At 46.7% G+C, this 57,671-nt stretch carries 58 protein-coding genes and 2 pseudogenes (2 of these 60 only partly in view); 23 read left to right on the forward strand and 37 right to left on the reverse strand.

The genetic code is table 11. The features are described 5' to 3' along the window. The 4 genes in view from DNHGIG_RS01520 to yqfC are tightly spaced (at most 43 nt apart) and all read right to left on the reverse strand, a layout consistent with a single transcriptional unit that may run on beyond the window. Positions 1–1,386, reverse strand: the 5' portion of a protein-coding gene (locus DNHGIG_RS01520; RefSeq protein WP_282198014.1) for an HD family phosphohydrolase. Its footprint begins 711 nt before the window's first position; the window shows 1,386 of its 2,097 coding nt (coding positions 1–1,386); it begins with the start codon at positions 1,384–1,386; the stop codon falls past the left edge of the window. Positions 1,387–1,429: 43 nt separating this feature from the next. Continuing rightward, positions 1,430–2,419: a PhoH family protein gene (locus DNHGIG_RS01525; protein ID WP_282198015.1), complete on the reverse strand. Its 990-nt coding sequence runs from the start codon at positions 2,417–2,419 to the stop codon at positions 1,430–1,432. An 18-nt stretch (positions 2,420–2,437) separates the two neighbouring features. Then, a complete protein-coding gene (yqfD, locus tag DNHGIG_RS01530) occupies positions 2,438–3,646 on the reverse strand; it encodes a sporulation protein YqfD (RefSeq protein WP_282198016.1) in 1,209 nt (402 codons plus the stop codon). Between the two features lie 14 nt (positions 3,647–3,660). Further along, complete coding sequence (yqfC, locus tag DNHGIG_RS01535) at positions 3,661–3,942, reverse strand: sporulation protein YqfC (protein ID WP_282198017.1); 282 nt, start codon at positions 3,940–3,942, stop codon at positions 3,661–3,663. A gap of 114 nt (positions 3,943–4,056) precedes the next feature. Here yqfC and DNHGIG_RS01540 point away from each other — a divergent pair, with 114 nt between their 5' ends. Continuing rightward, positions 4,057–4,233: a hypothetical protein gene (locus DNHGIG_RS01540; protein ID WP_282198018.1), complete on the forward strand. Its 177-nt coding sequence runs from the start codon at positions 4,057–4,059 to the stop codon at positions 4,231–4,233. Positions 4,234–4,305: 72 nt separating this feature from the next. On the opposite strand, the gene DNHGIG_RS01545 is transcribed toward DNHGIG_RS01540, so the two are convergent. Next, positions 4,306–4,749 carry a GatB/YqeY domain-containing protein gene (locus tag DNHGIG_RS01545; RefSeq protein ID WP_282198019.1) on the reverse strand — a complete coding sequence of 148 codons (444 nt, stop codon included), beginning with the start codon at positions 4,747–4,749 and terminating at the stop codon, positions 4,306–4,308. Positions 4,750–4,765: 16 nt separating this feature from the next. After that, positions 4,766–4,942, reverse strand: coding sequence for a 30S ribosomal protein S21 (gene rpsU, locus DNHGIG_RS01550; protein WP_282198020.1), 177 nt, complete (start codon positions 4,940–4,942; stop codon positions 4,766–4,768). 223 nt (positions 4,943–5,165) lie between these two features. Here rpsU and DNHGIG_RS01555 point away from each other — a divergent pair, with 223 nt between their 5' ends. Next, entirely contained in the window at positions 5,166–6,338 is a 1,173-nt protein-coding gene (locus DNHGIG_RS01555) for a pyridoxal-phosphate-dependent aminotransferase family protein (protein WP_282198021.1), read from the forward strand. A gap of 340 nt (positions 6,339–6,678) precedes the next feature. Then, positions 6,679–7,860 carry a THUMP domain-containing class I SAM-dependent RNA methyltransferase gene (locus DNHGIG_RS01560; protein WP_282198022.1) on the forward strand — a complete coding sequence of 394 codons (1,182 nt, stop codon included), beginning with the start codon at positions 6,679–6,681 and terminating at the stop codon, positions 7,858–7,860. Positions 7,861–7,949: 89 nt separating this feature from the next. Here the strand turns inward: DNHGIG_RS01560 and DNHGIG_RS01565 are convergent, their stop codons facing one another. Next, positions 7,950–9,392, reverse strand: a complete 1,443-nt coding sequence (locus DNHGIG_RS01565) for a sigma-54 interaction domain-containing protein (RefSeq protein WP_282198023.1) — start codon at positions 9,390–9,392, stop codon at positions 7,950–7,952. Positions 9,393–9,973: 581 nt separating this feature from the next. Here DNHGIG_RS01565 and DNHGIG_RS01570 point away from each other — a divergent pair. Next, on the forward strand, positions 9,974–11,164 hold the full coding sequence (locus DNHGIG_RS01570; protein ID WP_282198024.1) for an ornithine--oxo-acid transaminase: 1,191 nt from the start codon (positions 9,974–9,976) through the stop codon (positions 11,162–11,164). 350 nt (positions 11,165–11,514) lie between these two features. Here the strand turns inward: DNHGIG_RS01570 and DNHGIG_RS01575 are convergent, their stop codons facing one another. The 3 genes from DNHGIG_RS01575 to DNHGIG_RS01585 all read right to left on the reverse strand — a co-directional run bounded on the left by DNHGIG_RS01575 (position 11,515) and on the right by DNHGIG_RS01585 (position 15,042). Further along, positions 11,515–12,507, reverse strand: coding sequence for an ABC transporter ATP-binding protein (locus DNHGIG_RS01575; RefSeq protein ID WP_282198025.1), 993 nt, complete (start codon positions 12,505–12,507; stop codon positions 11,515–11,517). After that, positions 12,441–13,301: an ABC transporter ATP-binding protein gene (locus DNHGIG_RS01580; RefSeq protein WP_282198026.1), complete on the reverse strand. Its 861-nt coding sequence runs from the start codon at positions 13,299–13,301 to the stop codon at positions 12,441–12,443. The genes DNHGIG_RS01575 and DNHGIG_RS01580 overlap by 67 nt, the downstream gene beginning before the upstream one ends. Before the next feature lie 118 nt (positions 13,302–13,419). Further along, entirely contained in the window at positions 13,420–15,042 is a 1,623-nt protein-coding gene (locus DNHGIG_RS01585; protein ID WP_282198027.1) for a peptide ABC transporter substrate-binding protein, read from the reverse strand. 194 nt (positions 15,043–15,236) lie between these two features. On the opposite strand from DNHGIG_RS01585, the gene mqnE reads away from it, so the two are divergent. The 6 genes from mqnE to DNHGIG_RS01615 all read left to right on the forward strand — a co-directional run bounded on the left by mqnE (position 15,237) and on the right by DNHGIG_RS01615 (position 18,861). Then, positions 15,237–16,343, forward strand: coding sequence for an aminofutalosine synthase MqnE (gene mqnE, locus DNHGIG_RS01590; protein ID WP_282198028.1), 1,107 nt, complete (start codon positions 15,237–15,239; stop codon positions 16,341–16,343). Positions 16,344–16,492: 149 nt separating this feature from the next. Next, positions 16,493–17,104, forward strand: coding sequence for a YhcN/YlaJ family sporulation lipoprotein (locus tag DNHGIG_RS01595; RefSeq protein WP_282198029.1), 612 nt, complete (start codon positions 16,493–16,495; stop codon positions 17,102–17,104). Positions 17,105–17,281: 177 nt separating this feature from the next. Continuing rightward, positions 17,282–17,674, forward strand: coding sequence for a DUF2512 family protein (locus DNHGIG_RS01600; protein WP_282198030.1), 393 nt, complete (start codon positions 17,282–17,284; stop codon positions 17,672–17,674). Positions 17,675–17,730: 56 nt separating this feature from the next. After that, positions 17,731–18,171, forward strand: a complete 441-nt coding sequence (locus DNHGIG_RS01605; protein WP_282198031.1) for a peptidylprolyl isomerase — start codon at positions 17,731–17,733, stop codon at positions 18,169–18,171. A gap of 96 nt (positions 18,172–18,267) precedes the next feature. After that, a complete protein-coding gene (locus tag DNHGIG_RS01610) occupies positions 18,268–18,498 on the forward strand; it encodes a carbon-nitrogen hydrolase family protein (protein WP_282198032.1) in 231 nt (76 codons plus the stop codon). Positions 18,499–18,678: 180 nt separating this feature from the next. Beyond that, on the forward strand, positions 18,679–18,861 hold the full coding sequence (locus tag DNHGIG_RS01615; protein WP_282198033.1) for a hypothetical protein: 183 nt from the start codon (positions 18,679–18,681) through the stop codon (positions 18,859–18,861). 721 nt (positions 18,862–19,582) lie between these two features. Here DNHGIG_RS01615 and DNHGIG_RS01620 read toward each other — a convergent pair. The 16 genes and pseudogenes from DNHGIG_RS01620 to nucF form a co-directional block, all read right to left on the reverse strand. Then, positions 19,583–19,966: a hypothetical protein gene (locus DNHGIG_RS01620; protein ID WP_282198034.1), complete on the reverse strand. Its 384-nt coding sequence runs from the start codon at positions 19,964–19,966 to the stop codon at positions 19,583–19,585. Positions 19,967–20,053: 87 nt separating this feature from the next. Continuing rightward, positions 20,054–20,569, reverse strand: a complete 516-nt coding sequence (locus DNHGIG_RS01625; protein WP_282198035.1) for a D-glycero-alpha-D-manno-heptose-1,7-bisphosphate 7-phosphatase — start codon at positions 20,567–20,569, stop codon at positions 20,054–20,056. Positions 20,570–20,797: 228 nt separating this feature from the next. Next, entirely contained in the window at positions 20,798–21,631 is an 834-nt protein-coding gene (dat, locus tag DNHGIG_RS01630; RefSeq protein ID WP_282198036.1) for a D-amino-acid transaminase, read from the reverse strand. 30 nt (positions 21,632–21,661) lie between these two features. Then, the gene (locus DNHGIG_RS01635; RefSeq protein WP_282198037.1) at positions 21,662–21,895 is read right to left on the reverse strand and encodes a hypothetical protein; all 234 of its coding nucleotides are present in this window, start codon (positions 21,893–21,895) and stop codon (positions 21,662–21,664) included. 12 nt (positions 21,896–21,907) lie between these two features. Continuing rightward, positions 21,908–22,090, reverse strand: a pseudogene (locus DNHGIG_RS20910) (DUF309 domain-containing protein); the annotation flags it as partial. 98 nt (positions 22,091–22,188) lie between these two features. Then, entirely contained in the window at positions 22,189–22,368 is a 180-nt protein-coding gene (locus DNHGIG_RS01640) for a sulfurtransferase TusA family protein (protein WP_282198038.1), read from the reverse strand. A gap of 78 nt (positions 22,369–22,446) precedes the next feature. Further along, complete coding sequence (gene yedE, locus DNHGIG_RS01645; RefSeq protein WP_282198039.1) at positions 22,447–23,682, reverse strand: selenium metabolism membrane protein YedE/FdhT; 1,236 nt, start codon at positions 23,680–23,682, stop codon at positions 22,447–22,449. 198 nt (positions 23,683–23,880) lie between these two features. Next, positions 23,881–24,762, reverse strand: a complete 882-nt coding sequence (locus DNHGIG_RS01650; RefSeq protein WP_282198040.1) for a C39 family peptidase — start codon at positions 24,760–24,762, stop codon at positions 23,881–23,883. Positions 24,763–24,866: 104 nt separating this feature from the next. Next, positions 24,867–26,051, reverse strand: a complete 1,185-nt coding sequence (locus DNHGIG_RS01655; RefSeq protein ID WP_282198041.1) for an alpha/beta fold hydrolase — start codon at positions 26,049–26,051, stop codon at positions 24,867–24,869. Positions 26,052–26,177: 126 nt separating this feature from the next. After that, complete coding sequence (gene fabG / locus DNHGIG_RS01660; RefSeq protein WP_282198042.1) at positions 26,178–26,918, reverse strand: 3-oxoacyl-[acyl-carrier-protein] reductase; 741 nt, start codon at positions 26,916–26,918, stop codon at positions 26,178–26,180. Positions 26,919–27,105: 187 nt separating this feature from the next. After that, positions 27,106–28,622: pseudogene (locus DNHGIG_RS01665) on the reverse strand (solute symporter family protein). Next, positions 28,619–28,999, reverse strand: a complete 381-nt coding sequence (locus DNHGIG_RS01670) for a DUF485 domain-containing protein (protein ID WP_282198043.1) — start codon at positions 28,997–28,999, stop codon at positions 28,619–28,621. Before DNHGIG_RS01670 ends, DNHGIG_RS01665 begins: the two are co-directional and overlap by 4 nt. A 371-nt stretch (positions 29,000–29,370) precedes the next feature. Next, positions 29,371–30,657: a homocysteine synthase gene (locus tag DNHGIG_RS01675; RefSeq protein ID WP_282198044.1), complete on the reverse strand. Its 1,287-nt coding sequence runs from the start codon at positions 30,655–30,657 to the stop codon at positions 29,371–29,373. Positions 30,658–31,047: 390 nt separating this feature from the next. Then, positions 31,048–34,236: an adenosylcobalamin-dependent ribonucleoside-diphosphate reductase gene (locus tag DNHGIG_RS01680; RefSeq protein WP_282198045.1), complete on the reverse strand. Its 3,189-nt coding sequence runs from the start codon at positions 34,234–34,236 to the stop codon at positions 31,048–31,050. 12 nt (positions 34,237–34,248) lie between these two features. Further along, positions 34,249–34,704 carry a transcriptional regulator NrdR gene (gene nrdR, locus DNHGIG_RS01685; RefSeq protein WP_282198046.1) on the reverse strand — a complete coding sequence of 152 codons (456 nt, stop codon included), beginning with the start codon at positions 34,702–34,704 and terminating at the stop codon, positions 34,249–34,251. 399 nt (positions 34,705–35,103) lie between these two features. Next, positions 35,104–35,910, reverse strand: a complete 807-nt coding sequence (gene nucF, locus DNHGIG_RS01690; protein ID WP_282198047.1) for a 5' nucleotidase NucF — start codon at positions 35,908–35,910, stop codon at positions 35,104–35,106. Positions 35,911–36,158: 248 nt separating this feature from the next. Between nucF and DNHGIG_RS01695 the strand changes: the two genes are divergently transcribed. Beyond that, positions 36,159–37,010 carry an MBL fold metallo-hydrolase gene (locus tag DNHGIG_RS01695; protein WP_282198048.1) on the forward strand — a complete coding sequence of 284 codons (852 nt, stop codon included), beginning with the start codon at positions 36,159–36,161 and terminating at the stop codon, positions 37,008–37,010. Positions 37,011–37,089: 79 nt separating this feature from the next. Beyond that, a complete protein-coding gene (locus DNHGIG_RS01700) occupies positions 37,090–37,395 on the forward strand; it encodes a hypothetical protein (RefSeq protein ID WP_282198049.1) in 306 nt (101 codons plus the stop codon). A 69-nt stretch (positions 37,396–37,464) separates the two neighbouring features. Here the strand turns inward: DNHGIG_RS01700 and DNHGIG_RS01705 are convergent, their stop codons facing one another. After that, positions 37,465–38,154, reverse strand: a complete 690-nt coding sequence (locus DNHGIG_RS01705; RefSeq protein ID WP_282198050.1) for an NUDIX hydrolase — start codon at positions 38,152–38,154, stop codon at positions 37,465–37,467. Between the two features lie 140 nt (positions 38,155–38,294). On the opposite strand from DNHGIG_RS01705, the gene DNHGIG_RS01710 reads away from it, so the two are divergent. Beyond that, on the forward strand, positions 38,295–38,969 hold the full coding sequence (locus DNHGIG_RS01710) for a 3D domain-containing protein (protein WP_282198051.1): 675 nt from the start codon (positions 38,295–38,297) through the stop codon (positions 38,967–38,969). A gap of 32 nt (positions 38,970–39,001) precedes the next feature. Here DNHGIG_RS01710 and hepT read toward each other — a convergent pair whose 3' ends face one another. After that, positions 39,002–39,436, reverse strand: coding sequence for a type VII toxin-antitoxin system HepT family RNase toxin (hepT, locus tag DNHGIG_RS01715; RefSeq protein ID WP_282198052.1), 435 nt, complete (start codon positions 39,434–39,436; stop codon positions 39,002–39,004). Between the two features lie 204 nt (positions 39,437–39,640). Here hepT and thiE point away from each other — a divergent pair, with 204 nt between their 5' ends. From thiE to DNHGIG_RS01740, 5 genes are all read left to right on the forward strand, one after another. Next, complete coding sequence (gene thiE / locus DNHGIG_RS01720; protein WP_282198053.1) at positions 39,641–40,321, forward strand: thiamine phosphate synthase; 681 nt, start codon at positions 39,641–39,643, stop codon at positions 40,319–40,321. A 78-nt stretch (positions 40,322–40,399) separates the two neighbouring features. Further along, the gene (gene thiO, locus DNHGIG_RS01725) at positions 40,400–41,560 is read left to right on the forward strand and encodes a glycine oxidase ThiO (protein ID WP_282198054.1); all 1,161 of its coding nucleotides are present in this window, start codon (positions 40,400–40,402) and stop codon (positions 41,558–41,560) included. 321 nt (positions 41,561–41,881) lie between these two features. Beyond that, positions 41,882–42,844, forward strand: coding sequence for a GntR family transcriptional regulator (locus DNHGIG_RS01730; protein WP_282198055.1), 963 nt, complete (start codon positions 41,882–41,884; stop codon positions 42,842–42,844). 86 nt (positions 42,845–42,930) lie between these two features. Further along, positions 42,931–44,661, forward strand: a complete 1,731-nt coding sequence (locus tag DNHGIG_RS01735) for a 2-oxoacid:acceptor oxidoreductase subunit alpha (RefSeq protein ID WP_282198056.1) — start codon at positions 42,931–42,933, stop codon at positions 44,659–44,661. A 2-nt stretch (positions 44,662–44,663) separates the two neighbouring features. After that, positions 44,664–45,527, forward strand: coding sequence for a 2-oxoacid:ferredoxin oxidoreductase subunit beta (locus tag DNHGIG_RS01740; protein ID WP_282198057.1), 864 nt, complete (start codon positions 44,664–44,666; stop codon positions 45,525–45,527). 48 nt (positions 45,528–45,575) lie between these two features. Here the strand turns inward: DNHGIG_RS01740 and DNHGIG_RS01745 are convergent, their stop codons facing one another. The 4 genes from DNHGIG_RS01745 to DNHGIG_RS01760 form a co-directional block, all read right to left on the reverse strand. Continuing rightward, positions 45,576–46,649 carry an alanine racemase gene (locus DNHGIG_RS01745; RefSeq protein WP_282198058.1) on the reverse strand — a complete coding sequence of 358 codons (1,074 nt, stop codon included), beginning with the start codon at positions 46,647–46,649 and terminating at the stop codon, positions 45,576–45,578. A 64-nt stretch (positions 46,650–46,713) separates the two neighbouring features. Beyond that, entirely contained in the window at positions 46,714–47,208 is a 495-nt protein-coding gene (locus tag DNHGIG_RS01750) for an NUDIX domain-containing protein (RefSeq protein ID WP_282198059.1), read from the reverse strand. A 26-nt stretch (positions 47,209–47,234) separates the two neighbouring features. Continuing rightward, complete coding sequence (locus DNHGIG_RS01755) at positions 47,235–47,378, reverse strand: hypothetical protein (protein ID WP_282198060.1); 144 nt, start codon at positions 47,376–47,378, stop codon at positions 47,235–47,237. Between the two features lie 29 nt (positions 47,379–47,407). Then, entirely contained in the window at positions 47,408–48,367 is a 960-nt protein-coding gene (locus DNHGIG_RS01760) for a class I SAM-dependent methyltransferase (RefSeq protein WP_282198061.1), read from the reverse strand. Between the two features lie 186 nt (positions 48,368–48,553). Here DNHGIG_RS01760 and DNHGIG_RS01765 point away from each other — a divergent pair, with 186 nt between their 5' ends. From DNHGIG_RS01765 to DNHGIG_RS01775, 3 genes are all read left to right on the forward strand, one after another. Further along, complete coding sequence (locus tag DNHGIG_RS01765; protein WP_282198062.1) at positions 48,554–48,787, forward strand: hypothetical protein; 234 nt, start codon at positions 48,554–48,556, stop codon at positions 48,785–48,787. 208 nt (positions 48,788–48,995) lie between these two features. Next, positions 48,996–50,018, forward strand: coding sequence for a DMT family transporter (locus DNHGIG_RS01770; RefSeq protein WP_282198063.1), 1,023 nt, complete (start codon positions 48,996–48,998; stop codon positions 50,016–50,018). A 135-nt stretch (positions 50,019–50,153) separates the two neighbouring features. Continuing rightward, positions 50,154–50,411 carry a hypothetical protein gene (locus DNHGIG_RS01775; RefSeq protein WP_282198064.1) on the forward strand — a complete coding sequence of 86 codons (258 nt, stop codon included), beginning with the start codon at positions 50,154–50,156 and terminating at the stop codon, positions 50,409–50,411. A gap of 298 nt (positions 50,412–50,709) precedes the next feature. Here DNHGIG_RS01775 and DNHGIG_RS01780 read toward each other — a convergent pair whose 3' ends face one another. Next, a complete protein-coding gene (locus tag DNHGIG_RS01780; protein WP_282198065.1) occupies positions 50,710–51,789 on the reverse strand; it encodes a M42 family metallopeptidase in 1,080 nt (359 codons plus the stop codon). A gap of 252 nt (positions 51,790–52,041) precedes the next feature. On the opposite strand from DNHGIG_RS01780, the gene DNHGIG_RS01785 reads away from it, so the two are divergent. Then, on the forward strand, positions 52,042–52,374 hold the full coding sequence (locus DNHGIG_RS01785) for a YunC family protein (protein ID WP_282198066.1): 333 nt from the start codon (positions 52,042–52,044) through the stop codon (positions 52,372–52,374). 224 nt (positions 52,375–52,598) lie between these two features. Here DNHGIG_RS01785 and DNHGIG_RS01790 read toward each other — a convergent pair whose 3' ends face one another. Continuing rightward, on the reverse strand, positions 52,599–53,399 hold the full coding sequence (locus DNHGIG_RS01790) for an aminoglycoside phosphotransferase family protein (RefSeq protein ID WP_369414746.1): 801 nt from the start codon (positions 53,397–53,399) through the stop codon (positions 52,599–52,601). 239 nt (positions 53,400–53,638) lie between these two features. Further along, positions 53,639–54,883 (reverse strand): glycosyltransferase family 2 protein, encoded by a 1,245-nt coding sequence (locus DNHGIG_RS01795; RefSeq protein WP_282198067.1) that lies wholly within the window; start codon positions 54,881–54,883, stop codon positions 53,639–53,641. A 313-nt stretch (positions 54,884–55,196) separates the two neighbouring features. Between DNHGIG_RS01795 and DNHGIG_RS01800 the strand changes: the two genes are divergently transcribed. Then, positions 55,197–55,805, forward strand: coding sequence for a DedA family protein (locus DNHGIG_RS01800; RefSeq protein WP_282198068.1), 609 nt, complete (start codon positions 55,197–55,199; stop codon positions 55,803–55,805). A gap of 82 nt (positions 55,806–55,887) precedes the next feature. Here the strand turns inward: DNHGIG_RS01800 and DNHGIG_RS01805 are convergent, their stop codons facing one another. Both DNHGIG_RS01805 and DNHGIG_RS01810 read right to left on the reverse strand, forming a co-directional pair. Next, on the reverse strand, positions 55,888–57,060 hold the full coding sequence (locus tag DNHGIG_RS01805) for an MFS transporter (RefSeq protein ID WP_282198069.1): 1,173 nt from the start codon (positions 57,058–57,060) through the stop codon (positions 55,888–55,890). Positions 57,061–57,151: 91 nt separating this feature from the next. Continuing rightward, positions 57,152–57,671: the end of an HD domain-containing protein gene (locus DNHGIG_RS01810; RefSeq protein ID WP_282198070.1), read on the reverse strand. Its footprint extends 749 nt past the window's final position; only the last 520 of its 1,269 coding nucleotides appear in the window; its start codon lies off the right edge, out of view; it ends in the stop codon at positions 57,152–57,154.

Below are 57,671 nucleotides of genomic sequence, written 5' to 3' on the forward strand. Positions count from 1 at the left end.
TGTTAAAAGTCCAAAGATGCTCTCCAAAAACGGCAAAATGCCGATTGTTAGTATTGCCGACAATAAGCCATTGACCAAGCCGAACAGGAGTGCCTGAAAGAAACCTCGCCACCCCATATCCGTACTCGAGAGTAAGGCTTGTACAGTGGCGATCGCCAAGAGATTGACACCTGCAACCAAGAAACCGGCACGCATGATGACCAACCGGTGTTTGACTTTCGCCACCGCAAAAACACCCGTCAATGCGGAAACAAGACCAACGAATAAAAATTGAAACCTGTAATCGAAAGCGAGCCCGGTGAGGACTGTGAATACGATCGCACAAACGACACCTAATGGCGCATCAAACAAAATAGTCACAAGCATCGTGCCAAAAGCCAGCGGAGCCAAGTAGCCGATCGACGTTTCGTTCAGGGAAGACGCCAAGCCCACCGTCTTAATGCTCGATGTTGTAAGCAATATGATGATCGCTAGCAATAAGAGCAAGTTGTTATCGGACGCCACTTTCGAGCCTACCCGCTGCAGATACACTTCGATGATAGCTAGCGTAAACAAAAGAATGCCCAATAGACCGAAATATATGCGATAATTTAAAGATTCGGAGAGTAATTTCAGGTCTGCCAATCGCGAAAGTGTATCTTCCGTTATTACCTGACCTCGCTTGACGATCAACTCGCCTTTATTGATGCGCACCTCCGGTACTTCTCGCATCGCTTTATCGCGCATCTGTTCCGTTGCTCTTTGATCATACAACATATTCGGTTGCAATACCTGAAGAACCACAGCCTGTATGACCAATCGCGCATCTTTGCTCAAATCCAAAGGGACAAGCATCTGACTCAACGTATCTTTGGCGCCGGCCATCGCTTCTTGGTCAAATTCCTTGCCGAGAAACTGTTGGATAATCCGGTTCGTTTCGTTGTGTAAAACGGATATCTGGTCGGGAGGAATTCCCAACATTTTCTCGTAAACGTCATTTGACAGATTGGGTAACTGACCCTCTTTTTTCAAAATCTCGATTTTCTGGCTGACAGTCTTATCTTTGTCACCGACGACCTGTTCTAATGCGCCGTATAAACGATCGGCGCTTTTTAACGCCTTGTCTTCGACGGTCGGATCCAAATAATATTGTTTCGGTACTTTCCTGGCCGCTTCTTCTCGAGCCAACTCCGTCTGTTTCTGGTCAATCGCATCCGTTGGAGCCTTGATATCGCTCAGAGCAATATCACCTACACGGTAATCGTATTGTGTAGGTGTCACATTCCCTAAAAACAGTACGTAAAGCAAGACAAGCAGACAGCCGTAAATCGTTGCGCGTATCCATTTACTTTGGCCTAACTTTGGGGTAAACGACATTTGCCGCAATCGCTTCAGACTTTGAATCATATGATTTCGACTCCTTAATCCCCCTCGTCATGCTAACCAAAAACTATTCGGCTCGTTGTAAAGCATCATCTGTCTGATACGCTGTTATAATCCTTTGTACCAAATGATGGCGCACGACATCTTGCTCTTTGAGATGGATAAACGCAATTTCGTCGATCGAGTGTAAAATTCTCGCTGCATCATTTAATCCGGAACGCTTCCCGCGAGGCAAATCGATCTGTGTTACATCACCTGTGATCACCATTTTCGAGCCAAACCCCAAACGCGTAAGGAACATCTTCATTTGTTCCGGCGTTGTATTTTGTGCTTCATCCAAAATGACAAACGAATCTTCGAGTGTACGCCCGCGCATATATGCGAGCGGAGCAATCTCAATGATCCCGCGTTCCAGGGAACGCTGCACGTTTTCACTTCCGAAAACATCATAGAGTGCATCATACAAGGGACGCAAATACGGATCGACTTTCTCTTGAAGATCCCCTGGGAGAAATCCCAAGTTCTCACCCGCTTCCACTGCTGGACGGGTCAAAACGATCTTCTTCACCTGGCCTTTGCGTAAGGCGCTGACCGCCATGACTACAGCCAAGTAGGTTTTACCGGTTCCGGCAGGCCCGATGCCGAAAACGATATCGTGTTTGCGGATTGCTTGAATATATTCACGTTGCCCCAACGTTTTGATCTTGATAGGCTTCCCCTTAAAATTAGTTCCAATTTCCTCCGTAAATAATTCAAGCAGCTCTTCTGCCGAGCCTTGCTTCGCCATAGTGATCGCATACGTAACCTCGCGTTCGCTAATCTTCTGTCCTTTTCGTACCAATTGCACCAAGACGGACAAGAGGCTTTTCAACACGTCGATTTCTTCCGCCCCACCCGTCATGGTGAGCTCGGTTCCGCGTGCTAAAAACTTGGCCTGAAAGCTCGCCTCTATTCGCTTTAAATGGGTATCTTGAGGTCCGAATAATAGGGCAGCTTCTTGATTATCTCGCAACGAGATTTTATATGTCACTAATTCTTTATCCAACAGAAGATCCATCCCCTTCTCTCACGGCTTCTACGTCTGATTCTGCGATTGTTCTGCGGGCGTTTGTTGATAGGTTTGAGGTTTTCCAATATCTTCAACAACATCTGTCCATACTTTTACGTATAGCTTACCATGCTCCAACTTCTCCTGTAAAATTTTTTGCGCAATCACACGCCCGTCTTTCCCCATTTTTGTCCCCACGTCTGCACGTGCAGTCTCGAGAGCTTTCTGACGTGCTTCTTCGCGCGTCAAGGTCACCGACTCCTCATGAACTTCCTTGATGTCCACCTTGCGCCATTTGATGGGTAAGGTAAAAGAACCGATTGTGAATGTTCGATCATCCTCACTTGCATTATACGCAGGATATGGCGGTTTGCCATACCCCCAAATTTGAATGGGGAAAGAACCTAATACAAGATAATCTTTGTTCACATGCTCACCCGTATATACCATACGCTTCGTTGAAAGGGGTATTATTACATCCGAGGTATACCATACATCCGCTTCCACTTTTCCTTTAGCCGCTACATGCACCGTACCTCCACCGAGCGATCCGGAAATGAGCATATCTCCCGGATTGACCAACTGACCGCGGGTAACTGTCGCTTTCCCTTTCGAGACGAAAATATCGCGGATCGTCCCTTTCTTCTTTGCCACAATATTCTGTGGATGATTCGGTTCCGGCTTAATTCCGGGCACTTTTTCAACGACTTGTATATGAACCTTTGTCCCATGAATACTCACACCGACCCAGGACAATTCGGGGACTTTGTCCAAAAGTTCGGCTTGCAAAATATCGGTATCGGGTAATCGCCCGAGCCATTGACCTCGATAAATGCCCACTTGTTTGGCAGCCGCCCGTATGGTTTCCGGGGAGAGTTTATTTGTACCTTCAATTTCTACATTCCAGACAATCGATGTGAGAAAATACAGACAGACTACAAATAAACCCGCACCGATCAGAAACGTTTTGCGATGTGTCGCACGCTTGATATAGAAAGGCAGACCAATCCTCCGTCCAAAGCGAACCTTAGTACGGGTACGGCGAATATGAGGGAGCAGCTGCCAGAAATCTTGTCTGCGCATTTTGAACATGACACTGCCGTCTTTGTGATACCGGATTTCCCAAAGAAGAATATTCTCTCGCGTAGCCTGATTAATTAACTCAGGAATTCGGTTTCCGTATATTTGTACGATGATATACCCTTTAATGAAATCCCACAGCCATCTGCCGAGCATCGAAGCAGCCCCTCCTAGTGTACATACTGAATTCCGTCAATTTCACCTTCGATCAGAATCTCTTTCGAAAAAATGGATTTCACGACCAAATGTTTGCCGAGTATGATCATTTCACCTTGGTTCAATGCTAGACGCAAACGATGATCGGTGAATTCAACGATTCCTTTATGATTTTCCACGTATAGTTGCAAGCCACCGATAATCGTGATACGGGGGAGGTCCAATATCGCATCTTTGGGTATTTCCATGAGATTGGCAACCGCTTGGCGTAGCCGGCGACTGAGCGATGTCCGCACAGCATTTCCCCCTCCTTCCTCTTCTATGACGATATGCCAGTTACGTAGTAGGTAGTACCTTTTGTTTGGGCATCCGAACTTCGGAAACGACTCATCTTCTGCGGGAGGGTGCGTATGCTTGAAGAAAAAAGAACTCGGTATGAAAAACAGTACGATCTTACGAAAATTTTGCAGGTGGTCTACGCAAAAGGAGATACTGGAGAGAGAATGAAGATTATCGGAAACCATGAGGTTGATAATTCCGATAACTGCTCAGAGAGGCCGATGAAGAGAGGAAATTCACTGAAATAGAAAACCATCGCTCGTCAAGTAAAAAGCCATGTGCAGCTCTCTGGCAACACATGGCTACATAGATATTATCCTTTATTGAAGGTGCTGCTGAACGAGTTGATTCACTACCTTACCGTCAGCGCGCCCCTTTACTTTGGGCATCAACACAGACATGACTTTACCCATATCCGCTTTCGACGAAGCACCCGTCTCCTGGATCGCTTGTCGTACAAGTTCGGTTAATTCATCTTCAGATAATTGTTTAGGAAGATAATCCATCAGTACGTCGATTTCCTGCTTGACAGCTTCGACCAGATCAACACGACCAGCACTTTCGAACGCTTGGAGGGAATCACGCCGCTGCTTGAGTTCGCGATTCAAAATAGCAAGCACTTCGTCTTCAGACAAGGTCTTCTGTTGGTCAATCTCAGCATTCTTAATCGCCGTACGCACCATGCGGATTGTGGACAAGCGGATCTTATCCTTGTCCTTCATCGCCTGCTTCATATCTGCATCTAAGCGAGCCCTCAGATCCACAAAACTGCCTCCTTAATTAGTACTTTCTCTTCTTGCGAGCAGCTTCTGACTTCTTCTTACGGGCGACGCTCGGTTTTTCGTAGTGCTTGCGCTTCCTCAACTCGGCGAGAATGCCGTCTTTTGCGGTGGCACGCTTGAATCTACGAAGTGCGCTGTCCAAAGACTCATTCTTGCGAACCTTGATCTCAGACACCTGATTTCCCTCCCTCCGCCAAACAACATCCAACAAACAGCAAGTCAAATTTCATCAAAAGACATTATACGCGACAAATTCAAACGATGTCAACCTGATGCAAGGAAAGGAAAGGAATCGGGAGGAATCCACGATGCAACTTCTATATCAAAATATATGAACTTTGGTTGCGAAAAAGTCTCGCAGTTTTTATGATGGAAGAAAAAACAAGGAGGACGCAACGATGAAACTTCCCATTCGAACATTGATGGGCCCTGGCCCTCTGGATGTTCATCCCCGCGTATTGGCTGCCATGAGCCAACCCCTTCTCGGCCATTTGGATCCCGTCTTTCTGGACATGATGAATCGCATGATGGACAAATTGCGTTACGTCTTTGAGACGAAAAACGAACTGACGTTAGCCATGTCGGGCACGGGTAGTGCTGGTATGGAAACTGTATTTGTCAATCTGGTTGAGCCGGGAGACAAGGTGATCGTCGGTGTCAACGGACTCTTTGGTACACGTATGGCGGACGTGGCTTCCCGTTTGGGAGCAGAAGTAATCCCGATTGAACAGGAATGGGGACTCCCGATCGCACCTGAACAAATTGAACGAGCTCTTACCCAGAACCCTGATACAAAATTCGTTGCACTGGTTCACGCGGAAACTTCGACGGGCGTGTGGCAACCATTAGACGAAATCGCTCAAGTGGTGAACAAGTTCGATGCTCTGCTCATCGTTGATGCGGTCACAAGTCTTGCGGGTATTCCCGTTCAAGTGGACAAGCACAAAATCGACGCTTGTTATTCAGGGACTCAGAAGTGTGTAGGAGCGCCTCCCGGACTTGCGCCTGTGACGTTATCCCCTAAGGCATTTGATGTGCTTAAACAGAGAAAAAGCAAGGTTCCCAATTGGTATCTCGATTTGACGATGATCGCAAACTATTGGGGACAAGAACGCTTCTATCATCATACGGCACCGATTTCCATGATTTATGCCCTCTTTGAAGCGTTGACTTTAATTGAAGAAGAAGGACTGTCAAATGTATATGCACGTCACCTTCTGAACGGAAGAGCTTTACAAGCAGGACTGCAGGCGATGGGGTTGGAAATGGTCGTGAAGGAAGAACGTTATCGCCTTCCTCAATTAACGGCTGTCCGCATTCCTGATGGAATTCAAGATACGCAAGTCCGCGGTCTCTTGCTTGAACGTTACGGCATTGAGATCGGCGGCGGATTGGGGCCGTTTAAAGGAAAGGTTTGGCGGATCGGACTCATGGGATATTCGTCCAGCCGTAAAAATGTGCTTCTGTTCCTCGCCGCATTGGAGGACATCTTGAACGAATTAGGATATACAAAAAATCGAAACCTAGCGGTTGAAGTAGCCTCAAAATTCTACGCGTCCGCAATTTCTTGATAGCCCACCTCGCCACAGGCGGCATCATCAGAGGATGAAAAGTATTTTGAGTGGAAGAGAAGTTTGAGTTTGCCACAAGCAACAGAGTGGCTTTTGGGTGGATGGTATCGCTTTGCAGCGCAGAGGTGAGTTGAAGGTCGTTCCGCTTCCTTTAAACCGTTGAGAGGGCATATGCTTTGCGCGTAATAGCGACTTTGAAGGTCGTCTCGCAACATTTGATGATGATTCCATGCGAGACGACCTTCTCCGAACCCAAGCGCAAAGCGATACATCCACCCAAGCACTCATTTTCAAGATAGACCCTCTGAATTTCGATATTACAAAATGGATGTGTTGAATGATGGCAAAAATCGAATTGATCGCGACGGCTCCTATGGGGCTGGAAGCGATTGTTGCGCGTGAAGTGCGTGAACTCGGTTATGATGATGTATCTGTCGATAACGGAAAAGTGACGTTCATCGGCGATGAAGCTGCGATCTGCCGCGCCAATCTCTGGCTACGAACAGCCGACCGCGTACTTGTGAAGATGGGAGAATTTCGTGCGACAACGTTCGAAGAACTGTTTGAGCAGACGAAAGCACTTCCCTGGCCGGATTGGCTTCCGGAAGATGCGGAATTTCCCGTAAACGGAAAATCGCACAAGTCACAACTTTCAAGTGTCCCCGCCTGTCAGGGAATCGTGAAAAAAGCGATCGTTGAGAAAATGAAGCAACGTTATCGACACGAATGGTTTCAAGAAACGGGACCCCGCTATACCATTGAAGTATCCTTATTAAAAGACATTGCGACACTTACAATCGATACAAGCGGTCCCGGTCTACACAAACGGGGATACCGAAAATTGGCCGCTGCGGCACCGCTCAAAGAAACACTGGCTGCCGCAATGATTCTCTTAAGCCGCTGGCGACCTGACCGACCTCTTGTTGACCCCTTCTGCGGTTCCGGAACCATTCCGATTGAAGCAGCCTTGATCGGCCGTAACATCGCGCCGGGACTTGAACGGGAATTTGCCGCGGAAAAGTGGCCTATCCTGTCGCATAAACTTTGGCAACAATGCCGCCAGGAAGCATATGACCTCGCCAAGCGCACTCTGCCATTAGAAATTATCGGATCGGACATCGACGAGCAAGTCCTTTCATTAGCCCGCCATTCTGCCAAGTGTGCAGGACTAAGCCATGTCGTTCAATTTGCCAACTTGCCGGCAAACCGTATGAAAGCGGAAGGCGAATACGGATGCATCATCACAAACCCACCGTACGGAGAACGGTTGGGAGAAAAGACGGAAGTGGAAACCATTTATCGCGAGCTGGGCCAATTCTGCCGCAAGCTAGAAACATGGTCATTTTTTATCTTGACATCCCATTTCTATTTTGAACAATTATTCGGACGACGCGCCGATAAAAAAAGAAAACTATACAACGGGCGGATCGAATGCAATCTTTATCAATTTTTCGGACCGCTCCCCCCACGTTCACAGCAGATGAGTTTGCAACAAATGAAAGAAGAAACGGCAGAAGGATAAATCATCATGCGGGAACCCATTTGCACTCGAACACCGGCAAACTTTCACCTTTCGAACGCAAAGAGGTTCCCGCCGCAAACTTATCACTACTATCGCGGAATCCCGTATTTCTTCAGTTTATATTGCAGCAATTGCCTGCTAATTCCAAGTAACCGGGCCGCTCCTGAAATATTTCCGTGAGTGGACTGAAGTGCCTCGACGATTCGTTCACGTTCGTTTTCACGCGATAACAGCGAACCGCTATCAAACATATCCTCTACGACCTTTTCGTTTTCGCTAGGATTCTCATCATTCTTTTTGATCTCTTTTTCCAATTGGACACGAAAATAGGGAGCCAGGTGTTCCATTTTCAGTTGGCGTTCCCTTTGTACCATGTTCAATGCCCCTTCGATCACATGTTCCAACTGACGAACGTTTCCAGGCCAGGAGTAACGCATAAAAGCATCGAGCAACTCATCGGAAATCTCCCTTACATCAGTGCCTACCCGTTTGTTGCAGGTATGAAGAAACGCTTGAACCAATTCCGGGATATCTTCTTTTCGCTCGCGCAATGGTGGAATGTGAATGCATACCACTCCTAAACGATAATACAGGTCTTCTCTTAACAGCCCCTTTTTAACCGCCTGTATCGGATCAATGTTGATCGTTGCGATCACGCGGACATCGACATCGGTCGCCTGTGTCGCTCCGATCCTTTGGATTTGCCCTTCTTGCAAAACGCGCAATAGTTTGGCTTGTACAGCAACGTTCATCGTGTGAATCTCATCGAGGAGCAATGTCCCGCCGCGCGCTTGTTCAAAAATTCCAGGCCTGTCGATCGCACCTGTAAAGCTCCCTTTTTTTGTACCAAAGAGAATCCCTTCCATAAGCGATTCCGGTATGGCGGAACAGTTTTGTGCAATGAAGGGGAATCCTGCTCTCGCACTCGCATTATGTATGCTTTGTGCGACCATTTCTTTTCCTGTTCCCGTTTCCCCGTAGATTAAAATGGTCGAATGACTTCTGGCGGCTCTTTTTGCATACTCAATCGCTTCCTGAAATGCAGGGCTTCTGCCGATGATCATGTCAAATGTAAAACGCGTGTTATTGGAATCGCTTTTTCCTCGTGAAGGCAACCCGTACGCTTTGCTGTTCTGTATCATCTGATCGGTTAGTCTTTTCACTTCGCTGATATCCTGTGCTAACTCAAGGGCACCGATCAATTCGTTTTCAAGATAAATAGGATATGTGCGATTGACGGTCGTGATCTCTTTGCCTTTGACGGTAAAGTATGTTTGTCTCTGCTCTCCAACAGGCCGCCCTGTCTGTATGGCCTTGAGCAATGTACTCGTTTCAGCCGTTAATGAAGGAAGAACCTCACGTATATCTTTGTGTAAGACTTCTTCAATTGTGAGACCCTCAAGTTCAGACATTTTTTTATTGTAAAGAAGCGTTTTACCCGATGTATCAATCACGTGAATACCTTCGTCCAACAAATCGAGGACAGCTTCATAACATTTCATCATCTGTTCGAGTCTACTTCTTTCTTTCATAAATACGGCTTCCCCCTCTGCCCTCCATTCTAACATATCTGCAAAAACGCACACTTTTTTGCGCCTGCTTTTTGCACTCCTTTGCGGTAAAAGCCCATAAGAAGGTTTAGTGCTTGGGCGGGTGTATCGCTTAGTGCTTGGGTTCAATGAAGGTCGTCTACGTGCATATACTTTGCGCTCATGCTCCGTGAAGGTCGTCATTGCGGGCATATGCTTGGCGTTCATGCTCCGTGGAGGTCGTCTCGCTCGGAATATTTTTAGTTGTTGCGAGACGACCTCCAAAGTCGCTGTTTCACGCCAAGCATATGCCCCTTAAACGTTCCAAAGGAAGCGAGACGACCTTCAAAGTCGCTATTACGCGCAATGCATATACCCTTTTACATTCGAAAGGAAGTGAGACGAACTCCAAAGTCGCTTTCTCACGCAAAGCATCACGTCCTATTCGAGTGGATGTTATATAGAGAAAAGTTATATGGCATGAATTTTGCATATAATGATTTTTGATTGTTTCGCATAGAAACAAGGCGTAAAAGCCACCATGCAAACAGACGACAAATACATACATTTTGGGAGTGATACTCATGAAAACACAAGAACTGATCACCCTGACGGAAACATACGGTGCACATAATTATCATCCGCTTCCTATTGTCATTTCGAAAGCGGAAGGTGTTTGGGTGGAAGACCCGGAAGGAAAGAAATATATGGATATGCTGAGTGCATATTCGGCAGTAAATCAAGGGCACCGTCATCCCAAGATCATTCGTGCTTTAAAAGAACAGGCTGACCGCGTCACACTTACATCGCGAGCTTTTCACAATGACCAACTGGGACCGTTTTATAAGAAACTCTGTGAAATCACTGGAAAGAATATGATTCTGCCAATGAACACGGGAGCCGAAGCGGTGGAAACCGCAGTGAAAGCTGTTCGCCGTTGGGCGTATGAAGTGAAAAAAGTTCCCGAAAATCAGGCGGAGATCATCGTATGTAGCGGGAATTTCCACGGTCGAACACTTACCGTTATTTCCTTCTCCTCCGAGCCGGAATACAAACGTGGTTTCGGACCTTTTACACCCGGTTTCAAAATCGTCCCCTATGGTGACATCGAAGCATTGCGTGAGGCCATTACACCGAACACGGCTGCATTTCTCATCGAGCCGATTCAAGGGGAGGCCGGCATCATTATTCCGCCAAAAGGCTATCTGCGGGATGCTTATGAGCTCTGCAAACAAAATGACGTTCTCTTTGTCGCTGACGAGATTCAGACGGGATTCGGCAGAACCGGAAAAATGTTCGCCTGTGATTGGGAAGATGTGAAACCGGATGTCTATGTTCTGGGAAAAGCACTGGGCGGTGGCGTCATGCCAATCTCAGCGGTAGCGGCCGACAAGAGTGTTTTGAGTGTTTTCGATCCCGGTTCCCATGGCTCTACTTTCGGCGGAAATCCGCTGGCATGCGCTTGCGCAATTGCTGCACTCGAGGTCGTTGAAGAAGAAAATCTCGTGCAAAGGTCATTGGAATTGGGTGAGTATTTCCTGGAAAATCTTCAAAAGATCAAAAATCCTGTGATCAAAGAAATCCGTGGCAGGGGCCTCTTCATTGGTGTTGAACTAACAACGAACGCTCGCCCCTATTGTGAAAAGTTGAAAGAGGATGGGCTCCTCTGTAAAGAAACACATGAGAACGTGATCCGTTTTGCTCCTCCGCTTATCATCTCAAAAGAACAGTTGGATTGGGCAATCGACCGGATTACGAAGGTCTTCTCTGCATAATCAATTCAGTAAGAGGGGCGGCTCGGCCCCGTCTTTTCACACCTTCGTATGTACCTTTACGGATAAGCGGTTCATGTTGCAAACCCATGCCGAGCGCTCGAATAGAAAGAAAAACACCCGAACCCGGGTGTTTTTCTTTCCAAATTCTAATATTCAAATTAAAAATGATGGCTATGTTCCTCATAGTTCCTGGCTGATTTGTAAGCGAACCATAAGACAACCAAAGTAGATACAGCCATGACGGACATTAACACAAAGTAACCCATCTTTCTCTCTCCTTGTCTCAATATCAATGACTTGAATACATTATACAACAGAGTTATTCGCTTGTTTTTGATCGTTTTATGAATCTATTTACTAAATTGCTTTCGGTACAGTTCCGCATAGAGCCCATTGTTGGCTAGCAGTTCATGATGAGTTCCCTGTTCAACGACACGCCCGTCAGCAATCACAAAAATCTGATCGGCAGAGAGGATCGTCGACAAACGATGGGCAATGACGATCGAAGTTCTCTCTTTCATCAATTCATCCAATGCGGCTTGCACTAACGACTCCGAGTGGGAATCGAGTGCGGAGGTCGCTTCATCGAGGATAAGGATCTTCGGATTCTTAAGGATCACCCGCGCGATCGCAATCCTTTGTTTTTCCCCGCCGGAGAGCTTATATCCCCGTTCCCCCACGACCGTTTCATACCCTTCCGGCAAGCTCATGATCAATTCATGAATCGATGCCGCTTTTGCGGCTGCGATCATCTCTTCTTCGGAAGCATGAGGATTTCCATATAAAAGGTTTTCCCGGATTGTTGCATGAAAGAGAAACGTCTCCTGTGTAACCAGACCGATATGATCGCTCAATGAACGCAACGATACATCACGCACATCATGTCCGTCGATCAACACACGTCCCTTTGACACGTCATAAAAGCGGGGAATCAAACCGGACAGTGTCGTTTTACCGGAACCGGAAGGTCCTACGAGAGCCACGACTTGCCCCGGCTCGATCGTCAAAGATATATCATGCAGGATCTCCCGTTCCTCCTGATAATGAAAACATACATGATCAAACACAATGTGTCCCTTAACGGAAGACAAGTGAACCGCGTCGGGCCGCTCCTCGACGTCTACAGGTATATCTAAATATTCAAAAAGGCGTTCAAAGAGTGCGATCGAACCTAATACATTCACTTGCACGTTCGTCAATGCGGATATAGGTCCATACAATCGTGTCAACAAGGCGGTAAAGGCAACAACTGTCCCGAGAGACAGGTGATTCTGGATCACCGCCCAACCGCCGAATCCATAAATAATGGCGGGCCCAGCCGTCGAAATGATTCCGATAAACACAAAAACCAACGCCCGATCATCGATTGGCGAATTTGCAACTGCATCAATTGCCTGTTTAACTCAGCGAATCGTTTCGCTTCCCACTCATAGCGGCCAAACGCTTTCACCAGAATCGCGCCGCTTACTGACAAAGTTTCCTGCATGAGTGATGAGAGTTCGCCCATCTTCTCTTGCGTGGCTTTTTTCGCGTGAAAATTCAATCGCCCCACACGCTTCGTCGGAATGATGAAAACCGGAAGGATCAAGAGCGATAATGTTGCCAAGTAGGGATCCAATGCATACATCGTTGCTAACGTGCTTACAGCAATGATGAGATTGCTCAGGGAATTGGAAATCGTGTCGGTAACCACTGCCTGTAAGCCATTCACATCGTTATTGACTCGCGACATGATGTCCCCGGTCTTATTGTTTGTAAAAAATTGGATAGACATCCGGTGAAGATGACTATACATCTGATTCCGGATATCGAACATCACTCCCTGGCCGATTCGGGTATTTAAATAGGTCTGAACCACGCCGACCACTCCGCCACCGATCGCCGCGATCACCATGCCAATGATTAAAAGCAACAGATAAGCGGTCTTCTTCTGAGGGATCGCTATGTCGATGATTTGTTTGATCAAGACCGGCTGCAAAAGTCCCAATCCGGCAGATATCAGAATGCAGCCAACGGATAGAAACAAGAGCTTTCGATAGGGATAAAAATAACGGATGATGCGAAGGAGTGATTCCTTACGAATCGGCGTCTCTGTGGTTCGTTCTCCCCAATCATAAGTCGTAAACACACGATTCATATGTACAGAATTCCTTCCGAAAATAAGTGTATAGATTTTTATTTTACACCATTTTATGAAAAGGAGAATACGGTAACGAAAAACAAGAGGCCCCTTGCAAGGAGCCCCTTGAAAACGATTATTCGACAGATGCCCATTTCAAATCCCATTCGGCACCGTACGGGAAGAATACCAGGTTCTTCACATTCGGTCTTACCAGATAGGAATATGCACGGAAGTTGACAGGAGCGACAGGCATTTTTTCCGCCAGGATCTTTTCTGCTTCAACGAGTTCTTGGGTACGTTTAACCGGATCCGTTTCTTCTTTCGCTTTTTCGATCAGTTGATCGTATTGTGGATCCTTAAATTGGCTTTCATCGAAAGGAGAAGTAGATTCATGTAAGTCCATGAATGTCATCGGATCGTTGTAGTCGGCTCCCCAGTTGAATAATAACAAATCAAACTGGCGCTTATCGCCGCGGTCAAGGCGTAACTTATGCGGAAGCGGTTCAATCGTCACATCGATACCCAAGTTTTTCTTCCATTGTCCTTGGATGAATTCCATCGCCTTCTTGCCGTCTTCCGTATCATCCCCTGTCAGTTTGAGGTTCGGGAAGGAAGACAAACCGGCTTCTTTCAATCCTTCCTGCAATAACTCTTTCGCTTTCACCGGATCATATTTAGGCAATACGTCTCCGGCAATATCGCGGAACTGTTTGCCGCCTGTTTCCTGTGTACCGTATGGAACAAAGCCGGTCGGCGGTTTACTGCCGTCATGGAAAACAGAATCCGACAATGCCGCTCGGTCGATCGACAAAGCTAGTGCCTTGCGAATCTTCTCATTTTTCAGTGCCGGAACCGCCTCGTTCATTTCTACATATGTAATATAGAGTTGCGGGACAACTTGATAGTCGGGTTTGCCCTTCCAAAGATCCACTTGGTCTCGGGTGATACGTGCAACATCGATTTCTTTCGATTGATAGAGATTCGCCAGAGTATTATTGTCAGCGGCGATTTGCACTTGAACCTTGTCTAATTTCACATGGTCTTTGTCCCAATATTTATCGTTTTTCACGAGAGTCAGGCTTTGCTCGTGATCCCATTTTTCCAGCTTGAATGGCCCGTTGCTCAATACCTTATCCGCGTCCGCCCCGTACGTGTCCCCATATTTCTCAACAAATTCTTTCTTTTGCGGGAAGAAAGGCGGGAAAGAAAGCTGTGCGGTCATAAATGGAATCGGATGTTCCAAAGTAAATTGCAATGTTTTGTCATCGAGTGCTTTGACTTGTACTTGATCGGCAGTTCCTTTGCCCTCATTATAAGCTTGCCCGCCTTTAATCCATGCCAGCATGAACGAGTACTGGGATTTCGTCTTCGGGTCAAGCGTCCGTTTCCATGCATACTCGAAATCATGAGCGGTGATCGGAGAACCGTCAGACCAAGTAATATTATCCTTTAATTTGATCTTGTACGTTTTGCCGCCATTGGTGATCTCAGGCATGCCTGCCGCTAATGCGGGTTCCGGTTTTCCGTCCTTGTTCAGACGATATAGACCTTCATTGATCGCATTCAAAATATCGAAAGTGACGGCAGCATCCGCTTTTGCTGAATCCATGGCCTGCGGTTCCGCAAGCAAAGTCATTTTAAGGGTTCCTTTATCCCCACCGTTTGCAGAAGTTCCAGTACTCCCCCCACAACCGGTCGTCAGGCCGGTCAATACACTCGTTGTAACACCAAGTGCTATCCACTTGGATAATTTCATTATACCCACACTCCTTAACAATTCTAATTTTATAAATTGGTGCAACAATGTTGTAATATTCGTCACGAAAATGTAACATTCCTTCTTCGTACGAAAAAATTATTTACGCAAAATAATTTTTTTGTGTATGTTACAATAACATCGATAACTAGCGGTTCTCGTTCGAACTTGTGCTCGCCATAGGAGGAAAGAACATGTTGATGGTCACACGGGATACTTCTTTGAGAAATATTGAGGAGAAAGTCATGCATGGTGAGCGCCTCTCGTTTGATGACGGCGTTCGCTTGTTGCGATCGCCCGACCTTTTGCAAATCGGCGCGTTGGCGGATATCGTTAGACGGCGCAAAAATGGGGACGCCGCTTACTTCATTTATAACACGCATTTGAATTACACAAACGTGTGTTACTTGGATTGCAAATTATGCGCATTCGGCATCAAACCCGACCAACCAAACGCATACACACTCTCTTTGGAACAGATTGAGCAAAAGTACATCGAGATGGCCCCCAAGGGATTCACGGAACTTCACATCGTTGGCGGTGTCAACGCGAAATTGCCATTTCATTACTATGAGGAAATGATGCGTTTGGCCAAAAAACACATGCCAAAGATCCACGTACAAGCATTTACCGCGGTAGAAATCGATTATATCGCGCGAACGGCTAAAATGACCCCGGAGGAAGCGTTACACCGTCTCCATGCAGCTGGATTGGATTCGATTCTAGGAGGCGGAGCGGAAATTTTTGATCCGGAGATTCGCAAAATTATCTCTGGTCATAAGACATCGGCCGATCGCTGGTTTCACATTCATGAAACGGCACACCGATTAGGAATCCGGACGAATGCTTCCATTTTGTACGGGCATATCGAAAAAGAAGAACACGTCATCGATCATCTCATTCGGTTACGCGAACTTCAGGATAAAACCGGCGGGTTCAGCGCCTTCTTCCCGTTCTCTTTCCATCCGGATAACACCGCGCTTGCAAGAGAATACAATATCAAGGAGACGACAACGGGCTGGTACGATCTGAAATTGTTGGCAGTCGCTCGCCTTATGCTCGATAACTTCGATCATATCCGCTCGTTTTGGATGATGATCGGCAATAAAATGGCGCAGGTTTCTCTCGCTTTTGGCGTCGATGATCTGGACGGGACCGTGATGGAGGAACAGATCGTCCATGCTGCCGGTTCCGAATCCGCCCAATACACACCGAAAGACTCATTTATCCGTATGATCAAGGAAGCGGGAAGAGTCCCTGTCGAACGCGATACATTATATAACGTAATCCGTACCTATTAATTTGAAGAACGTTTTCACACGAGCACTCTGTTATTCAGGGTGCTTTTTTAATTACGGAAAAACCCGGTTGGTTTGGCATCATTCGATGCGTGTTCCTGCGGATAAAAGGGAAACACTAATAACGCTTAAGTAGAAAGGAGGATGAATAGGTGAAGAAATCTGTAGCACTCTCTTTATCTGTCCTTACGCTCTTCTCAGTCCTTTCCGCGGTAGGTTGTACTCCGGCAGCGCAAGATCGTGCTCGTACGCAAAACGTTCCCGTTCATCCGGCTCCGCCCGCACCGGCACCGCGTACAATGACACCTACGCCTGCGCCCGCACCGGCACCGCGTACGATGACACCTGCGCCTGCACCAGCACCCGCTACCTATCGCTCCGCACCGGAAATCGCACGACGTGTGGCCTCCGTCCCCGGGGTCTCATCCGCTTCGGTACTCGTTTCTGGACGTACCGCATATGTAGCGGTGAATACGGGCACGTCGGGGGATCGAGCCCTAGACCGTACAGTTCCTCCTGGAACAGCGCCGGGTACCATCCGTACGACCCCTAGAACTTGGGATGTCAGTGACCACTTAAAACAACGAATCACCGATGTCGTCAAACAAACCGATCCCAACATCACGACGGTATACGTCTCTGCAAACCCTGCCATCTATTCAAGGTTTGAGTCGTTTGCAAGAGATCTGGCAAGCGGACGTCCCATGACGGGTATGGCGGATCTTACCGACATGATCCGCAGGGTATGGCCAACAGCGAGATAACAGAAATGACCATCCTTGGCTCTCCTTGAGAGCCTTTTTTTATTTTCTCCAATCGTCGACAGTGCCGTCATTCTTGAATCTGATAAAAGCTGTACACCAACTATTTTTAATATTGCAATTGAATCTTAGAAAAGATTGTGAAATGATTGGAGATAATACATAGTGGAGGAGGAAACGATGAGAAAATATTTAGTTGCTTTATTGATTAAAATACTTCGTTTCACATTCAATCTCGGTTTCTTCATCGGAATGGTTTTTCACGAGCCTCCATCCTTGGTTTTTATATTGATTATTGGATTGTCTATTTTTACCTTTCTGATTGGAGAACTGTGGATTTTACGTACATTCGGGAATTCAATCGCTCTATTTTCAGATTTTTTATTTCTTATCAGCGGATTATTTATCATTCATAGCGCCATGGGCGTAAAGATTCAATTCGGTCATGGATTCTTGTTTTTTTTAATTACGATTGCTCTCACAATAGAGGAATTTGTGTATCATAATTACGTTCAACGAAAGGTGTTTGGAAAAAACATCCCATCGATTATAGACCGGATTAATAGTTTATAGCTCATCTAACCCGCATTATGATATAATTTAATGATCAAATGTGAGGAGGTTATATTTTGAAAAGAGGAAGCATTGAATTGGAAAATGGAAACAAGTTGATCATCGAGTTCTATCCTGAACATGCTCCTGGAACGGTTGAAAATTTCGAGAAACTAGCCAACTCCGGATTCTATAACGGATTAACTTTTCACAGAGTCATTCCAGGATTCGTCGTTCAAGGTGGCTGCCCGATAGGTAATGGCACAGGTGGGCCAGGTTACACAATTAAGTGTGAAACAAAAGGCAACCCGGTTATTCATGAACGCGGTGTATTATCTATGGCGCACGCTGGTAAAGATACTGGCGGTTCTCAGTTTTTTATTGTTCTTGATCGTAGGACAACATCTCATCTTGATGGTGTTCATACAACATTCGGCAAAGTTGTTGAAGGGTTAGAATACATTGACCAAATAAAGCAAGGCGACAAAATGAAAGAAGTAAAAGTTTGGGATGAATAAACCAACGACTCCCAACTGCATCTAAACAGGCACCACACCGTCTTCATATCGATCATATCAGGCATGGAGACTCAATGAAAAAATTGCGCGTTGTGAGTGAATAGGGTCGCGGAAATACGCAAAGGACTTGTTTATCATACGTCTTACGTGTATGATCATACAGGGAAACGTATCGCCTCTTACTCGAATCCCCATCTGTTTCGCATCATGGACGAAGATCTGTATCTTGCGACAGGCGAACATATCTGGCGATTCTTCGGACATATGATGATCATCGATCCCTGGGGAGAAATCCTGTTGGAAGCGAGAGAAGAGGAAGGCATGTAGGCATCTTTCAAAAAACGATCGATTTGGATATGGTCACGTCTGTTCGCGAAAGGATTCCGGTCTTTGAAGACCGGCGGCCCGAAACATATGAAAGATTAGCGCTCGGTCGCATGGCGGCTGGCGTTTTTTTTGCGTTGTTTCGGGTACAATGAAAATGATCATCAGAGAGGAGGAGACGGGTTGAAATTTTATGTTGATGAAATGGGCGTCAAGCACGTTCAGATCCTGGCAAAAGAACTCGGTATCGCTCCATCATATAAAACGGGCGGTGTCCGCATTCGTAAGAACAAAGCGCGTCTCGTGCGCGATATCAAACAGACATTACGCAGAAGGATCAAACATCGTCAGAAAGCGAACGCATAGTTCACGTTACATATTCCTGTGATGAAATCATTTTTCGGTATCATAGAGAGAAGGCTGTCCTTTCGAGGACAGCCTTCTTTTTTTGAGGGATTGGGTATGTTTGCCCTAAATTACATGCCTCAAGGACATTCATCCATACGATTCACATTCCATCTGCATTAGATATAGCATCTCGAGCGAAATCAGCTTGATGAAATAGATAAGGGGAGGTTTTCTTATGTACGGAGTTTTCGGAGGATATACTCGTTGGGCAGTTGTTTTTCTCATTATCTTTGTCTTGTTCTTCTTGCTCGTTCCCGGGCTTGGAGCTGTAGCGCCGGCCGCTAAATGCTAATAGATAAGTCTCCTGCCAGGATTTGAGGCAGGAGACTGCTTTTGTAATTCGTTTAAATTAGAGAAGATTATGCCATTCTTTATTTCGCGCGATATCTTCGTAACATTCTGAACATAATTGTCCTGCTTGATCGATGTAGTTCTCTCTCATGTAAGAGGGAATATTCTCTGAGACATGAGTATCTTTCCCACACAGAACACATAATTCCCCATTCGTTTTCATCATCCATCTCTCCCCTAAAAATATTGTTTTTATTATACCTACGGTGTTTCCAAAAAACAAGTGTAATATTCGGAATTTTTGTTAAAGAGGAAAGATATTCTATTTATTCGTTTTTGATAGAAAAAAATCGGATCTACACGTAGATCCGACACTTCACACAGAGACTCAAATCCAAAAGGGTGGACGATACACAAACGGTCCGTAGTACGATCCTGGATACGGGTAATACGGGGGTCTCGGATACGGATAATAGGGAGGACTTGGATAGGGGACTGGAAGCGGAATTGGCAATGGTAACGGAATCGGAATCTGCCTGTATCCAGTGTCCGCATAGGCCGGTTGATACGTACCACGGTAAGGAAAGTTAAAGTAATTCCAAGGAACTTGGTAGACCTGCGGATACGATTGCCCGCTCATGGAGGAGAACGGCGGTGCGTATGGTGCCGGATAACTGCCGAGATGCGGAACCGTTTGCTCCGTAAAGTGACTCGGACTATCCGGAAGGGTTGAACTATCTCTTTCTATTTCCTCTCTTGGTTCATAATCCATAGAAGCAAGACTCCTTCCCTGGCGAAATTCCCATTCTTTCGGAATAGGCTCATCACCAGCTTATGGGGAATCCGCTTGACGTGTGACTCAAGTCTGTTCAGCCAGGATCATATCTACTGCATGCCCGAGATCGGAGACAACGTAATCCGCCTGTGAAGGCCCTTTACCGATCAATATTGTCTTGGTTCCTGCTTTGAGCCCCGCTTCGATATCAGTCTCACGATCCCCAACCATAAAACTATGCTCAACATCGATCCCATACCGTTTGGCCAAATCTATGATCATCGTTGGGTTCGGTTTTCGACAAGCACATCCTTCATGCGGTCGATGTGGACAATAAACAATCTCATCGATGACCGCACCTTCGCGTGCCAATTCTTCCTTCATTTTTTGATGAATCGCTTGCAAATTCTCTTCCGTCATATATCCAAGACCGACGCCCCCTTGATTGGTGACGACAAAGACGCGAAAGTTCGCATCACGCAATCGTTTCAATGCTTTTCCCGCACCTGGAAATAGAATGAGATCATCAGGCGTATTCACATAACGGATATGGTCATTGATGACACCATCACGGTCAAGAAAAACGGCACGCTGTTTCATACTTTACCCACTCCCCTTTGAACAGATTCACAACTTACCATGCAAATCATTTTACGTCTGTTAAACAGAATCTCGTGCCTCAATGGTTAAGCGACTGTACATTCGGTAGACTTCTGGCTTTCACTTTCAAGATTCCCTGTAGTAGGAGTTTCCTTGCAAAGGCAAAGGCGATCAAGGAAACAATAAGCAACGCCAATATCTGTCACCGACAGATATTGGCGTTACGGTTTAGAGACTCCTTGTCAGCTGCGAAAACGCATCTTGCAAGCGACGGGTAACACAACCCGGCTTACCTTCCCCGATCGTGCGCCCCTCTACTTTGACGTAAGGAGTGATTTCCGCCATCGTTCCGGTCAGGAATAACTCATCAGCAGCTAGAAGTTCTTCTCTTGTGAACGGCTTCTCTTCCACTGGGATTTGCAATTCATGCGCCAGTTCGATGACTACCTGGCGTGTGATTCCCGGAAGAATCAAGTTGCCGTTCGGATGAGTATAAAGCGTACCGTTTTTTACAATAAAGATGTTGGAAGACGTTGCCTCTGTTACGATTTCACCACGATGAAAAATGGCATCATCCGCTCCTTGCGATAATGCTTCTCCTTTTGCCAAACAATTGATGAGCAGACCCACCGTCTTAATGTTGCACATGAACCAACGAGTGTCTTCATAAAAAATCGCTTTTCCTCCGGATTCCTGTAAACTCGTATCAAGGTTTGACAATCCTTTTACATAAGCAACGACGGTAGGAGTCAATCCTTGCGGCAGTCCGTGTACTCTCTGTGCCGCACCGCGAGAGATTTGAAGATAGAGACTTCCTTGATCTGTCTTGTTGCGTTCCAGCAATTCCCTACAAACGATTTCAAGAGAGTCGACGTCTACATCGATTCTCAGAGCAGACAATGACTGTTTCAAGCGCTGCAAATGACGATCCAGGTAAAAATAACGTCCGTTATAAATACGAACGACTTCGTAGACCGCATCAGCAAATACAAACCCGCGGTCGAGAATAGAAATCGTGGCTTCGTTGTCATTCAGCCATTGACCGTTTACATAAACGAGCATGCGATCACATCCTTTCAAATGACCAAAAAGTTACGACTCTTCTTCAGGAAGTGGAACAGGCATCCATGTATGTAGCGATTGTTCTAATTCCGGATCCACCAAATGCAAAAGGGGAGCCATCGTTACGATGTCCGTCTCTGTGACTCGTGATTTCTCTCGGACTCGCTCGTAGAAACTTTCCGTATCGATGACCAACTTTCCTATATCGACTCCCTCCCACACGGGGCGATACCCACGAAGATAGTTCAAGCCTCTCAACTGCATGATTCGTGAGCCTTCGAAATTTCCGCATCCCAGATGATAGAAACTTATGGCGATCTGGATGAGTCCCTTGAGGCAATCGGGACGTCCAGAATTGAGCCACAAATATTCCCCATGTTCATGACATTCAAAAAAATCTCTCTCTACGTTGAAGTAAAAAAGAAAATTGAACCAGTAAGGCGAATATTGACTATACATGATTTCATCATACCATACAATCCTTCGAGTGTGGAATGAATGAGAGAAAAGAAAGCAGGTGCTTTCTCGCACCTGCTCATACGATTTGAACACGCTCTTTATTTTGGAACACGGATATAAAAATATAAATCTTGTCCTCTTCTTTCCGGTTCCTGAATGAGCTCATACCCATGCTTCACCACTTCTTCCGGAACACTGCGGAACGATTGAGGACAATCTGCAATCACTTGCAGAACCTGTCCTGCCTTCATATCCTGTAGCGCCTCCAGCGCATACATGACAGGATACGGTCAGGGTTCCCCGCGTATGTCCAATATGAAATCAATTTTGATCTGATCCATCACCATCACCTCACGCTATTGGCCCAATTTCTGCGGGACGAACTTCTCTCCCTTGACTTGCAATCCTTTACCAAAACGGTAATGTTTTTCCCACCAGGAGGAAAAGAGATACCATACAATCAGGAGCGCAAGCGTACCTATAAGCGCTTGAGGAGCTCCCCATTCAGTGATCAAGTTAATCGCAGGCCATCCTTTCACCAGTGCCGTGTAAATTCCAAGATGATCCCACGCATAAGCGAGAAGAGTAGCCCCTACGATATTCCCTAAGCCAACCATCCAGAAATGGACTTGCCCTTCCATCGCCCGGTACATCATTCCTGTTTCACATCCACCGGCCATAACTATACCAAGACCGAAGAGCAGTCCACCGATCAATGTGCTCGGAGCAGCGACTTTTATCAACGCGTGAGCTCCGCTTTGTATGAAAATGAATGTCAAAACGACACTCAACATCATCCCGACGGCCAATGCTTTTGTCATAACCGCACGTCCGGTTAACCAAAGATCACGAAAGGCTGAAGTAAAACAAATTTGACCTCTTTCAATAAAGATCCCAAAACAAGCCCCGAATAATCCGGCTATTGCGAGAAGAGATTTTCCTTTAACGATGTATGAGACCAAAATTACCAGATAGATCATTGCGATGAGAATACCTAAGTACGTTTGATAACGGGGGGATTTTTCCTTTGTTTGATCATTCATTGCGCTCATGCGTACGCGTTGAAGATTCGGTTTTCCCCGCCACCAGGAGGTATTCACGACTTTCACGCCTAGATAGGTTCCAACCGCCGTAGCCACCATGAAAATCCATGCATGAAAGGAAAACTGCGGTACACCTGTGAAGAAAGCGGCAAGATTGCATCCCAATGCGAGACGTGCTCCGAAGCCAGCAATAATCCCACCGATGAAACCTTGAATGAGACGACGTTTTTGCCTGGGAACACGGATCTTAAAGCTATTGCTAAGCAATACGGTGATCATGGCACCGACCAGCATTCCAATCACAATCCAGCCATCGGTGCGATCAAGTGGTGTTCCCTGCATCTTGATCATTTGAAAATAAGCCCATTGGGAAACATCGACATGAAAAAGCTGTAAGAGATGACCGCCTAACCGCGTAAATTCGCCTGTCACTGCCCAAACCGTTCCCGTGATTCCGAAGAACAGTGCACTGAAGATTCCTGCTAAACCTATCGCAACGTAAGGGTTCCAATACTCGCGAAATACTTTGGTCATGATCCATCGGAACATTGTGTAACCTCCCTCCCGTCTGTACGATTCAAATAGATGCATAAGGATTAGTTGTTATACATGATATAAAAATATTTCATCGAAGTAAATACAGATAACCTCGAGAATCCACGGGAGAAATCGTTCTTAAACATCCCCCATGCAATATCCCATGAAAAAAGGCGCAACAGTTACATGTCGCACCTCATAAAAATACGATCAATTAAATGAAACAGCTTGTTGTCCCAGTTGTTCCCAAGATGATTCAAATTGGGCCCGATTCACCGCCTTTGCAGCCGTCCCATCCAATGGATCATTAACAAAAATCTGATCATTATTAAAGCCAACAATTAAAACCACATGTTCGTTTAATGTCGCATGTACCGGACCGTTGGGACCCTGCCATGTCACCCACGAAGAGGTCGGTGCAAAATTGACAGTTGTCCAAGCGATAACGGGTTTACCCGAAGCCACCTGATTGAGGATTTGCTCAAAAGAACGCCCCGTCAAATCTATCGCTTTTCCAGGGAGGATTTGATCTAATAATTTAAATACAGGACTGTGGTATACTCCGTAACCAACATGATTACCGGTGATATCTCCAACAAAGCCGATATTTGGATCTCCCCAAGAAGCAATGGATCCATCACTGTCTAGAACTTCTGGCGTTGGATCCTTTGGAATTTCGTTTGCCAATGTCATTTTATCTACCGATTGACCAGCTGCGTCCAATAGCATAGACAAACTCGTCATCTCGCAACCGTTATAGAGTTCTGGATTTTGTGATTGGGCGGCTACATGAAGGAGAACAGATTGATTCAAATGATTCGCTGGTTGGTTCAAGATATTGTTTTGTCCCACTGTATGCTGATTTTGAATAGGAGCGTTTTCGTGCGATTGTGAAAGTATTTTTGAACTTTCTGTTGTCTGACTGACTTGTTTCTGTTGTTGTTTTTTCTGTAGAATATTGGCATCTATGGTATGCACAATGGAATCGACTCGTTTTGTTAATGGAGTTTGACCGCTCGGCGTGTACTTTGCGTACGCATAATTTGAAAAGAAGATTGCTAGTGTTATCACTGCACCAATCTTCCATTTCATCGATGTACCTCCTATTTAACTGGAACGTCAAAAATTTCCTTGATTGTTCTCGCATTCATGTTTACATAACAAGTTTTATTATAGGAGGTACATGTGGAATAATTTTAGAAATCGTGTGAGAATATATGAAGAAACGATCGAATCGGTTCACTGATTTTTTCACATTCCAATACGCCCGCGAGATGCCCGTTCGGTGATTCCAATTCGTAATAAAAAGCGTTCTTTCCTAATTTTCGTAATCGCTCCACCAAATCACGGCTTTCCTCCGGTGGAAACAGAAGATCTGTACTGCACGGAATGGCCAAAACATCCGCCTGGATACGGGAGAGAGCCTGCTCGTACGAACCATACCCATATTCCAGATTATAAAGTTGGCATGCTCTGCTGATATAGGCCCAGTGCAACGGCTCAATATAACGAATGCGTTCTTCCACAAGCGCATCCATCTCTTTATGAAAGGAAAAAGGTTGCTCCTTTCCATTCGCTGAAGGAGTTGTAACGGGATACCCCCACTCCCGTTTAGCAAATTCAACGCAGCGTGCTTGAATCGTCATCGCTTTGACCGCTACCCTCAAACCGGACATTTCATAACCAAAAATCGCGTCGATGCCTACTTGTAACGGCATAACAGATGTGAAGGAAGGCGTCCGCCCGCCACTGATGACAACCACAACTTTTTGTACGTCTTGCGGATAATCGACCGCCCATTGAAGTGCTTGCATGCCCCCCATCGAGGGGCCCGCTACACAATACAAGCGTTCGATTCCCAAAGCATGCAACAACCTTCTCTGCAAACGTACAAAATCTCGGATTGTCACTTGTGGAAAAGATAGCCCGTACTTTTCTCCAGTCATGGGATTAACAGAAGCCGGACCGGTTGTATACACATTCGGGTTTTTCGCGTTCACGTTGCAAATGACATCGGAACAGATGACGAAGAAACGATCGGTATCGAACGCTTTTTGCGGACCGATCAAAGCGTCCCACCACCCTTGCTCTTCTTGCCCATGGAATACGGCCGATCCATTACCCCAACTAGCCGCGTGACTCGTCGCACTGAAAAAGTGACAAATCAAAATCGCATTTGAGCGGTCTTCATTTAATGTTCCATAAGTCTCGTAACCGATTTCCACGGGCAAGGTTACACCCGCATCAAAAGTAAAGTCTGTAACAGAAAATTTTCTCTTCTCTACATTCATGACGTTCGCCCCTCTTTTGACGATTGATCTAACGTGAATGATCCGTTCATAAATCAGCCGATCGATTCTTTTAAAAATTCTCTCTACCATCCCTTTTTACCTTCTAGCGATCCTAGAAGGCGAACCCTCTTCTCCATTAAAAAGCAGGAGGAACAGACATCGTTCCTGTTCCTCTGTTCAAACCTATATTCCTATTTACCCCTCTTGCGGTCTTCCCTAGAATACCAGTCCCCCGTCCACGCTTAATACGGCTCCGTTGATGAAGCTCGCTTCATCGGAGGCAAGGAACAGATAGGCGTTAGCGATATCAGAAGGCTGGCCCAGGCGCCGTAAGGGGGTTCGTTCTTTCATCAATTCGAGTATCTTCTCCGGCACTTTGTCTGTCATTCCTGTTACAATGAATCCCGGGGCAACCGCATTCACCCGGATTCCTTTGGGCCCAAGTTCCTTAGCCCAGGTTTTCGTCATGCCGATCACACCGGCCTTGGCGGCTGCATAGTTTGTTTGCCCAACGTTCCCATACAGCCCAACAACAGATGCGGCATTCAGAATCACACCACTTCCCCGATCGATCATCTCTTTTGCCACCACATGCGTACAATAGAAAACGCCGCTTAAATTAATCGCAATCACTCTCTCCCACTGTTCTGCTTCCATTTTGACAAGAAAACCGTCGCGCGTAATCCCTGCGTTATTGATTAAAACATCGATCTGTGTAAACCGTTCCCGTGTCACATCCACCATCTTCTGTACATCATGGAGTTGACTCACATCCGCTTTGACAAATTCCGCCTCTGCCCCTTGGTTTCGCAATTCTTCTCGTGTAGAGATGCCGCTTGTTTCATCAAAATCGGCGATCATCACTTTCGCACCGTTTTTTGAGAAAAGAAGCGCCGTCTCTTTGCCAATCCCATTAGCCCCTCCAGTAATGAGCACCACTTTATCTTTGAACCGCATGATGCCACCTCCGTGTTCGAAAATTTAATCTATTCCAATATATATGCAACAATATCCCCTGAGAAGTTTTCCAATATAATAGGGTTTCATACGATGGGGTTCAAAATGCAAAAAAAATCCATACGCAAAACGTATGGATTGTCATCACCTTCGTATTCGACTTACATCGAAAAAACGATCGATGCGCCTAACCGATTCTCTTGATTCCTGTATTCGCTTGAACGAATATTTCCGTAAACTTCTCTTCATCTTCCTTTCTTGCTGCTGCGCTCAAAACTGTCCCCAAGTAACAAGCAAGAAAACCAAGTGGAACAGACACGATAGCAGGGCTCTTCAGCGGGAAGATCGCATGGGCAGGCATCACATTGGGACTGATCAAGATCAATCCGACTGAGCCCAACAGTCCTACAAGCATACCAGTTACTGCACCGGTCGTATTAAATGTTCTCCAAAAAATGGTCAACACGATCACCGGAAGGTTGGCACTGGCAGCCACACAGAACGCCAAAGCGACTAAATACGAAACATTAAAGTTTTTCGCTCCCAGAGCAAGAATGATCGAGAAAATAGAGATACCGACGGATGCCCAACGTGCCGCTTTCATCTGTTCGCTTTCACTCGCTTTTCCTTGACGCAGTACATTCGAATAGAAGTCGTGTGCGAAGGCGCTAGCCGCGGATATCACGAGTCCGGCAACAACGGCGAGAATCGTCGCAAAAGCAACCGCGGATATGAAAGCAAGAAAAATATTCCCCCCCAAATATTCTGCCAATTGAGGTGCGGCAAGATTGCCTGCCGCATTCGCCTTTTTGATCGTGTCTTGCCCAAGGAAATATGCGGCACCATACCCCAGAATCGGAGTCATCAAATAGAATATCCCGATGATCCATGTAGCAATAATGATCGATTTGCGAGCCGTTTGCGCATTGGGAACCGAGAGGAAGCGAATCAGAATGTGAGGCAATCCCGCTGTTCCAAGTACCAACGCAAGATTCAGGGAAATGACATCCAAACCTGCTTGAATCGTCGTCGGCGGGGGCGGTGTGACCGCTTTGTCTCCAATCTTAAGAGCAACCTGATTAAACATTTCGACTACATTAAAGTGGAAGTGAGCGAGAACCATCAGGGAAAGGGCAATGGTACCTCCCATGAGCAAAACAGCCTTGACGATCTGAACCCAAGTGGTAGCCAACATCCCGCCTGCGACAACATAGATCGTCATCAAGATACCGATGATGATAATCGATGTAGAATAGTCCAGTCCCAACAATAACTTGATGATAGCACCAGCACCGACTAACTGCGCGATCATGTAAAACGTGCTGATCGCCAGTGTATTTAACGCGGCAACGGAACGGATCGCCTTGGCATTAAAGCGAGCTGCAATCATATCCGCCATCGTATACTTCCCAAGATTGCGCAACGGTTCGGCAACGATCAGGAGAACCACCAGATAAGCTACCAAATAGCCGATCGAATAGAAGAATCCGGAAAAACCGTTCAGCGCAATGGCCCCGCGATTCCAAGAAACGATGCGGCAGACATGTAATCCCCTGGAATGGCCAATCCGTTTTGCCAACCGGTGATACTGCCCCCCGCCACATAAAATTCGCTGGTTGAATGATTCCGTCGTGCCGCCCAATAGGTGATCAAGAGTGTGAGTACGATAATTCCGACAAAGAAAATAAATGCGGTCGTATTCATTGAACTTTCTCCCCCTTTTGCGCGGCTTCCCGCTTCACCCTCTCGGAGAGTTCATCAAACTGATTCGCCTTTTTCATATAGAGATGACTGAGTCCCCACGTCATTATGAACTGCGCAAACGCGTACAAATACGCCCAATTGATCGCGCCAATCGCCTTTTTGTTCAGTACAGTCGTAAAAGCGGTTAGAATCGGAAGAACGAAATAGAATACCATAAAGAAGATCATTGCAGGAATAATGAAAGCTCGTTTTTTCCGAATGAGTTCCTGAAATGCTGAAGAGTGAACGATTCGCTCCCATTCACCCGTTGACGCCGGACGGATGTTCTCTGAATCAGGGATGGAAGCGTTTACGCCAGTGTGAAGATTCGTTTTCATGATCCTCCCCCTTTGAACTTTTTTAAATTAATCATAATTGTGAAGATTCAAATATATAGACCGATACTCACCTCCACTCCCGAACACTTTTCTTGAAAATGATTCCTAAGACCTAGACGTAAATCATTTTATCATAATATTTTCATATATTGCAGATTATTTTTCTATTACAGAGTATTTTTTCTAATCCGATTTCATTTAAAATGCTTCTGTACCTTCATTCAGGGGTGAGGAAGTCTCTGCGAGGCGATATTAACAAATAAGCTCGCCGCCTATTTGACGACGAGCCTTCTTGCAATCTTCTCCCATCATTCCCGAAAGATCGATCATACACGTATAATCAAAGCGACTCTTCACAGTGAATGTACGCATTATGCCTGACTTTTGGCCAACGCCTGTTGCAAGTCAGCAATGATGTCGTCGACCGTTTCAATTCCGACGGAGAGACGAATCAGTTCCGGGGAAACGCCCGCTTTGAGCTGATCTTCTTCAGAAAGCTGTTGATGCGTTGTACTTGCCGGGTGAATCACGAGTGATTTCGCATCCCCTACGTTTGCCAGCAGAGAAAACAGTTCCAGGGAATCAACAAACTTTCTGCCTGCTTCCACACCGCCTTTAATGCCAAACGTGAGAATTCCGCCCTTTCCTTTAGGCAGATATTTTTCTGCGAGTGCATGATAAGGGCTTGATTTCAGTCCGGGATAATTCACCCACTGCACATTTTCATGGGACTCCAGGAATTCGGCAACCGCAAGGGCATTGTCTGAATGGCGCTCCATGCGCAGAGAGAGCGTTTCTAGTCCTTGCAGAAGCAAAAATGAATTGAACGGTGAAATGGCAGCTCCCATATCGCGGAGCAATTGCACACGTGCTTTAACGATATATGCGGCAGGGCCGATATCTCGCACATAACTTACCCCGTGGTAACTTTCATCCGGTTCCACCAATCCTGGGAAGCGTCCATTATCCCAAGGGAATTTTCCTCCGTCGACAATTACCCCGCCGATGGCCGTTCCATGTCCGCCGATAAACTTCGTGGCCGAATGTACAATAATATCCGCTCCGTGTTCGATCGGACGGCAGAGGTAAGGTGAGGCAAATGTATTATCGATGATCAATGGCACACCCGACGTATGGGCAATGTCTGCCAAAGCGGTAATATCCGCCACATCCATCTTCGGATTTCCGATCGTTTCTGCGAATATCGCTTTTGTTTTGTCGGTGATCGCCTGTTTCACTTCTTCTAAGTTGGACGGATCCACAAACTTAACTGTGATCCCGAATTTTTTCAGAGTGACAGCAAACAGATTATAGGTTCCGCCATACAGGTTGGTGGAAGAAACGATTTCATCCCCCGGACCAGCAATGTTCAGAACGGCGTACGTAATCGCTGCTGATCCTGAAGCGAGTGCCAGTGCACCTACGCCTCCTTCGAGAGCGGCCACGCGTTGTTCAAACACATCGGTAGTCGGATTCATGATCCGTGTATAAATATTCCCCGCTTCTTTCAAAGCAAACAGATTGGCCGCATGTTCCGTGTCACGGAATACGTAGGAGGTTGTTTGATAAATGGGAACTGCCCGAGAACCAGTGGCAGGATCCGGTGTTTGTCCGGCATGTAGAGAAAGAGTTTCAAAACCCAGTTTACGCTCGCTCATGAATTTTCCCTCCTTTTTCATTTAAAAAATAAATCAATCAATTTTCAACGATTGAATATACCATATCATTCCTATCGAATAACCGTCAATATATTTTTGCTTGTATCCTTGAGTGGGACAACGCCCAATTCCATCGAATCTCTACTACGGGATCTCTACTATCAGAATGAATGAATTTATTCTCGTGATTTTCATCTTCTTCGTTCCACCATCAGGATAATAAAAAGAAAAGGACTCAACCACTAACTGAATGAAAGTCATCAATAAGACTACATCGGTTGAGTCCAATTCCATCTAACTTTATATGAATATATTTTCCGCAGATTCTGAAGCAATCCGGCTATTTATGAACTTACAGGAAACCTCCTGTGCTTATCTACAATCATACCACTAACACTTGCTATACCCGCATGCCTCACATTCGTTGCATCCGCCCTGGCGGATCAATGTGTGCTGATGACAACGCGGGCATAGATCCTTGCCTACGTTGAACTCCCGCAGACTGGGCCGTTCTTGAAGGGATTCCTCCGTACAACTTGCCAATTCCTTCGATGACATGAAACGCAACGGGAATGTCTCCGAGTGTTCGATCAGGGATTTGGCGATTGCGTCTGGGACAGAAGTGATGCGCCGATCCCCGAAACCTACGGAGTTCGCCCCTCCGATTCCTGAGAAGTGTTGTACGAGCACCGCTTCTTTATTTGGATTCTGTGAGTCCATCAGGTAGAGGGTAATCGCCCGGCCAAGCGCTTCGTTCGCTGCGTAAACATCCGAACCGGCTTTCCCTATGTTGACAAAAATTTCACGCGCCAGATGATCATCCGGATCATCATTGATGGTGATATAGGCGGTGCCAAGAGGAGTTTCCTTTTTGTACGTCGCACCGTATAACACGTCCGGACGCTTCTTCTTCTTGTAAACGGAACAGCCGCATGTTGTTCCCGATTTCATCTCCTGAGTATCTGCCTGTTGCGCTTCCGTTTGTTCTTCGGGCTCCTTTTCTATTTTCTCTTTCAAAGAAAGCACTTGTTCCGAACGGGAGCCGTCGCGGTAAATCGTTACACCTTTGCAGCCAAGCTCATAAGCGAGATCGTACAAACGCTTGGTATCTTCTACCGTATAGGAGTTTGGCGCATTACATGTCTTGGAAATCGAACTGTCGATCCATTTTTGTAAAGCCGCTTGGACACGCACATGCTCTTCCGGTGTCAGATCCATCGCCGTCACGAAATAAGGCGGCAACGTGTCGCGTGTGACACCCTCGTGTGTGCGGATATAGTCATCTACAATTTTTGCATTTTCTTCAAACATACCTAAACGTGAATTGCGAAAATACGACCATGCATAGTATGGCTCGCAACCCGTGGAACACCCGATCATCGTTCCGGTCGTTCCCGTCGGAGCGATCGTCATCGTTGTCACGTTTCGTACTCCATACTTCCTGATCGCTTCCACCACATGCGGCTTTTCCTGAGCCATGTGTTTCATATAGCCGGATTGCAGGAAGAGATCAGCGTCAAATTTTGGGAATGGACCATTTTCCTTCGCCAATTCTACCGATTCGAGATAACACCATTCGGCCATCAATCCCATCAGCACATCGATCAGCTTTGTCGATTCTTCACTTCCGTAACGAATCCCGCAATACAGCAGCAAATCATGCAAGCCCATGATCCCGAGACCGACGCGGCGCTCCGACAGTTGATTTTGCCGGTTTTCTTCGAAAGGATAGAAGGTCGCATCGATGACAGCATCTTGAAAACGCAAGCCGATGCGGGTAATCCGCTCCAATTCCTCCCATTTAATATGATGGAGCAGAAACTCTGTCTTCTCGTCATTGAAATGTTTTCTCAGTTGCTCACGAATATACGCTTCCTTTTCCGGATCTGCGAATGAAACTTGCTCACCACAATCCTCGAAACCGACGGCAAATTTGGAGAGAACGACCGCCCCCAGATTGCAGATGCCGTAAGCCGGCAGTCCTTGCTCACCACATGGGTTCGTCGCAATAATCGGATTGAAATAGTGAGAGTTGGACATCGCATTGTAGCGTCCAAGAAAGACCACTCCCGGTTCGGCAGACTTCCATGCCGAAACCATGATCTCATCCCACAGCTCCGTTGCCGAAAGCTTCTCGTATGTGACCAACTCGCGTCCGGAAGCTTCCCATGCATGGAAGTCCCCGTCGAAGTCGTACATCTCTTCAAGCGGCGGATAACCGAGTTCCCAATCTTCCCCTCGCTCTTTCGCACGCATAAATTCTTCGGAGATACCGACCGAAATATTCGCCCCCGTGATCACACCGTCGACTTGTTTACAGGTGATAAATTTGCGCAGATCGGCGTGCTTATCATTCAATATCAGCATCAATGCACCGCGGCGGGATCCACCTTGCAATGTCAGTTGACATCCTACCGACATGATTTCGCCGACACCAACGGGACCAAACCCTTGACCGAATACCAGGTTCCCTTTGTCATAGAGGATTCCCCACGAATAAGCGCCGGAGCTGCGTCCATTGACACCGCGAACATAACTGTATCGCGGACGCAACGAGGACAATACGATAGAGACTTTCTTTCCTTCCAACATCTTCTCCCACATATCTCCGAGCGTACTCGCGATCGTACCGCGGCGATCCCCCGGGATCAGCGTAACGCCGACCAAGTCTTGTACGACCATCACGTCCGATTCAAGAATCTTCTCATAAAGCGTTTCTGCGGAGATCGTTTCCCCGTACGTAACAGGTAGACCCTCTTCGATCCACTGTTGAATATTCCCGTTCCATTTTTCGTCATACCCCTCCGTCGTCGTGTCCGGGAAAACGAACGTCCAATCGGCACCTTCCTCTACGGCACGCAAAAATTCCGCATTGACACGTACCACTTTGGTGCTGTTTTCATACGTTTCCGCCAGAAAATCCAAGATGTCGGCATGCCAAACATCCAACACCAGATGCAGCTCCGTTTTGCGGGATTTGTCAGTGACGGGAGTTATCGTTCCTTGTGGTGGGACTTCCGACAAATTCATTCCAACACCGCCCGAGCGCGCTTGGATCTCCAAAGTCTGCCCGAACGAAGTCGCGTAATCACGAGGTGTCGGTCCAACGTTGGGAATGACGAAGCAGTTATAACTCGTCGTCTGAATGCCCGTTCCGAGAGAAGCGTTGATGCGTCCTCCAGGAACGTAGCGCCATTTGCTTTGCAACTCATAGAAAAGCGTTTCCCAACGCTCCGGATCTTTCGTCACCGCTGCAGCGCCTTTCGCGATCCGTTTCCACATCTGTCTGGGTGACGTTTCTTTTAGGACATCGATATGGTCATATGAGAGTTCGATTTGGAACCCATCACGCAGTTCCACCGTCGCCAGCCGTTCTTCCGGTTGTAATGCCACAACCCTTGCCAGTTCGTGATACGCGCGTTTCTTATCGATCACGGCAACGACCAGACTGCCCACTTGTAAAGTTTCTTTTTGCGTATCTTTTAACAGATAGCGATCTGCTACGATTCTCTCACCCGTCGTTGAGAGATAATCTTCCTCCGTAAATGGGAGCATACTCGTTTGTATGCTTTGTGTCATATGATTTACCTCCTAGTTTTTATTCAACAGCCCAAGGATCTCGTTTGCAAATGTCTCAACGTCTCTAAACTGACGATAGACGCTGGCGAACCGCACATAGGCGACACCATCCAACACACGCAATTTCTCCATCACTTTTTCTCCAATTCTTTCCGAAGAAATTTCCTTATCATATTCTGCTCGCAGTTCCCGCTCAACCTGATCGACGAGCGATTCGATTTGTTCAAGCGGGATCGGTCGTTTCTCACACGCTTTTAATACACCGCGCAACAGCTTTTCGCGCGAAAATTCATCCCGCCGTTTGTCTTTCTTGATCACCATCAGTGGAGCCATCTCCACTTTTTCGTATGTGGTAAACCTTTTCATGCAGGCTTCACACTCGCGTCTGCGCCGAATCGTTGTATGGTCTTCACTCGCACGCGACTCGATCACACGCGAATGGGGATGTTGACAAAAGGGACAGCGCACGACACATCCCTCCTGTTTCTATTGTTCGGACAATACGAAAGATTGAATATGTACGTACATCCACAACACTATATATAGCGCTTATTATGTGTACTTCGAAATTATAACACTAGATCTAGGAAGGTCAAGGATTGATTTTCCTATAAAAATCAAGTGAAAGAAGGAGCAAAGGGCTGGCAGTATCAAGCTAATCGTCGTCTATTCGGACAAGCAAGTGTTGGCTCTGCTTGCCATATAAAAATCCCTTTATGACGGGAAAACGCATTATACTGTCGAAAAATATTTTTTCACAATACAAAGCATCAATCATAGCGCATGAAAAATACCGCCCCTTTAAGGGCGGCGTTCACTCACGAGGTTGTGCAATAACACCGGGAAACATGGCTGTGAATACGTTCTTCAAGCGTTCTCGCAGCAACGAACGAGTTCAGCGAGATCATTCACAACGAAAGAAGGTTTTCCCTCCGCGTCGCAAATATCTTCCCGTTTTGAGTATCCTGTCAGTACGAGGATCGAACGAATACCCGCATGGACTCCGGCTAGAATATCCGTTTCCAGGTTATCACCGATCACAACAGTGTTCTCCTTCACCGTGCCGATTTTTTTCATCCCGTATTCGATCATGCGCGCCTCCGGTTTGCCGATCCATATCGGGTCTTTTCCAGCCGCGATACTTACAGCCCTCGCCAAAGAACCCGCACCAGGGGCTAAACCGGTTTCTGTCGGCAACCGCTTGTCCGGGTTTGTCCCGATAAAGACCGCACCTTTTTGGATCGCGTCACATGCGCGCTTCATTTTTTCATATGTAAATTGGCGATCGATGCCGACGACAACATACTCGCCCTCTTCTTCGACAAGACGGCAACCGATCTCTTCGAGCGCCGTCCTCAGCCCTTCTTCACCAATCATGTGGACAGTCGGTGAATGATCGCAATGTTCTTGAATAAACATGGCGGTCGCTTGGCTGGATGTTAATACATGATCCGGGGTTGCAGGTATGCCCATACTTATCAACGTCTCGGCAACCTGTTCGGGACGTTTGGAAGAATTGTTGGTCACGAACAAATAACGTTTGTGATTTCGCTCCAACCATTCGACAAACTCTTTCGCGTAAGGAAGCGGTTCTTTTCCTCGATACATCGTTCCATCCAAGTCGATCAGAAATCCCTCAATCGCCTGTAACCAATGGTCTTGTTGACCGCTCATGGCTGACACCTCCCGTCCCTTGATTATAATACAGGATTTTAACAAATGTTCATAAACCGGAAATGGCTGTGTCAACCTATGAACACAAAGATCATGATAAGTACTTTGTCATGAAGAGAGGGTGGGTTTTTGCCCTTATTTACACCTCGCAGAAAAGCATCAGTCAACCAAGAGCCACTCCCGCCTGTTATGAGACATCTCATTTTGTTATAATATGTATATCTGATCGATCGGAAGGGGGCTCTTTCATGCAAGAGAGTCGTTATGTTCATCGATTGACCGTCAGCAGCCCCACTCTCTTACCTGCGACAACCACCAATGTCTATGTAATCACGCATCACGGGGAAGCGATTATTATCGACGCGGGTTATGAACAAGAGGATTCAACAAAAGAGATTATCAGCTATATAGAATCAATGGGCCAGCCGCAAGTCAAAGCGATCATCCTCACGCATTACCACCGCGATCACAGTCCTGGTGCCAAAGCGTTATCCGACCACTTTCAATGTCCAATATGGGCTCACGCGCAAGAGGTTGAAAACATCCACCGGGAGATCTCCCCTTACAAGGTGGAGAAAGCACTGACAGAAGGAGACAGGATTGAGATTGGTGGGGTGCCCATCTTCGTACTTCATACTCCGGGACATACGAAAGGACATATCAGCTTATGGATGGAAGAAGAAAAGATCCTATTCGTAGGCGATAATGCAGCCGGAGAAGGAAGTGTGTGGATCGGTCCGCCAGACGGCGATCTGACTCATTATCTTCAAAGTTTACAGCGTCTCAAATCGTTCCACGCTGAACGCTTGGCACCCGGACATGGTCACATGATTCACGATCCGGACGCCTGCATCGACTTTTTGATCACAAGACGGCTGGAGCGGGAGTCACAAATTCTGAAGCTGTTACAATCCTCTCCCCTGTCCGTTTCCCAATTGGTCGATCTGATCTACAGAGACCAGATTCACCCAAGCGTGCGCTGGGCGGCAGAACGGACGATAGAAGGGCACATAATGAAATTGCTAAACGAAAGGCGCGTCCAAATCGCAAGTGCCGATCGAACGCCAAAATATGCCCTTTCTTCTTCGTTGACAACATAGCTTTCCGATTTGTACAATACCTGTGACAGCACTTCTAATTAACAAATAACGGTAATCTATAGGAAAGGGGCGGATGGTTTTGTCAGCCGTAATCGCGAGAATCAATAAGTTTGAGATCTTCCTGTTGTCCGTCGTTGCCGCGTTGGCTTTGGTCAGCACGATGTACGGAGCCTTTCGTTTTAACAACGATGAAATCAATGTTGCATTAAGTGCCGTACAGCCGTCCACGAACGAACCTATACATCTTGTTTCCGTAGATAAAAATCATACGTATTTCGTAGCAGACGGAACAAGCGTTTGGAAAGTACAATTAACGAACGAGAATGGGAATTGGGTTCCACAAAGCGTTGAGAAAACCGGAACCGTTGTCTCAGAAGGAAAATAAGCTTTTGAACGACATGATTGAAAGCCCGCAAACCGTTATCACGGACGGTTATGTGGGCTTTCTCGCATGTCAGTTCCATAGCGGAATATTCTTTCGCGTGTACTTCAACGCCTCATCGACAGTCCTGAACCGGGAAAGGTAGCGCAAGCTGTCGAGTGTTGGCGGTGCCATCTTCATGAGACCTTGTGCATACGCCTGCAAGGCTTCTTGCGGTGTCAACCACATCCCCTCTATCACCTCGCGCTCGTTCACCTTCGGCACCTTGCTGCGCGGTATGCGAGCCATAAAAAAACGCGTTTCAAAGCGGCGATTGGTCGGATTTTTAGGAGTGACACGACAACCTACATAAAGGAGAACGTCAACTTCCAATGTCCATCCATTTCGAATCACCCATTCATGGAACGATTCCGCCCCTTGAATGATCCTGTTGCGTACATCTTCGTACATCATGTCTTCGACCCATTCCCCATGGGAATCGCGCGCCAAAAGAACCCCGATTTCTTCGTAACATTCGCGAATCGCCGCGACCCTATGAGCCAAGAATTGATCCTCTATCGTGCATGCTTTCGTGCAACGAGAAGCGATTGACTTACCAAAGTCTTGTGGTTCCAAAGCACCTCCCGGATACACATAGTACCCGGGCAAAAACGTCATCGTCTCGGGGCGCTTCGTAACGAATACCTCGCAAGGCCCTCCTTCTTGTCTGTCACGCATTAAGATCAAAGTCGACGCTTGGCGAATCTCCTGCTCATTTTCCATACCCGATCACTTCCCTTACCTGCCATTTTTATGGAGTATGCCAGATGTACGGATATACGTTTCAAGATTACATGAATAACGAGAAAAACTTCCGCTCAAAATAGTTCTGTCTATATTTACTAGCAGAGGTGAAAGTTCTTATGGGAAGTCGACGATGGGGGATGGTTGTATCGATCGGGCTTTGGACCCTTTCGGCTTTCACTCTCCCTGCCGGAGCGGCGACTCCGGAAACTCGGTCTGCTCCCGGACAAACGAACACCGCGGGGGCAGACTTCATCCAATATTCCGTTTCACCGGATGATACCCTATGGGATATCGCCAATCGCTATCACACAACGGTGGAACGCTTGCTCTCCCTCAATCCGAATGTTCGCCCCGATCAATTGAAAATCGGAAGCCATCTGGTCATTCCGCGTTTGCACGATGAAGCGAAACCTGTGATGGCTGAACAAGGGAAAGTGATCATCACAGCATCAGGCGAACGATTTCGCGTTCGCCACGTCCTCAATTGTAAACTGACTGCGTATACATCCGGGTATGAATCAACCGGCAAAAGGCCAGGGGATCCCGGATATGGTATCACGTCCTCAGGACGTGTGGCAACGATCGGAAGAACGATCGCAGTTGATCCCGAAGTGATCTCGATCGGCAGTAAGGTTTATATCGAAGGACTTGGAATCCGTTACGCGGAAGATACGGGCGGTGCCATAAAAGGACATCATATCGATGTTTATGTGGGAGATGGCGGTGCCGTCAAACAAGCGCTCGAGTTCGGCGTCAAACAAGATGTTCCCGTCTTTATATTAGAAGACTGACACAGGGAGAGACAACCTCTCCCTTTTGCCTTTTAAGATATGCCAACATATGTATAGACGGAATCCCGGTATTGATCAAAATCACCGCTGTGTTTTCTCACCATTTCGTAGAGCTCATCAGGCACGATCTTTTGATACTCGTGTACAAGGATACGACGGTAACGGACAGCTTCGAGGAAGTGGGAGGCAAAATCTTTCGCGATGACTTCCTCTTCTGCCAAAATTTGCACAATATCTTCATATGAACTGGGATCTCTCATGATCAACGTATCAATCAGCAGATTTCCGACATCCGTAACGCACTCCATAGCGATATGCAACGAGCGTTCTGCCGCTAATTGCAACAGTGGATCGGTCAGAAAGCGTTCTCGCCCTTCGTTTGTCAAACGTTTTAAATTCTCCGCATAACGCTCCATGACCGTGAAGATCTTCTTGATTTCCTCTTTATGTGCTGCAGTGATGAACATGTACATACTCTCCTTTTTGGTAATCGTTTAAGAAATATGCATCCCTTTTGTAACAATTTCGTTCTTCTCGTTGACCATCTCTGTTTATGATGGTAGACTGAACATGAATCGTAGGTCAATGACTGGTGACCGCCGTTTTTCCCTATTTTTAACTATTCTTGGGATAGACGGTGGTTTTTATTTTTATAAAAGGCAGGTATTCATATGAAAGGTAAAAACCGTTTTCAATTACATATAATCACAGATGGTCTTAAACAAGCCAATGAACTGATTCCTATTGTATCCGCAGCAGCCAAGGGAGGGGCCGATTATATTCAGCTTCGTTACAAGTCTGCTCCCGCCCTCGACCTCTATACACTCGGAAAAGTGATTCAACCTGTGATCAAAGAAGAACAGACGGGACTTCTGATCAATGACCGAGTCGATGTCGCACAAGCGCTCGAAGCCAACGGGGTTCATCTCGCGGCCAAGAGTTTGCCCGTTCGTCCGGTACGGTCGATCGTAGGGAGTGAGATGTTGATCGGATGCTCGGTTCACTCCATAGAAGAAGCCATCGAAGCGGAAAAACAGGGAGCAAGTTATATCACGTACGGTCACATTTTTCCGACAAATTCAAAACCGGGACTCCCTCCGCGCGGTATCGACTCACTGAAACAAGTGATCGACGCGGTCTCCATACCTGTTCTGGCCATCGGTGGAATTACAAATGAAAATATCGATCAGGTGCTCGCTACCGGGGTTGCGGGCATCGCCGTCATCGGAGCCGTGATGTCACAGGATAACCCGTTTGAAGCGGCCCGTATTCTGCGACAGCGGATGGATGAAAGCCCGTTCGTCCCGAAGCACGCACTTCCTTCACCGTTCATGAACCCTTCCATGCCGTGAGAGGAACCGACAGATGAGTGAGTCGTACACGTACAGATATTCTGGACGGAAAAAAGATTGGGAGAGGAGATGTTTCTCATGAATTCGAGAGCAGATGTCATCATCATCGGCGGGGGCGTGATCGGTAGCGCGATCGCCTATTTTCTCGCGAAAGAAGGGGTGAAACCGCTCGTCATCGAAAAAAGAAAAGCGGGACAAGCAACTTGTGCAGCCGGCGGTATGCTCGGTGCACAAGTCGAGATGAGCGAGCCGGGGCCGCTTTTCGACCTCGCGGTAAAGAGCCGCTCCTTGTTTTCACAGATACAAGAAGAACTCTATGAGATCTCTAAAGTGGATATCGAGTTGAACCGTACAGGCATGTTGCGAATCGCTGTATCTGAAGAAGACCGCAATGAACTTCTCGGACGCATCCCTTGGCAAACGAAAGCCGGATATCGAGCCATATGGTTGGAAGACAAAGATTTACGCCAGGAATGCGGAGATTTCATATCTTCTACATACGGGGCCCTTTTCCTTCCGGATGATTATCAAGTGCGCAGCCCCCGGTACTTACGGGCTCTCATAGAGGCAGCCGTCGTTTTAGGAGCCACTTTTGTTGAGGAAACGGAGGTCATCGGTTTTGTTTGCGAAGGAGAACGGATCTGCGGTGTCAAGACGTTAAACGGCGAATATTACGCGGATCAAGTCGTGATTGCTACAGGCGCATGGAGCGGTCTCCTCGCTTCCTATCTCGGGATTGAGATTCCCGTGTATCCGCAAAAAGGACAATCGATTTTCGTTGACACGACACCACATGTGTCCGAGTACACCATTTACACACATGGGACTTACATCATACCTAAAGCCAACGGACAAACCTATATCGGGGCAACCGCCGAAAAAGCCGGTTTTGATTCACGTCCTACTTTGCAAAATATCGAGCGTTTGACAACATCGGCCACCCGATTGATGCCTGCTCTCTCCCGGAGTTTCTTTGCAGGTACCATTACAGGGTTTCGCCCGGCGTCACATGACGGTCTTCCCTATATCGGAAGACTCCCTCAGTATGAAGGGCTGTATGCAGCAACCGGCCACTGGAGAAATGGTATTCTTTTATCCGCAATCACCGGTCAGTCCATGGCTGAACTTCTACTCAACCGAGCGACTTCCATCTCGCTCGCACCGTTCTCTCCGGAGCGATTGTTCCATACCAAAGATACACCGGTTGTTTCCGACTCGGTCAGTAACTCGATCAGATAAATAACAATTCCGGCCTCCTCCTTTTTAAAAGATGAACGATCTCTTGTGAACAGCGTATCGAAGCCCGTAGATACACGGGTATCGATACGCTTTTTCGTAGGTTCCTAATCATAACGGTAAGCCCGAATTCCGGTTCGGAGATGTTTTGGAAGAACCGTTCCCCTTGTTGCGAAAAACTTTTTTGTCAAATCGCGAATTTTAACCTTTTCCCTTTTTAATGAGTCGAGTATAATAGGTACTGACGATTTTGATCAATGGATTAGTCCAGTTTGGATCTCCACAATCCATTGTGGACCTGTCTCTGTAGGGGGTGAGGGTAGCATGCCCTTTCCGATCGTACGCAAGAACGGCATTCCTTTGTATATTCAAGTGAAAGAAGCGGTGCTTGCCGAGATCAAGAACGGTCGATGGAAAACTGGAGATAAACTCCCCACTGAGCGGGAATTGTCTGAGAAGCTTAAAGTCAGCCGGAATACAGTGAGCCAAGCATATCAAGAATTGGAAGCCGAAGGTGTACTCATGTCTGTGCAAGGCAGAGGCACATTCGTCTGCGACCGTGATGATGCTGTGCGCATTGAAAACCGGAAAGACCTTCTCATGAAAATCATCGATGTAGCGATGGAAGAAGGGCTTCAACTTGGTTTTTCCATTGAAGAGTTTGTCGAACTTACCAATCTGCGCGCACGCCAAAAGATGGAACTCCTGAATCAAGTAAGGGTTTGTTTTATCGAATGCAACCGCGAACAAGTGGAATATTTCGCTAAGCGGTTGGAATTTGGTTCAGGAATCAGTATCACTCCGATCGTTCTGGATGATCTGCGCGACAATATGGATCAGTTTCTTCCTATTCTCACAGCGGCTGATCTCTTGATCACCACTTTCTTTCATTACGAAGAAGTGAAAGAGCTGTTGGGACAGCGGAAGAATGTGCTTGCAATCGCTCTGGATCCGCAAATGGAAACGATCGTTCGGATTGCGCGAATTCCTGCAGGCAAACGAGTCGGATTGGTCTGCCGCTCCGACAATTTCGCGTCAAAAGTTTTACTGGCTTTGAAAACGGCTGGTCTCGACGGAATGGACATCAAAGTGAGCCATGAGTCCGATCCTGACAGACTGCGTGAGTTTGTAGCCAATCTGGACGTCATCATCGTTTCGCCGGGAAGACGCCGTGAAGTCGAAGCGTTCGCTACCCGCCGCCACGACATCATTGAATTCGTCTTTACACCAGATGTGGCTTCCATTAATTTGTTGCGCGCGGCTTTAATTGATATTCGGCGACAATAATGGAAGTATATATTCTGGGTATCATTTTATGTAAAAAGGCATGTAACAGCCTGAGCAGTATCAGTAGACAAGAGGAGATGACTAGGATGTTGGATCAACTTTCTTGGAAAGTTGGGGGTCAGCAAGGTGAAGGTATCGATTCAACAGGTAATACCTTCGCGATTGCATTGAACAGACAAGGATATTACATCTACGGGTATCGTCACTTTTCTTCCCGTATCAAAGGCGGTCATACGAACTACAAAATTCGTGTCAGCACAAAACAACGTTTGGCAAGTGCCGATCAGCTCGACATGCTGCTCGCCTTCGATCAGGAAACGATCGATTTCAACGCGCATGAGTTGCGTGAGGGCGGCATTATCATCGCCGATTCCAAATTCAACCCTGTTGTGCCGGAAGGTAAGAACATCCGTTTCTATAGTGTTCCATTCACAAAGTTAGCCGAGGAAGCCGGTTCATCCATTATGAAGAACATGGTTGCTCTCGGTGCTTCTGCATGCATTTTGGGGTTGACCCCGGAACTGTTCGAAAGCATTATCTCTGATCGCTTCTCGCGTAAAGGCCAGAAAGTGGTCGAGCAAAATATGGAAGCTGTACGTAAAGGCTTCAATTTTATCCAACAGGAAGGCGGCGCAATCGAGGAATTCCGTCTTGAAAAAGGTGACGGAAAAAAACGATTGTTCATGATGGGTAACGATGCATTAGCGCTCGGGGCGTTGGCTGCCGGTTCCCGTATCATGCCAGCATATCCGATCACTCCGGCTTCAGACGTCATGGAATATCTCATTAAAAAGTTCCCGAAAGTCGGTGGCCATGTTATTCAAACGGAAGATGAAATCGCTGCCATCACAATGACCATCGGTGCCAACTTCGCGGGTGTCCGCGCTCATACGGCTACATCCGGTCCTGGACTCTCTTTGATGATGGAAGCGATTGGCTTGGCGGGGATGACAGAAACGCCTGTTGTCATTATGGATACACAGCGTGGCGGTCCTTCCACAGGTTTGCCGACCAAACATGAGCATTCCGACTTCCTGGCTGCACTGTTCGGTACACACGGTGAAATTCCGAAAATCGTACTGGCTCCTGCAACCGCTGAAGAATGTTTCTATTTCACGATTGACGCGTTTAACTATGCGGAACAATATCAATGTCCTGTGATCGTTATGACCGACTTGGCGCTTTCAATGGCTGATCAGAGCGTTGAGCCGTTTGACTATGATCGCATCAAAATTGACCGCGGTAAGCTGGCTACAGAAGAAGAACTTGCTGCAGTTGCGCAAGGCGAACTGTTCAAACGCTATAAGTTTACGGAAGACGGAATTTCACCTCGCGTGTTCCCGGGGCAAAAAGGCGGTATTCACCACGTCACCGGTGTTGAACACAACGAAGTGGGACGCCCGAGTGAAGATGCAGCGAACCGTACGAAAATGATGGATAAGCGTTTGGGTAAATTAAAAGGTGTCAAATTGTCGAATGCCGTCAGCTATACGGGTCCGGAACAAGCGGATTTACTCGTCATCGGTATCGGCTCAACCATAGGCGTCATTGATGAAGCGGTCGAAAGGCTCACGGCAGAAGGCAAACGAGTGGCTCATGCTCACGTTCGCGTTCTCTCACCGTTCCCGACCGAGGAACTGCAAAACTATGTAAATCACGCAAAACAAGTACTCGTTGTCGAAAATAATGCGACCGGCCAATTGAAACACCTCATGCAGATGTTCGGAGTGAAAGGTGAATTCAAGTCATTACTCAAATACGACGGTAACCCGTATCTCCCATTCGAAGTGTACAACCATTGCAAGGAGCTGGTGTAAAGATGGCTACAGTAAAAGATTTTCGTAACAATGTTCGTCCTAACTGGTGCCCGGGTTGTGGTGACTTCTCCGTACAAGCGGCCATTCAACGTGCACTTGCGGAACTCGGCAAAGAGCCCCACGAGGTTGCAGTCATTTCCGGTATCGGTTGCTCCGGCCGTATCTCCGGTTATATCAACTCTTATGGAATGCACTCGATTCACGGACGTGCACTTCCTGTCGCTCAGGGCGTAAAGCTCGCCAATCGCGATTTGACAGTGATTGCTGCAGGCGGTGACGGTGACGGCTTTGGTATCGGTTTGAACCACTTCATGCATGCGGTTCGCCGTAACATGGATATCACCTACATCGTTATGGATAACCAAATCTACGGTTTAACGAAAGGGCAAACTTCACCAACTTCGGCACACGGATTCAAGAACAAAACAACACCGGAAGGTAACATCGAACACTCTCTGACACCAGCTTCTGTAGCTCTCGGTGCCGGGATTACGTTCCTTGCACAAGGCTTCTCGAGCGATATCAACCAACTCGTGCGTCTCGTGAAAGAAGCCATTCAGCATAAAGGATTCTCTTTGTTAAATGTGTTCTCACCCTGTGTCACATACAACAAGTTGAATACGTACGACTGGTATAAAGAACACATCGTCAACCTCGACAACGTGGAAGGATATGATCCGACCAACCGTGCAGGCGCGATGGCAAAAGTCGTAGAAACAAACGGTTTGTGCACGGGCGTCATTTATAAAGAAGAGAAACCGGCTTACGAAGATCTGATTCCTGGTTACAAAGAAACTCCTCTTGTTCATCAAGATCTCACACTGGATCGTGACTTATTCGAAAAAGCTTTGGCCGAATTTGCGTAAACGGCAAAAACCCGTTTCCTTCAGGAAACGGGTTCATTTTTTGAGCAGTCAGCTCGTTTTTCCTCTAGCTTCCACCCGCCAGACCTCTGCTGATTGTCCCTCCCGTATCACATACACTTGATCCGTAAGATTGACCACAGGACAAGCGTGATTCGGGATAATCTCAACCACGTCTCCTATAGAAAGCGGACAATCATCGGGTACTTTTACAACCGCATGCTCTTCCGAAAGACGCTCGATCACACAATCCGGATAGCCGACGATTCTTCCATAGCCGCTAACCCCTTCCACACCATGCGCTCCGCGGTCGAGTGCCAATGTTTTCGCACCGCTATCCAACACCAGTACATTTTTGTTCGGGCGACTGACAACACGAGCCCATACTCTTAGTGCGCAATCCTCTTCAGTAGCTACCCCAAGCCGGACCTGTGTCATGTCATGGAATACATAATTTCCCGGACGGATCTCTGTTACGCCCGTGACAGCACCGCTGATACGCACGGTTGGGGTCGAACCGACTGAAATCTCTTGTACTGCAATTCCTTCTTTACGCAAAATTTCAGCTGTTTCTATGAGGCAATCGGCTTCTCCCTGACCGATTCGTTGCAAATCTCGCGCATCTTTTGCCGCGTACGCATGACCTGCATGCGTGAGTAATCCCAGAAATTGAAGACCCGGCAAAGATACCACGTGACGAACCAATTGTGCGGCTTCTTCCCCCGGCTGTACTCCGCAGCGGTGTAAGCCACTATCGATTTTTACATAGACGGGGAGACGCATTCTCTCACGTAAGAAAGCATCGGATAACGCTTTTGCTCCCTCGAAAGAATCTACCAAAGTAGAGACACGAACGGTACGCGCGAGAGCCAGCAAACGTTCAACCTTTTCATTGCCGATGAGCGGATAGGCGATGAGAATATCATCACACCCGTGTGCAGCCATCACTTCCGCTTCTCCGATCTTGGCTACTGTAATCCCGGCTGCTCCGCGCTCCAACTGCATCTTCGCGATTTGCGGCATTTTGTGCGTCTTTCCATGCGGGCGCAGGCGAACACGGTACGCCCGCGCAAACGCCGCCATTCTGTCAAGATTCCTGATCATTTTCTCATAATGTACCACCACGAGAGGGGTGTCCATCCTATCATTCCTTTCCTCTATCGAACGTGTAGATGCGCAAATCGTTTTACTAAAGATGAGTAAACGGATGTTGGATCCGACGTATATGGTTGATTACATAGAGGTACACGTCATCTTTCATGATGGGCGAATACGTTTGATCGCTGCGGATGTCTTCAGGTGCGGGCCATTCTTTAAACAGTCGGACTTCGGTCGTTTCAAAACCGGAAGGGAGCATTTGCAGATGGGCCACCCTGGCGATATAGACAGACTTGATCAGATCTTTCTTCCCTTTTTCCCGTACCGTATACTGGGCAATCCATTCGATCGCATCCAATTCGGCCCCGGTTTCTTCATACGTCTCGCGAATCGCGGTACATATCGGCATTTCTCCGGGCTCCATCGTCCCGCCTGGAACCTCCCAACCTCTTTTCATATGTTTGGCCATCAAGAGTTGTCCCCTAAAAAACGGGAATATCAAAACATAGCTTGGATCTTTTGCGCGATCACGTTCAAAAGTGAGTGTGACGCGCCCCCCATAGGCACCGGAAAATTCATAGAGCATCAGCTATTTCTTCTCTCCTTTTCATACTACCATTTCGCTGTAAGTCCTTTTAATAGCGGTTTTTTCATATTCTTATACTGGATCAGTACTTTGACAGCATCTCCAAGCCCTTGCGGCAGAAAAAGAGATAGCATGCGTTGCAATTCAAAATCTGCTTGGAAATCGCGCAACGCCCGCTCCCCCAATTCCGCCGCTTTTTCTAGGAATCCGAGCCCTGCCAAAAGTTGGTCTGTGTCGTGATGCCCGCTGTTTGCAAGCCCACTTCTTCCCCTGTGCGCATCAAATATGTAAAATCAACATCTGCCGTAATATCCTGTTCCCCAATTTTTTCAAAGGGATTGTACTGTAATTTTTGGTGAAAATAACAGCGAATTCCCCCCTTGCTTACATACTTCAAGTAAACGTCCGGTTGCTCATCCCCATAATCAAATGTGATGATACAGCCGCGAGACAAGAGATTCGCCATCTCCCGCAAGACTTCCCCCGTCCGCAGACTTACATCCAATCGATCCCCTTCAAGGAGTTGTTCTAACATACGAATATCCAGTATCTCCGCGAATCGTTCATCCGATATAGGGCCACTGACTTCCTTAAATGCATCCTCCATCCATGTAACATACCGTTCTACCAATTCTCCGTTTTCCATCATAAGCCGATGTACAGGCAATGCGTCGAACAACTCATTGCTCACAATAACCCCCGTCAATTTTCCGTACTGAGGGATTTCGGAAAGCTTCCAATACCAATCCAACGATGCTTTCGTTTCCTTAAGCTGTTGCTTTTGCTGTTTCTGTAATACAGGGCTTTGCTCAACGATGATGTAGGTTAACGCTTCGCTAAACGACTCATCTTTTCGCCATTCCTGCAACATATCACGAGCAAGTGTTCCATTCCCGGCTCCCATCTCAATGACGGTAAATTTCGTTGGACACCCCATTTGCTCCCAGATCTCTAGAATCTGGCGCGCAACACACTGACCAAAGATCGGATGAACCATGGGAGCCGTATAAAAGTCTCCCCCTTCGCCAATGGTTATGGAGTCACGGTTGTAATAGCCGAACAGCGGGTGATACAAGACCTCTTCCATAAACGATGCAAACGTGATGCGACCTCCCGCTTCGCGAATCTTCTGTTGGATCCGTGCAATCAGAGGGTTCATCAAGATCTCCTACCCTATCCTGAAACATTTACTATATTTTATTGTAGCAAAAGTGCAGAGGAAATGCCCTTATTCGATGAAATCAATCGCCTGCCCTTTCCTGATGTTTCAATCCGAAACAAAGACTAGAAGGCCTTTTCTATCGCGTGTATAATGAGATAAGAACAATCATCTGGAGTGATGAGAATGGGAAAAATCATCGACCACGAAAAATTGTTAGAAGCCATTCGGGGAAGATGTGATTTTTTGGAGGAATTAGAGTATATAGGTACTGATCAAGAAGGTCGCCCTCTGTTTACCGCCTTTGATGTTGTATACAAACGAGAAATGGAGCTCCGTCTCAACGGTGATGCCCTTGAAGGCGACTACGGATACGGCGGATATAGTGTAATTGCGAAGATCTCTCTTGATTCGGAATAATCGAGGAGGAAGGGGCGACTAATCCCGCCCTCTCTCACCAACGAGCATGCGGTTCCGCATGAGTTCGGATCTCCAATGTTGACGAAGTTCAAAATATCTTTGGGTTAAACTCTTGAGTCCTCGGGAAAGCCAATAGGCGATTCCGAGGGCTTTGTGTAAATGAGGAGTACATGTGGTTCGCCTTGCGCCTTTCCGGACTGGTTGAGTCATGGAGAACTATTATCAAGTTAGACAGATTGAGGTGAAACGATTGCGTCCGATTGTATTGGGTATTTCTGCATCTTTCTTTTTTGCAGTTACATTTATTTTGAATCGAGCGATGTCTTTATCGGGTGGTAGTTGGATTTGGAGCGCTTCGCTTCGTTATGTTTTTATGGTCCCTTTTCTTTTACTCATTGTAATAAGCAGGAAGAATTTACGTCCACTTTTGCAAGAAATGATAAATCATTCAGGTAAATGGCTCTTGTGGAGCTCGATAGGTTTTGGGTTATTCTATGCTCCTTTATGTTTCGCATCTGCGTATGGTCCCGGATGGTTAATCGCTGGAACTTGGCAGATTACCATTGTCTCAGGTTCTCTACTGGCTCCATTTTTTTATGAATCCGTTCAATCCCCAAATGGAGTGATAAAAATGAAAGGAACAATCCCGTTGAAGGGACTTTCCATGTCATTCATTATCCTTTTGGGAATCGCTCTCATGCAAGTAGAGCAAGCGAGACATCTCTCTGTAAAAGATTTGTGTTTTGGTGTATTACCTGTAATCGTTGCATCTTTCGCATATCCACTTGGGAATCGCAAAATGATGGAGTTATGTCAAGATCGTTTAGATTCTTATCAACGGGTCTTAGGCATGACGCTTGCGAGCATACCTTTTTGGTTACTGATTTCTATAGTTGGTTTGTTTACAGATGGACTTCCAAGTCGAGGACAGATCGCACAGTCTCTAATTGTTGCCATTTCTTCGGGTATAGTTGCCACTGTTTTATTTTTCAGAGCTACTGATATGGTGAAAGACAATATACAAAAGTTAGCTTCTGTAGAAGCAACCCAATCCTTGGAAGTATTGTTTACTGTACTAGGAGAATTAGTGTTGTTTGCTCGTCCAGCTCCAGCTTTCTTGTCTTGGATCGGCATGTTTCTTGTCATCATTGGTATGGTTATGCATAGTTATGTTTCACAAAAGAAAGCGCCGGTAAAGATTCCAACAACTAACTCATCAAAAGCACTATAAATCAATTTTAAAAGTCAAAAATTTTTTTCAGGCTCATCCGAATATCTGTGGGAAGTGGAGTCAGTCGATTGTACTGATTTTCCCAAAAAGTGTAGAATGGAAAGAGAATTGTATATGTATAAGGGAGGGGTTACGGTGCCGGCAGAGCGCACATGGCACAACCTGGAGCTTCCTGAAGAGGCACAACTGGTTCGAAAAGAATTATTCGAATACAGCAGTGACAAGGGAGACTTCATCATCGAATTATTTGAAAATGTAAAAGGTGAATATTACGCGATAGGTACTCCACGCCATTCTGACAAACTGATCATTTATGGTTCGCCCGTGATGAGCGATTCATTTATGGCTATGCAAACCGTAATCGAAAAAATCGAGCGAGAAGGTGCCTGTTAGTTTTGTCAATTTGAAATTGGCTACCTTGAAAATGAGTGCTTGGGTGGGTGTATTGCTTTGCGCTTGGGTTCGATGAAGGTCGTCCCGCCGGGATTCTTAACAGAGGTTGCGGAACGACCTTCAACTCACCTCTTCGTCGCAAAGCGATACAACCCACCCAAAAGCCACTCCGTTTCTTGAGATAGCCTTATACTTCTTCCCTCACAAGAAACTTTTCATCCTCTGATGGCGCCGCTTGCGGCATGGAGGGCCGTATCAAGAGTGCCGCCCTGGAGCAAATTCATCTTTCTTGGCTATGTTACGATTTGAGCCATTCCACCGTTTTCTGATCGAGCTTTTTCACAACGGCAGCCAACAATTTTGCCGCATGATGCAGATCGTCATGATGAATGATTGACGCATGACTATGGATATAGCGTGTAGGAAAACCGATCACCAGTGAGGGAACACCTTGGTGTACAAGATGAGCGCGCCCCGCGTCAGTTCCTCCACCGGAAATCGCATCATACTGATAAGGGATTCCTTCTTCTTCCGCCGTATCTATGACGAGATCACGCAGCTTTGTATGCGGCACCATCGAGCCGTCATAGATCACAATCGTCGGGCCTTTCCCGCACTTGGCGTTCGGCATGTTTGCAGAGTCGGCAATCCCCGGCGTGTCCCCCGCGATACCTACATCCAAAGCAAAAAATACATCAGGTTCGATCATATATGTACTCGTTTGTGCACCGCGAAGACCTACTTCTTCCTGAACAGTGGCCCCGCTGTAGACCACATTGGGGTGGTCAATTCCTTGCAAGTTTTTTAATACCTCAATGGCGACCGCACAGCCGGCACGGTTATCGAGAGCTTTTGCCATGTACATTTTTTCGTTTGCCATTACGGTAAATGGACAAATCGGTACGATTGGATCTCCGGGACGAATTCCCATCTCTTTGGCATGTTCGTCACTCGTGGCGCTTACATCGATAAACATATGCTTGATATCGACAACCTTGTTTCTCTCTTCAGGCGGTAAAACATGCGGCGGCTTGGAACCGATCACACCGATGATATCCCCTTTGCGCGTTTTGATTTTCACGCGCTGTGCCAGCATGACTTGAGACCACCACCCTCCGAGCGTTTGAAATTTGATAAAACCATCTTTCGTTATATGGGTCACAATAAATCCGATCTCGTCCATGTGCCCCATCATCATGACCTTGGGACCGCCCGCCAGCCCTACCTTACGTCCTACGATGCTTCCCAGGTTATCTGTATACACTTCATCGGTGAGTGGCTTTAAATACGCCTGCATCAATTCGCGTATTTCTTGTTCCTGTCCCGGGACGCCCGAGGCCTCCGTCAGTTCCTTCAAAATGGTTGTCAGATCCTTCATGATATCGCCCTCTTTCAGCTACTTTTCCTTATTTTACAAAACAGGATTTGATTTGTATATATCTTAGCCCCATTGCAACACTGCCAATCCCCCCGAATATACTTAAGCAAACGTAGTGTGTAATAATACGAGCCTCTTCATACCCATTTTAATCGCAACCTGGCTTTGAAAAATGTGTTCTCTTATGCGGGCGAAACAAATGCGGCATGAGTGGTTACCGTGAAAATTGATGAACTGGCGAGGAGGATTCTCATGGTTTCAATGATTCCTATGACCGTTGACGGGCAAACGGTCATCGGTATTCATGTAGCCCTTCCCAAAACCAATCTGCTCGCGATTACAACGAACATTGGATACATCATGTGCGGGGCGCTTGATATCCAACTGTTAAATGAACGTCTGAGCGAGAGGGAAATCATTGCGGCAAGGATGGTTGGTGTAAAAACGCTTGAGGAACTTTTGAAAGGAACGGTGGAATCTTCAACATTTAAGGCACAGGAACTCGGAATCGTTCCCGGAACAAGCGGACGCGAAGCATTGCGTATCATGCTCTCGGCACAAACGAACACCCCTGCACGCTCTTGAATATATGCGGCCAACGGGAGTATGCTTCGCTTTGATTCGGTGAGGTCGTCTCAGCGGGTATATGCTTTGCGCTTATGCTCCGTGAAGGTCGTCTCGCATATATTAATATTCAAAAGTTGCGAGACGATCTTCAAAGTCGCTATTACGTGCGAAGCATATGACCTCTTAATATATCAAAGAAGCGGAACAACCTTACCTCAATGAATCAGATCGGTTCTAAGACCTTAGGCAGACGTTCTCGCTGCCTCCAACAGAGCATCCAGCAAAGACCGTAATTTTCCCTTTTCCTCCTCAGGTATAGTTTCAGAGAGTCGGGCCGCAGTAATTGGCAGCATCCATTCGTTGATCTGATCAATGGCCGAGCCGGAGATTTCCAAATACCTGTTTACATATTTATTGCAAATCCGCTTTCGTAATGATGGAATCAATAACTTAACAATTGCGGGTAGTCCTGATGGTAAAGCACCGTATTTCAGTATCAGAATGGTTCGGGCGACATCAGCTAAAGGATTCCCGCTGGTTCCGGTCGTCCAGTCAATAATGACGGGACCTTGACGAGTCAACATGATATTATCAGGATGAAAATCCCCATGGCATATTTGATTTCCGTCAGGCAACCGATCGAGGTGCTCTCGAATCAATTGTTTATCGCTGTCCGTTAAACAGTCCACCTGTTCAATTCTTGCTCTTACGATATTCTTTTGTGAAGGTAAGCCGCTGCTTTCGGTTTTATGTAATTCATAATGAAGTTCGGCTAACCTTTTCGCTTCTTTGTCGACATTCCACAGATTCCTGGATATGTACGAAGTCATCGTGATCCCAACTATTCGCTCATATACAATCCCTTTTTTTCCTTCGACGTCAACCATTCCAAAGACTTTCGGGACAGGAAGACCGAGTTTATCTACCGCCTGGCTCACATTCAGTTCGTGGTCAATAATGAACTGGGGGATTGTTTTATAGAAAAGCTTTACGATTTCATATTCTCCCCAAGCATAAATTTCAGCCGTGTAACCCTGACCGATTTTGGCCCTTTATTCAAGCAAGTTCCCCTCTCACGATTCGATGAATAGTCCGAATGATTTTTCAAGCCTTGTTTTCCAATTTCTGTGATGCTTATGGTATTCATACTACATAATACCAAAGAGTTCCTCCCCACTCAATGTAAATTCATATGTTTCAAATTATTCGTTTTTTATGAGCGATAGCGAATAAAAAAACGAGACGTGTTTGACGTCTCGTTTTTACTGAAGTTCAATCCCAATCAGTGAGAGATCTCCTCTAAACGAACAGCGCGAGTATGCACCGTGTGGCTCCATTCCCTGTTATTCCGGGTGAAATATCCTGCAACCGTGACTGGAAACCAAGTAAATACGAATAGAGGGAAGATAATCAGACCTAAATACGCTTTCCAAGGAACGCGTTCAAGCAACATGGCCAACGGCATCTGCAGATAAAGAAGCACGTTCACAACAATCCAGAACCAGTTCGGCAGGATCGCCGACAGGTTGGTCAATTGGAAAAACTCAGGATAACCGACTTGCAAGTAAAGCATGATCGATGTGAACAACACGATCAAAAGACGCATCGGCTGGAACAAGTACAATGCCGAATCAAACATGGACAAGTTTCGTGTAACAATCGCTTTGCGGAGCAGAGGGAACATGTATTTACGTGCACAGTCAAAATGCCCCTGCATCCAGCGAATCCGTTGACGCATAGAAGCCTTCAAAGTCAAAGGTTTCTCATCGTATACTTTCGCGTTATGTGCCCATACAGGATTAATGCCACGATCCACGCAACGCACGGTGAACTCCAGATCCTCTGTGAGGCTGGTAGCCCCCCATCCGATCTCTTTCAGGAGTGCCGTTTCGATGCAAATCCCGGTACCGCCTAGAGCATTCGGTAAATTTAAATTATATCGGGCCAATTGCCACATACGGTTGGTAAACCAGTAGGCGACGGCGTACGAGATACTGATCCAGGAATCGAACGGGTTCTTCGTATCCAGGTACCCCTGAATCACACGCGCCCCCTGACATAACTTCTCGTTCATTTCACGGAGGAAGTTCTTCGCGACAAGGTTATCCGCGTCAAACATGACAACCGCATCATACTCTTTCTCCATTTCCCAGAGGCGTTCTAACGCCCATTCGATCGCATAACCTTTCCCGCGTTTCTCTTTGTCATGACGTTCCAGTGCGATCGCACCATGTTTTCTTACGATATCCGCCGTATGATCCGTGCAGTTATCGCAAATCACGAAGATATCATACATGTCTCTGGGATAATCAAGATTCTGTAGATTTTCGATCAGTGGCGCGATAACCTCTTCTTCGTTGTGCGCCGCAACAAGTACTGCAAATGTCTTCTCCGGTGGATTTTTTATTTCTTCACTTTTTTTCTTCAGCCCGGCCAGTGACAGCGCTACTTGGTAAGCACTAATCGCTCCAGTAAGCCCTTGTAATGCTATGAAAGCATCATTCGCCAGACTATGCAGAATCGACATTGAAAACTCCCTCACTTTTTTTCGTGTGGCGTTTTTCCAATTTCGTTAAGATTCTACCACAACTTCAGCTTCTAAGAAACCTTGTTCATTCAATAACTTACTATAACATTTATATATTTCACGTACAAGTAGATTCCATTGTTTCGAAAAATCCATTCTTTTACTTGCTCGAACGTTTTCTTGGTTACACTCTCCAAGTCTATGATTGTTCGAATCTCGGTAGTACCCGGATGCGATTATTACAAGAGGGAAGATTCTTCTGAGAAAATCGTGTACAATGGGGAGGTGAATATATGTAGCAGAGGGTGAAATGATGAGTCATCTGTTGGAGTATTTGGCCCATGTAACGAGTGACATCGTTGCAGGAGCCGGGTATTGGGGCATTTTCGTTGCTATGTTCGTTGAAAGCATGGGTATTCCTTTACCGAGCGAAGTCACCATGCCCTACGGAGGATATCTTGTTTCCTTGGGGAAACTCGGATTCTGGCCTGTCGTCATCGCCGGGACGATCGGGAATATTTTAGGTTCCCTTGTGTTTTATATCATCGGTGCTACAGGGGGAAGGGTCTTTCTCAAGAAATTCGGTAAATATATTTTGTTTAACGAAAAACATTTGGATACGGCAGATCGGTGGTTCTCCCACTACGGTGAAGCGACCGTATTCTTCGGCCGTCTATTGCCTGTGGTACGCACATATATCTCTCTCCCTGCTGGCATCTCTCGCATGCCGCTCGGCAAATTTTTATTTTACAGCACGATCGGTGTCATCCCTTGGTGCTGGTTATTTACTTACATCGGCATCAAGCTTGGACAAAATTGGGAAGAAATTCACGGGATCTTTCACTATCTCAACTATGTGGTCTTACTCATCGTCATTCTCATCTTGCTTCTCTTTTGGAAAAAAGGTCTGCGCAAACGGTGATCGCCGTTTGTACAGACCTTTCTCCATAACGATTCTTTCTCCCGAACTGCTCAACCTTTTATCCTGTTTTCAATAGAGCCCTCTATACAGACGAGTCTTCACTCGTCTGAACAAGTTTCTGAAAATAAAAAAGCAGAAGTAAAGCGACTATAGACATGATCGCTCCTGAATAATAGGGCAAAGTCATTCCTTTCGCGTAAAGAAGGCCGCCGACCGGGGGACCGGCGATTCTGCCCAGAGAATCGAGTGATCCTAATAATCCCAACGCATTCCCCTGCCCAAATGTCGTCCGTTTTGAGATCAATGCACTGACGCTCGGTCGAATCATTCCGTTTCCGGCTCCAAATACAGCCAGGAAAATGGCGCCTGTTACCATATCGGTCACCCTGACGATCAATAAAAATCCGATCGCCGATACCAGTAAGCCGATCTGGATCACGCGGTCTTCACCGAAGCGCTTGATCAGCTTGCCGATCAATCCTCCTTGAATAAAGGCGCCAACGACCCCCATGACCACAAACACATATCCCAATTGGACAGAAGTCATATGCAACTTATCGACAGCATAGAAAGCAAATGTGCTTTCAAGACCGGCCAGAGAAAAGCTCACAACGAACGACATGATATACAGATAGGCGAGAGAGCCACGAAATGCTGACCAGCGGGACGTTTTTTTACCAGGTGATTGGCGCTTCTCTTTCGGTAATGATTCTTTCAGAACGATCGACGCGACGATAAACGTTAACGCGGCTAACATCCCCGCGAAGAGAAACGGTTTATCGTAACCCCATTTGGATAAAGAACCGCCAATGGCAGGACCAAAAATAAAACCTAGACCTGCCGCCGCACCGATCATCCCCATCCCTTTTCCGCGCGTCTCTTCTGTGGTTATGTCAGCCACGTAAGCCATCGCGGTCGGCATCGCAGCAGCTGACAAGGCTCCTGCCAGGATTCTCGAAACGAACAGTTGCCACAATTCCGTCGCTAGACCAAAAGCGACGTACGCGATACCAAATCCAAACAATCCGATCAACATCACAGGTTTTCTGCCCATCCGGTCGGAGATATTTCCCCATATGGGTGAAAAAAGCAAGTTCATGAAAGAATAGGTAGCCATGAGCCAACCGAGAGTCAGAGAACTGGCACCAAGTTCGCGTGCATACAAAGGAAGAACCGGAATGACAATGCCGAAACCGAGCATGACCAAAAACATGACGAGAAAAAGGACGGGCAAGGCTTTTCGGGTAGAACTCATCATCCCTCACCTCACTCTCCGTGTTCGATTTACACGTACTCGATCATTCATCATTTTCGTCTTCAAACTCTCACTTTCCAGCGCAGATCTCTTATCGTTGTAGCTTATGTAACAACTCGACAAGCGTATGCCGATCATGATTTGCCTCGACCAGGTCTTTCGGATAATAGAAACGATGATACACTTCAGGAACCAATGAATGAATGAGTTTAGATGCTTCGCATACATCACGAAGTCTCCCGTCATCCCCCACATATTTTATCCCTTGTTTATAAAGATACCCTCCTGTGGAGATCGCTTTGTAAGACAAATAAGAGTCTGAAGGAATGCCGGCATCGTCAAAAGCATGTTGAATTTCAAGGAGAGTATCCACATCCAATGGGTGCCGACAAGCGACTGAAGAGAGTAAACGTCTGTCGCGAAACCTAGCCGCCAAATCACGGAGCGAAAGGTCTTCTTCTTCCCTCCAGCATGAAAATGCATAATGCATGACCGTGTCATCCAACTGCAGAAACTCCTCAACTGTGATTTCCGATTCCGGTTTTTCAAAGAATGGAACCAATTCTTTTGGACAATACTTCAGTTGTCCCTCCTGGAACAGATCACGGGCA

The organism is Collibacillus ludicampi (assembly GCF_023705585.1).
Classification (GTDB): Bacteria; Bacillota; Bacilli; order Tumebacillales; family BOQE01; genus Collibacillus; species Collibacillus ludicampi.

Excerpts from the sequence above, each read along its gene's own strand:
- mqnE (WP_282198028.1), top strand. The coding sequence starts at position 15,237 with ATGTTGATGGTCACACGGGATACTTCTTTGAGAAATATTGAGGAGAAA.
- DNHGIG_RS01710 (WP_282198051.1), top strand. The coding sequence starts at position 38,295 with ATGGGAAGTCGACGATGGGGGATGGTTGTATCGATCGGGCTTTGGACC.
- thiO (WP_282198054.1), top strand. The coding sequence starts at position 40,400 with ATGAATTCGAGAGCAGATGTCATCATCATCGGCGGGGGCGTGATCGGT.
- DNHGIG_RS01560 (WP_282198022.1), top strand. The coding sequence starts at position 6,679 with ATGGCAAAAATCGAATTGATCGCGACGGCTCCTATGGGGCTGGAAGCG.
- DNHGIG_RS01655 (WP_282198041.1), bottom strand. The coding sequence starts at position 26,051 with ATGGTAGAGAGAATTTTTAAAAGAATCGATCGGCTGATTTATGAACGG.
- DNHGIG_RS01525 (WP_282198015.1), bottom strand. The coding sequence starts at position 2,419 with ATGGATCTTCTGTTGGATAAAGAATTAGTGACATATAAAATCTCGTTG.
- nucF (WP_282198047.1), bottom strand. The coding sequence starts at position 35,910 with ATGAGCGGTCAACAAGACCATTGGTTACAGGCGATTGAGGGATTTCTG.
- DNHGIG_RS01750 (WP_282198059.1), bottom strand. The coding sequence starts at position 47,208 with ATGCTCTATGAATTTTCCGGTGCCTATGGGGGGCGCGTCACACTCACT.
- DNHGIG_RS01620 (WP_282198034.1), bottom strand. The coding sequence starts at position 19,966 with ATGGATTATGAACCAAGAGAGGAAATAGAAAGAGATAGTTCAACCCTT.
- dat (WP_282198036.1), bottom strand. The coding sequence starts at position 21,631 with ATGCTCGTTTATGTAAACGGTCAATGGCTGAATGACAACGAAGCCACG.
- DNHGIG_RS01640 (WP_282198038.1), bottom strand. The coding sequence starts at position 22,368 with ATGTATGCGCTGGAGGCGCTACAGGATATGAAGGCAGGACAGGTTCTG.
- DNHGIG_RS01780 (WP_282198065.1), bottom strand. The coding sequence starts at position 51,789 with ATGAAGGATCTGACAACCATTTTGAAGGAACTGACGGAGGCCTCGGGC.
- DNHGIG_RS01650 (WP_282198040.1), bottom strand. The coding sequence starts at position 24,762 with ATGAAATGGAAGATTGGTGCAGTGATAACACTAGCAATCTTCTTTTCA.
- DNHGIG_RS01580 (WP_282198026.1), bottom strand. The coding sequence starts at position 13,301 with ATGAATCGTGTGTTTACGACTTATGATTGGGGAGAACGAACCACAGAG.
- DNHGIG_RS01670 (WP_282198043.1), bottom strand. The coding sequence starts at position 28,999 with ATGAAAACGAATCTTCACACTGGCGTAAACGCTTCCATCCCTGATTCA.
- DNHGIG_RS01730 (WP_282198055.1), top strand. The coding sequence starts at position 41,882 with ATGCCCTTTCCGATCGTACGCAAGAACGGCATTCCTTTGTATATTCAA.
- DNHGIG_RS01540 (WP_282198018.1), top strand. The coding sequence starts at position 4,057 with ATGCTTGAAGAAAAAAGAACTCGGTATGAAAAACAGTACGATCTTACG.
- DNHGIG_RS01565 (WP_282198023.1), bottom strand. The coding sequence starts at position 9,392 with ATGAAAGAAAGAAGTAGACTCGAACAGATGATGAAATGTTATGAAGCT.
- hepT (WP_282198052.1), bottom strand. The coding sequence starts at position 39,436 with ATGTTCATCACTGCAGCACATAAAGAGGAAATCAAGAAGATCTTCACG.
- DNHGIG_RS01770 (WP_282198063.1), top strand. The coding sequence starts at position 48,996 with ATGGAGAACTATTATCAAGTTAGACAGATTGAGGTGAAACGATTGCGT.
- DNHGIG_RS01570 (WP_282198024.1), top strand. The coding sequence starts at position 9,974 with ATGAAAACACAAGAACTGATCACCCTGACGGAAACATACGGTGCACAT.
- DNHGIG_RS01680 (WP_282198045.1), bottom strand. The coding sequence starts at position 34,236 with ATGACACAAAGCATACAAACGAGTATGCTCCCATTTACGGAGGAAGAT.
- DNHGIG_RS01555 (WP_282198021.1), top strand. The coding sequence starts at position 5,166 with ATGAAACTTCCCATTCGAACATTGATGGGCCCTGGCCCTCTGGATGTT.
- DNHGIG_RS01585 (WP_282198027.1), bottom strand. The coding sequence starts at position 15,042 with ATGAAATTATCCAAGTGGATAGCACTTGGTGTTACAACGAGTGTATTG.
- DNHGIG_RS01695 (WP_282198048.1), top strand. The coding sequence starts at position 36,159 with ATGCAAGAGAGTCGTTATGTTCATCGATTGACCGTCAGCAGCCCCACT.
- DNHGIG_RS01740 (WP_282198057.1), top strand. The coding sequence starts at position 44,664 with ATGGCTACAGTAAAAGATTTTCGTAACAATGTTCGTCCTAACTGGTGC.
- DNHGIG_RS01675 (WP_282198044.1), bottom strand. The coding sequence starts at position 30,657 with ATGAGCGAGCGTAAACTGGGTTTTGAAACTCTTTCTCTACATGCCGGA.
- yqfD (WP_282198016.1), bottom strand. The coding sequence starts at position 3,646 with ATGCTCGGCAGATGGCTGTGGGATTTCATTAAAGGGTATATCATCGTA.
- DNHGIG_RS01760 (WP_282198061.1), bottom strand. The coding sequence starts at position 48,367 with ATGAACCCTCTGATTGCACGGATCCAACAGAAGATTCGCGAAGCGGGA.
- thiE (WP_282198053.1), top strand. The coding sequence starts at position 39,641 with ATGAAAGGTAAAAACCGTTTTCAATTACATATAATCACAGATGGTCTT.
- DNHGIG_RS01635 (WP_282198037.1), bottom strand. The coding sequence starts at position 21,895 with ATGCAGTTGAGAGGCTTGAACTATCTTCGTGGGTATCGCCCCGTGTGG.
- DNHGIG_RS01705 (WP_282198050.1), bottom strand. The coding sequence starts at position 38,154 with ATGGAAAATGAGCAGGAGATTCGCCAAGCGTCGACTTTGATCTTAATG.
- DNHGIG_RS01795 (WP_282198067.1), bottom strand. The coding sequence starts at position 54,883 with ATGTCGATTCTGCATAGTCTGGCGAATGATGCTTTCATAGCATTACAA.
- yedE (WP_282198039.1), bottom strand. The coding sequence starts at position 23,682 with ATGTTCCGATGGATCATGACCAAAGTATTTCGCGAGTATTGGAACCCT.
- fabG (WP_282198042.1), bottom strand. The coding sequence starts at position 26,918 with ATGCGGTTCAAAGATAAAGTGGTGCTCATTACTGGAGGGGCTAATGGG.
- DNHGIG_RS01735 (WP_282198056.1), top strand. The coding sequence starts at position 42,931 with ATGTTGGATCAACTTTCTTGGAAAGTTGGGGGTCAGCAAGGTGAAGGT.
- DNHGIG_RS01785 (WP_282198066.1), top strand. The coding sequence starts at position 52,042 with ATGGTTTCAATGATTCCTATGACCGTTGACGGGCAAACGGTCATCGGT.
- DNHGIG_RS01600 (WP_282198030.1), top strand. The coding sequence starts at position 17,282 with ATGAGAAAATATTTAGTTGCTTTATTGATTAAAATACTTCGTTTCACA.
- DNHGIG_RS01765 (WP_282198062.1), top strand. The coding sequence starts at position 48,554 with ATGGGAAAAATCATCGACCACGAAAAATTGTTAGAAGCCATTCGGGGA.
- DNHGIG_RS01800 (WP_282198068.1), top strand. The coding sequence starts at position 55,197 with ATGAGTCATCTGTTGGAGTATTTGGCCCATGTAACGAGTGACATCGTT.
- DNHGIG_RS01625 (WP_282198035.1), bottom strand. The coding sequence starts at position 20,569 with ATGAAACAGCGTGCCGTTTTTCTTGACCGTGATGGTGTCATCAATGAC.
- DNHGIG_RS01805 (WP_282198069.1), bottom strand. The coding sequence starts at position 57,060 with ATGAGTTCTACCCGAAAAGCCTTGCCCGTCCTTTTTCTCGTCATGTTT.